This is a genomic window from Nonomuraea sp. NPDC004702 (genome assembly GCF_053601695.1).
On the sequence record NZ_JBSGCE010000029.1, the window covers coordinates 1 to 53,980 of the forward strand.

General features: G+C 73.4%; 56 protein-coding genes (1 of these 56 cut by a window edge). 28 read left to right on the plus strand and 28 right to left on the minus strand.

Annotated elements, in window-relative coordinates; all coding sequences use genetic code 11:
* Positions 1–85 precede the first annotated feature (85 nt).
* The 3 genes from ACWEJ6_RS30570 to ACWEJ6_RS30580 are packed head-to-tail and all read left to right on the plus strand — an operon-like array spanning position 86 to position 3,819.
* A complete protein-coding gene (locus ACWEJ6_RS30570) occupies positions 86–682 on the plus strand; it encodes a C39 family peptidase (protein ID WP_452428187.1) in 597 nt (198 codons plus the stop codon).
* Positions 683–688: 6 nt separating this feature from the next.
* Complete coding sequence (locus ACWEJ6_RS30575; RefSeq protein WP_452428188.1) at positions 689–2,560, plus strand: prolyl oligopeptidase family serine peptidase; 1,872 nt, start codon at positions 689–691, stop codon at positions 2,558–2,560.
* Positions 2,557–3,819: a M20/M25/M40 family metallo-hydrolase gene (locus tag ACWEJ6_RS30580; RefSeq protein WP_387669967.1), complete on the plus strand. Its 1,263-nt coding sequence runs from the start codon at positions 2,557–2,559 to the stop codon at positions 3,817–3,819. The genes ACWEJ6_RS30575 and ACWEJ6_RS30580 overlap by 4 nt, the downstream gene beginning before the upstream one ends.
* A 22-nt stretch (positions 3,820–3,841) precedes the next feature.
* Here ACWEJ6_RS30580 and ACWEJ6_RS30585 read toward each other — a convergent pair whose 3' ends face one another.
* The gene (locus tag ACWEJ6_RS30585; RefSeq protein ID WP_452428190.1) at positions 3,842–5,389 is read right to left on the minus strand and encodes an FAD-dependent monooxygenase; all 1,548 of its coding nucleotides are present in this window, start codon (positions 5,387–5,389) and stop codon (positions 3,842–3,844) included.
* Positions 5,390–5,473: 84 nt separating this feature from the next.
* On the opposite strand from ACWEJ6_RS30585, the gene ACWEJ6_RS30590 reads away from it, so the two are divergent.
* Positions 5,474–6,127 carry a TetR/AcrR family transcriptional regulator gene (locus ACWEJ6_RS30590; RefSeq protein ID WP_452428192.1) on the plus strand — a complete coding sequence of 218 codons (654 nt, stop codon included), beginning with the start codon at positions 5,474–5,476 and terminating at the stop codon, positions 6,125–6,127.
* A 54-nt stretch (positions 6,128–6,181) separates the two neighbouring features.
* Positions 6,182–6,781, plus strand: a complete 600-nt coding sequence (locus ACWEJ6_RS30595) for a TIGR03086 family metal-binding protein (RefSeq protein ID WP_452428194.1) — start codon at positions 6,182–6,184, stop codon at positions 6,779–6,781.
* A 55-nt stretch (positions 6,782–6,836) separates the two neighbouring features.
* Here the strand turns inward: ACWEJ6_RS30595 and ACWEJ6_RS30600 are convergent, their stop codons facing one another.
* The 3 genes from ACWEJ6_RS30600 to ACWEJ6_RS30610 all read right to left on the minus strand — a co-directional run bounded on the left by ACWEJ6_RS30600 (position 6,837) and on the right by ACWEJ6_RS30610 (position 8,744).
* Positions 6,837–7,580: a DUF427 domain-containing protein gene (locus ACWEJ6_RS30600; RefSeq protein ID WP_452428196.1), complete on the minus strand. Its 744-nt coding sequence runs from the start codon at positions 7,578–7,580 to the stop codon at positions 6,837–6,839.
* Between the two features lie 40 nt (positions 7,581–7,620).
* Entirely contained in the window at positions 7,621–8,205 is a 585-nt protein-coding gene (locus ACWEJ6_RS30605; protein ID WP_358293300.1) for a hypothetical protein, read from the minus strand.
* Between the two features lie 71 nt (positions 8,206–8,276).
* Entirely contained in the window at positions 8,277–8,744 is a 468-nt protein-coding gene (locus ACWEJ6_RS30610; protein ID WP_452428198.1) for an adenylyltransferase/cytidyltransferase family protein, read from the minus strand.
* 206 nt (positions 8,745–8,950) lie between these two features.
* Between ACWEJ6_RS30610 and ACWEJ6_RS30615 the strand changes: the two genes are divergently transcribed.
* Positions 8,951–9,451 (plus strand): ATP-binding protein, encoded by a 501-nt coding sequence (locus tag ACWEJ6_RS30615; protein ID WP_452428200.1) that lies wholly within the window; start codon positions 8,951–8,953, stop codon positions 9,449–9,451.
* On the opposite strand, the gene ACWEJ6_RS30620 is transcribed toward ACWEJ6_RS30615, so the two are convergent.
* Positions 9,405–10,379, minus strand: a complete 975-nt coding sequence (locus ACWEJ6_RS30620) for a helix-turn-helix transcriptional regulator (protein WP_352328875.1) — start codon at positions 10,377–10,379, stop codon at positions 9,405–9,407. The two genes, ACWEJ6_RS30615 and ACWEJ6_RS30620, sit on opposite strands and share 47 nt — an antisense overlap.
* Before the next feature lie 197 nt (positions 10,380–10,576).
* Between ACWEJ6_RS30620 and thrS the strand changes: the two genes are divergently transcribed.
* Positions 10,577–11,752: a threonine--tRNA ligase gene (gene thrS / locus ACWEJ6_RS30625; RefSeq protein WP_452428202.1), complete on the plus strand. Its 1,176-nt coding sequence runs from the start codon at positions 10,577–10,579 to the stop codon at positions 11,750–11,752.
* 16 nt (positions 11,753–11,768) lie between these two features.
* Here the strand turns inward: thrS and ACWEJ6_RS30630 are convergent, their stop codons facing one another.
* Both ACWEJ6_RS30630 and ACWEJ6_RS30635 read right to left on the minus strand, forming a co-directional pair.
* A complete protein-coding gene (locus tag ACWEJ6_RS30630; RefSeq protein ID WP_452428204.1) occupies positions 11,769–12,737 on the minus strand; it encodes a magnesium transporter CorA family protein in 969 nt (322 codons plus the stop codon).
* Positions 12,737–13,450, minus strand: a complete 714-nt coding sequence (locus ACWEJ6_RS30635) for a DUF72 domain-containing protein (RefSeq protein WP_352354077.1) — start codon at positions 13,448–13,450, stop codon at positions 12,737–12,739. The genes ACWEJ6_RS30630 and ACWEJ6_RS30635 overlap by 1 nt, the downstream gene beginning before the upstream one ends.
* Before the next feature lie 70 nt (positions 13,451–13,520).
* Here ACWEJ6_RS30635 and ACWEJ6_RS30640 point away from each other — a divergent pair, with 70 nt between their 5' ends.
* Positions 13,521–14,810, plus strand: coding sequence for a YibE/F family protein (locus ACWEJ6_RS30640; protein ID WP_452428207.1), 1,290 nt, complete (start codon positions 13,521–13,523; stop codon positions 14,808–14,810).
* A 6-nt stretch (positions 14,811–14,816) separates the two neighbouring features.
* Here the strand turns inward: ACWEJ6_RS30640 and ACWEJ6_RS30645 are convergent, their stop codons facing one another.
* Positions 14,817–15,674, minus strand: a complete 858-nt coding sequence (locus tag ACWEJ6_RS30645; protein WP_452428209.1) for an NAD(+)/NADH kinase — start codon at positions 15,672–15,674, stop codon at positions 14,817–14,819.
* Between the two features lie 78 nt (positions 15,675–15,752).
* Here ACWEJ6_RS30645 and ACWEJ6_RS30650 point away from each other — a divergent pair, with 78 nt between their 5' ends.
* Positions 15,753–16,604 carry a DUF72 domain-containing protein gene (locus ACWEJ6_RS30650; RefSeq protein WP_358293310.1) on the plus strand — a complete coding sequence of 284 codons (852 nt, stop codon included), beginning with the start codon at positions 15,753–15,755 and terminating at the stop codon, positions 16,602–16,604.
* Positions 16,605–16,629: 25 nt separating this feature from the next.
* Here the strand turns inward: ACWEJ6_RS30650 and ACWEJ6_RS30655 are convergent, their stop codons facing one another.
* The gene (locus ACWEJ6_RS30655; RefSeq protein WP_452428211.1) at positions 16,630–17,886 is read right to left on the minus strand and encodes a cytochrome P450; all 1,257 of its coding nucleotides are present in this window, start codon (positions 17,884–17,886) and stop codon (positions 16,630–16,632) included.
* A 185-nt stretch (positions 17,887–18,071) separates the two neighbouring features.
* Here ACWEJ6_RS30655 and ACWEJ6_RS30660 point away from each other — a divergent pair, with 185 nt between their 5' ends.
* Positions 18,072–19,214, plus strand: coding sequence for a carboxylate-amine ligase (locus ACWEJ6_RS30660; RefSeq protein WP_452428213.1), 1,143 nt, complete (start codon positions 18,072–18,074; stop codon positions 19,212–19,214).
* Positions 19,215–19,256: 42 nt separating this feature from the next.
* Here ACWEJ6_RS30660 and ACWEJ6_RS30665 read toward each other — a convergent pair whose 3' ends face one another.
* Together ACWEJ6_RS30665 and ACWEJ6_RS30670 are read right to left on the minus strand one after the other, a co-directional pair.
* Complete coding sequence (locus ACWEJ6_RS30665; protein WP_452428215.1) at positions 19,257–20,792, minus strand: NAD(P)-binding domain-containing protein; 1,536 nt, start codon at positions 20,790–20,792, stop codon at positions 19,257–19,259.
* On the minus strand, positions 20,792–21,364 hold the full coding sequence (locus ACWEJ6_RS30670) for a carboxymuconolactone decarboxylase family protein (protein WP_387669993.1): 573 nt from the start codon (positions 21,362–21,364) through the stop codon (positions 20,792–20,794). Before ACWEJ6_RS30670 ends, ACWEJ6_RS30665 begins: the two co-directional genes overlap by 1 nt.
* Positions 21,365–21,503: 139 nt before the next feature.
* Between ACWEJ6_RS30670 and ACWEJ6_RS30675 the strand changes: the two genes are divergently transcribed.
* Complete coding sequence (locus ACWEJ6_RS30675; RefSeq protein WP_352330337.1) at positions 21,504–21,896, plus strand: nuclear transport factor 2 family protein; 393 nt, start codon at positions 21,504–21,506, stop codon at positions 21,894–21,896.
* A gap of 24 nt (positions 21,897–21,920) precedes the next feature.
* Here the strand turns inward: ACWEJ6_RS30675 and ACWEJ6_RS30680 are convergent, their stop codons facing one another.
* Complete coding sequence (locus tag ACWEJ6_RS30680; RefSeq protein WP_358293316.1) at positions 21,921–22,436, minus strand: carboxymuconolactone decarboxylase family protein; 516 nt, start codon at positions 22,434–22,436, stop codon at positions 21,921–21,923.
* A 320-nt stretch (positions 22,437–22,756) separates the two neighbouring features.
* Here ACWEJ6_RS30680 and ACWEJ6_RS30685 point away from each other — a divergent pair, with 320 nt between their 5' ends.
* A complete protein-coding gene (locus ACWEJ6_RS30685; RefSeq protein WP_452428218.1) occupies positions 22,757–23,464 on the plus strand; it encodes an NADPH-dependent F420 reductase in 708 nt (235 codons plus the stop codon).
* A gap of 134 nt (positions 23,465–23,598) precedes the next feature.
* Here ACWEJ6_RS30685 and ACWEJ6_RS30690 read toward each other — a convergent pair whose 3' ends face one another.
* The 3 genes from ACWEJ6_RS30690 to ACWEJ6_RS30700 form a co-directional block, all read right to left on the minus strand.
* Positions 23,599–25,986 (minus strand): SpoIIE family protein phosphatase, encoded by a 2,388-nt coding sequence (locus tag ACWEJ6_RS30690; RefSeq protein WP_452428220.1) that lies wholly within the window; start codon positions 25,984–25,986, stop codon positions 23,599–23,601.
* Positions 25,987–26,063: 77 nt separating this feature from the next.
* Positions 26,064–27,026 (minus strand): SDR family NAD(P)-dependent oxidoreductase, encoded by a 963-nt coding sequence (locus ACWEJ6_RS30695; protein WP_452428222.1) that lies wholly within the window; start codon positions 27,024–27,026, stop codon positions 26,064–26,066.
* Positions 27,027–27,182: 156 nt separating this feature from the next.
* Positions 27,183–27,629, minus strand: coding sequence for an ATP-binding protein (locus ACWEJ6_RS30700; RefSeq protein ID WP_452428224.1), 447 nt, complete (start codon positions 27,627–27,629; stop codon positions 27,183–27,185).
* Between the two features lie 342 nt (positions 27,630–27,971).
* On the opposite strand from ACWEJ6_RS30700, the gene ACWEJ6_RS30705 reads away from it, so the two are divergent.
* Entirely contained in the window at positions 27,972–28,352 is a 381-nt protein-coding gene (locus ACWEJ6_RS30705) for an STAS domain-containing protein (RefSeq protein ID WP_364334097.1), read from the plus strand.
* A 524-nt stretch (positions 28,353–28,876) separates the two neighbouring features.
* On the opposite strand, the gene ACWEJ6_RS30710 is transcribed toward ACWEJ6_RS30705, so the two are convergent.
* On the minus strand, positions 28,877–29,239 hold the full coding sequence (locus ACWEJ6_RS30710; RefSeq protein ID WP_387670004.1) for an STAS domain-containing protein: 363 nt from the start codon (positions 29,237–29,239) through the stop codon (positions 28,877–28,879).
* A 294-nt stretch (positions 29,240–29,533) separates the two neighbouring features.
* On the opposite strand from ACWEJ6_RS30710, the gene ACWEJ6_RS30715 reads away from it, so the two are divergent.
* Together ACWEJ6_RS30715 and ACWEJ6_RS30720 are read left to right on the plus strand one after the other, a co-directional pair.
* Positions 29,534–30,142, plus strand: coding sequence for a TetR/AcrR family transcriptional regulator (locus ACWEJ6_RS30715; RefSeq protein WP_452428227.1), 609 nt, complete (start codon positions 29,534–29,536; stop codon positions 30,140–30,142).
* An 832-nt stretch (positions 30,143–30,974) separates the two neighbouring features.
* Positions 30,975–31,337, plus strand: coding sequence for a DUF1622 domain-containing protein (locus ACWEJ6_RS30720; protein WP_452428229.1), 363 nt, complete (start codon positions 30,975–30,977; stop codon positions 31,335–31,337).
* 185 nt (positions 31,338–31,522) lie between these two features.
* Here ACWEJ6_RS30720 and ACWEJ6_RS30725 read toward each other — a convergent pair whose 3' ends face one another.
* Together ACWEJ6_RS30725 and ACWEJ6_RS30730 are read right to left on the minus strand one after the other, a co-directional pair.
* Entirely contained in the window at positions 31,523–32,278 is a 756-nt protein-coding gene (locus ACWEJ6_RS30725) for a PASTA domain-containing protein (RefSeq protein ID WP_452428231.1), read from the minus strand.
* 173 nt (positions 32,279–32,451) lie between these two features.
* Positions 32,452–33,204, minus strand: coding sequence for a peptidylprolyl isomerase (locus ACWEJ6_RS30730; RefSeq protein WP_452428233.1), 753 nt, complete (start codon positions 33,202–33,204; stop codon positions 32,452–32,454).
* Between the two features lie 428 nt (positions 33,205–33,632).
* On the opposite strand from ACWEJ6_RS30730, the gene ACWEJ6_RS30735 reads away from it, so the two are divergent.
* Positions 33,633–34,199 (plus strand): histidine phosphatase family protein, encoded by a 567-nt coding sequence (locus tag ACWEJ6_RS30735; RefSeq protein WP_452428235.1) that lies wholly within the window; start codon positions 33,633–33,635, stop codon positions 34,197–34,199.
* Between the two features lie 159 nt (positions 34,200–34,358).
* On the opposite strand, the gene ACWEJ6_RS30740 is transcribed toward ACWEJ6_RS30735, so the two are convergent.
* A complete protein-coding gene (locus tag ACWEJ6_RS30740) occupies positions 34,359–35,828 on the minus strand; it encodes an alpha/beta fold hydrolase (RefSeq protein ID WP_452428237.1) in 1,470 nt (489 codons plus the stop codon).
* Positions 35,829–36,326: 498 nt separating this feature from the next.
* On the opposite strand from ACWEJ6_RS30740, the gene ACWEJ6_RS30745 reads away from it, so the two are divergent.
* The 3 genes from ACWEJ6_RS30745 to ACWEJ6_RS30755 all read left to right on the plus strand — a co-directional run bounded on the left by ACWEJ6_RS30745 (position 36,327) and on the right by ACWEJ6_RS30755 (position 38,081).
* Complete coding sequence (locus tag ACWEJ6_RS30745) at positions 36,327–36,854, plus strand: P-loop NTPase family protein (RefSeq protein WP_397164129.1); 528 nt, start codon at positions 36,327–36,329, stop codon at positions 36,852–36,854.
* A 165-nt stretch (positions 36,855–37,019) separates the two neighbouring features.
* Entirely contained in the window at positions 37,020–37,613 is a 594-nt protein-coding gene (locus ACWEJ6_RS30750; RefSeq protein ID WP_452428239.1) for a hypothetical protein, read from the plus strand.
* Positions 37,614–37,760: 147 nt separating this feature from the next.
* The gene (locus ACWEJ6_RS30755; protein WP_358293340.1) at positions 37,761–38,081 is read left to right on the plus strand and encodes a GYD domain-containing protein; all 321 of its coding nucleotides are present in this window, start codon (positions 37,761–37,763) and stop codon (positions 38,079–38,081) included.
* A 149-nt stretch (positions 38,082–38,230) separates the two neighbouring features.
* Here ACWEJ6_RS30755 and ACWEJ6_RS30760 read toward each other — a convergent pair whose 3' ends face one another.
* The 4 genes from ACWEJ6_RS30760 to pdhA all read right to left on the minus strand — a co-directional run bounded on the left by ACWEJ6_RS30760 (position 38,231) and on the right by pdhA (position 42,430).
* Positions 38,231–38,572, minus strand: a complete 342-nt coding sequence (locus tag ACWEJ6_RS30760) for a MazG-like family protein (RefSeq protein WP_397164127.1) — start codon at positions 38,570–38,572, stop codon at positions 38,231–38,233.
* Positions 38,573–38,803: 231 nt separating this feature from the next.
* The gene (locus ACWEJ6_RS30765) at positions 38,804–40,312 is read right to left on the minus strand and encodes a dihydrolipoamide acetyltransferase family protein (RefSeq protein ID WP_452428242.1); all 1,509 of its coding nucleotides are present in this window, start codon (positions 40,310–40,312) and stop codon (positions 38,804–38,806) included.
* Positions 40,309–41,328 carry an alpha-ketoacid dehydrogenase subunit beta gene (locus tag ACWEJ6_RS30770; protein WP_452428244.1) on the minus strand — a complete coding sequence of 340 codons (1,020 nt, stop codon included), beginning with the start codon at positions 41,326–41,328 and terminating at the stop codon, positions 40,309–40,311. The genes ACWEJ6_RS30765 and ACWEJ6_RS30770 overlap by 4 nt, the downstream gene beginning before the upstream one ends.
* A gap of 1 nt (position 41,329) precedes the next feature.
* Positions 41,330–42,430: a pyruvate dehydrogenase (acetyl-transferring) E1 component subunit alpha gene (gene pdhA / locus ACWEJ6_RS30775; protein WP_387670024.1), complete on the minus strand. Its 1,101-nt coding sequence runs from the start codon at positions 42,428–42,430 to the stop codon at positions 41,330–41,332.
* 126 nt (positions 42,431–42,556) lie between these two features.
* On the opposite strand from pdhA, the gene ACWEJ6_RS30780 reads away from it, so the two are divergent.
* Positions 42,557–43,066, plus strand: coding sequence for an Lrp/AsnC family transcriptional regulator (locus tag ACWEJ6_RS30780; RefSeq protein ID WP_358005837.1), 510 nt, complete (start codon positions 42,557–42,559; stop codon positions 43,064–43,066).
* A 73-nt stretch (positions 43,067–43,139) separates the two neighbouring features.
* Here the strand turns inward: ACWEJ6_RS30780 and ACWEJ6_RS30785 are convergent, their stop codons facing one another.
* Both ACWEJ6_RS30785 and paaZ read right to left on the minus strand, forming a co-directional pair.
* A complete protein-coding gene (locus tag ACWEJ6_RS30785; RefSeq protein ID WP_452428247.1) occupies positions 43,140–43,931 on the minus strand; it encodes an enoyl-CoA hydratase/isomerase family protein in 792 nt (263 codons plus the stop codon).
* A 1-nt stretch (position 43,932) separates the two neighbouring features.
* A complete protein-coding gene (paaZ, locus tag ACWEJ6_RS30790; protein ID WP_452428249.1) occupies positions 43,933–45,972 on the minus strand; it encodes a phenylacetic acid degradation bifunctional protein PaaZ in 2,040 nt (679 codons plus the stop codon).
* Between the two features lie 91 nt (positions 45,973–46,063).
* Between paaZ and paaA the strand changes: the two genes are divergently transcribed.
* The 7 genes from paaA to ACWEJ6_RS30825 are packed head-to-tail and all read left to right on the plus strand — an operon-like array spanning position 46,064 to position 51,534.
* A complete protein-coding gene (gene paaA, locus ACWEJ6_RS30795; RefSeq protein WP_387670028.1) occupies positions 46,064–47,029 on the plus strand; it encodes a 1,2-phenylacetyl-CoA epoxidase subunit PaaA in 966 nt (321 codons plus the stop codon).
* A complete protein-coding gene (gene paaB, locus ACWEJ6_RS30800; protein ID WP_352324188.1) occupies positions 47,026–47,319 on the plus strand; it encodes a 1,2-phenylacetyl-CoA epoxidase subunit PaaB in 294 nt (97 codons plus the stop codon). Before paaA ends, paaB begins: the two co-directional genes overlap by 4 nt.
* A 13-nt stretch (positions 47,320–47,332) precedes the next feature.
* Entirely contained in the window at positions 47,333–48,247 is a 915-nt protein-coding gene (gene paaC / locus ACWEJ6_RS30805) for a 1,2-phenylacetyl-CoA epoxidase subunit PaaC (RefSeq protein ID WP_452428251.1), read from the plus strand.
* Positions 48,244–48,786, plus strand: coding sequence for a 1,2-phenylacetyl-CoA epoxidase subunit PaaD (paaD, locus tag ACWEJ6_RS30810; protein WP_452428253.1), 543 nt, complete (start codon positions 48,244–48,246; stop codon positions 48,784–48,786). Before paaC ends, paaD begins: the two co-directional genes overlap by 4 nt.
* A gap of 1 nt (position 48,787) precedes the next feature.
* Positions 48,788–49,873: a 1,2-phenylacetyl-CoA epoxidase subunit PaaE gene (gene paaE / locus ACWEJ6_RS30815; protein WP_452428255.1), complete on the plus strand. Its 1,086-nt coding sequence runs from the start codon at positions 48,788–48,790 to the stop codon at positions 49,871–49,873.
* 57 nt (positions 49,874–49,930) lie between these two features.
* Positions 49,931–50,671: an enoyl-CoA hydratase/isomerase family protein gene (locus tag ACWEJ6_RS30820; RefSeq protein ID WP_452428257.1), complete on the plus strand. Its 741-nt coding sequence runs from the start codon at positions 49,931–49,933 to the stop codon at positions 50,669–50,671.
* Positions 50,668–51,534: a 3-hydroxyacyl-CoA dehydrogenase family protein gene (locus ACWEJ6_RS30825; RefSeq protein ID WP_452428259.1), complete on the plus strand. Its 867-nt coding sequence runs from the start codon at positions 50,668–50,670 to the stop codon at positions 51,532–51,534. The genes ACWEJ6_RS30820 and ACWEJ6_RS30825 overlap by 4 nt, the downstream gene beginning before the upstream one ends.
* On the opposite strand, the gene ACWEJ6_RS30830 is transcribed toward ACWEJ6_RS30825, so the two are convergent.
* On the minus strand, positions 51,522–52,166 hold the full coding sequence (locus tag ACWEJ6_RS30830) for a TetR/AcrR family transcriptional regulator (protein ID WP_352329965.1): 645 nt from the start codon (positions 52,164–52,166) through the stop codon (positions 51,522–51,524). The genes ACWEJ6_RS30825 and ACWEJ6_RS30830 overlap by 13 nt on opposite strands.
* A gap of 122 nt (positions 52,167–52,288) precedes the next feature.
* Between ACWEJ6_RS30830 and ACWEJ6_RS30835 the strand changes: the two genes are divergently transcribed.
* Positions 52,289–53,131, plus strand: coding sequence for a PHP domain-containing protein (locus tag ACWEJ6_RS30835; RefSeq protein WP_452428261.1), 843 nt, complete (start codon positions 52,289–52,291; stop codon positions 53,129–53,131).
* A gap of 17 nt (positions 53,132–53,148) precedes the next feature.
* Here the strand turns inward: ACWEJ6_RS30835 and ACWEJ6_RS30840 are convergent, their stop codons facing one another.
* Positions 53,149–53,871 (minus strand): tyrosine-protein phosphatase, encoded by a 723-nt coding sequence (locus tag ACWEJ6_RS30840; RefSeq protein ID WP_452428263.1) that lies wholly within the window; start codon positions 53,869–53,871, stop codon positions 53,149–53,151.
* Positions 53,868–53,980, minus strand: partial view of a beta-N-acetylhexosaminidase gene (locus tag ACWEJ6_RS30845; protein ID WP_452428265.1) — the end only. The gene runs 1,510 nt beyond the window's last position; 113 of the gene's 1,623 nt are visible here — the last part of the coding sequence; its start codon lies off the right edge, out of view — the gene reads right to left on this strand; the stop codon is at positions 53,868–53,870. The genes ACWEJ6_RS30840 and ACWEJ6_RS30845 overlap by 4 nt, the downstream gene beginning before the upstream one ends.

The following is a 53,980-nucleotide window of genomic DNA, read 5'->3' on the forward strand; positions in this document are numbered from 1 at the left end:
TTCTGGCGGTCGCCGGTGGAGACCTCCACGACCCACAGGGCGCCGTCCTGGTCCAGGTAGGCGATCTCGCTGCGTCGAGCTGGACGTGCCCGGCCACTCCCAGTACGCGCACGCCGGGCACCACCCGCGCTGGGACGGCGGCGGCGCGAACTGGTGCAGCCCCGCCTCGGTGGCGATGGTGCTGGCCTTCTGGGGCCGCGGCCCCGAGCCCGGCGAGCTCGCCTGGGTGGGCGCGGACGACCCCGCCCCGGCGGTGGACCACGCGGCCATGGGCACCTACGACGACAGCTACCAGGGCACCGGGAACTGGCCGTTCAACGTGGCCTACGCCGGGCGTTACGGGCTGACCGGCTTCGTGACCAGGCTGCTGTCGGCGGCCGAGCTGGAGGCGTTCGTGCTGGCGGGGATCCCGGTGATCGCCTCGCTGTCGTTCCGGGCCCATGAGCTGCCCGGCTCCGGCTACTCCACGAACGGCCACATCCTCGTTGTCACCGGCTTCACCGCCGCGGGCGACGTCGTCGTCAACGACCCCGCCGCGCCCGCGGACGGCGAGGTTCGGCGGATCTACTCGCGGGCAGCGTTCGAGAACGTGTGGCTGAGGAGCTCGGGCAGCGGCGGCATCGTGTACGTCCTCCATCCGCCCGGGCACCCGCTGCCTCCCTGTACCAACGGCAATTGGTGATCTTTCATGAGTATTCGACCGATCGATGTGGCGCGTACCGACGGCGGCCCCCAGTGGGTGGAGGCCGTCGCCACGCCCGAGGGCGTGGAGGTGTGGTGGGACGAGCCGCGCCCGCACGAGGGCGGCAGGCGCTGCGTGGTGCGCCGCCTGCCCGACGGCTCGCGCGCCGACGTGCTGCCTCAGGGCTGGAACGCCCGCAACCGCCTGGTCGAGTACGGCGGCCGCTCCTGGCGCCCGCTGCCGGGCGGCGGCCTGGTCTTCACCCACTGGGCCGACCAGCGGCTCTACCGCCTGGACGCCGCCCCCGGGACGGCCGCCGAGCCGGTCGCCCTGACGCCCGAGGGCCCGGCCCGGTACGGCGACCTCTACCTGCCGCCCGGCCGCGACGAGGTGTGGGCGGTCCGCGAGATCGACGACGCGCGTGACCTGGTCGCGGTCCCCCTGGACGGACGCCCGCTCAGGGTCGTCGCCCGCGCCCACCATTTCCTGATGAACCCCCGCCTGTCCCCCGGCGGCACCCGGATCGCCTGGATCGGCTGGAACCACCCCGACATGCCCTGGGACGGCACCGAGCTGTGCGTGGCCGACCTGTCCCCGGACGGCGTCGCGGGCCCCCACCGGGTCGTGGCCGGCGGCCCCGAGGAGTCGGTGACGCAGGCCGAGTGGCGCGACGAGGAGTCCCTGTACGCCGTCACCGACCCGACCGGCTGGTGGAACGTGCACCTCGTGCACCTCGACGGCTCCCCCTCGCGCAACCTCACCCCCATGGAGCTGGAGTTCGGCGCGGCGGCCTGGAAGCCGGGCCTGGCCTGCCTGGCCCCGGCGGGCGAGCAGCTGGTCGTCGTGTACGGCACCGCCGACCACCGCCGCCTGGGCGTGCTCGACCCGGCGACGGGCGGCCTGCGCGAGATCGGCGGGGACGGGCACACGTACTGGGCCTCGACGGTGTCGGCGGCCGGGGGCAAGGCGGTGGCGGTGGGGGCGACGCCGTACACGCCGCTGGAGGTGACGCTGGTCGATCTCGCCACCGGCGGGCACGAGGTCGTCTCGGCCCCCAAGCCGCTGCCGGACCGGGCGCTGCTGCCCACGCCGGAGGCGGTGACGATCGAGGGCGTGCACGCCCATCTCCACCCGCCGGCGGGGGTCGCCGGGCCGGCGCCGTACGTGATCTTCGTGCACGGCGGCCCGACCGGGAACACGCCGGTCGTGCTGGACCTGGAGGTCGCCTACTTCACCAGCAGAGGGATCGGCGTGGCCGTGGTGAACTACGGCGGCTCCACCGGTTACGGCCGGGCCTACCGCGAGCGGCTGCGGCACCAGTGGGGGGTGGTGGACGTCCAGGACTGCGCGAAGGTGGCGCGCGGGCTGGTGCAGCTCGGCCTGGCGGACGCGGCCAGGATCGCGATCCGGGGCGGCAGCGCCGGCGGCTGGACCACGGTGGCCGCGCTGGTGCACAGCGACGTGTTCGCGGGCGGCGTCGCGCACTACGCGATCACCGACCCGGAGAGCTGGGCGGCCGAGACGCACGACTTCGAGTCGCGCTACCTCGACGGCCTGGTGGGCCCGTTGCCCGAGACGCGGCAGCGGTACACCGACCGCTCGCCGCTCCTGAACGCGGCCCGGGCATCGGGCCCATGCCTCATGTTGCACGGTCTGGAGGACGCGATCGTGGACGTGAGCCAGGCCGAGCGATTCACCGCCGAACTGGACAAGCACGGCAAACAGTGGGCTCTGCTCACCTTCGCCGGCGAGCAGCACGGCTGGCGCAGGGAAGAGACCATCGTGGCGGTGCTGGAGGCCGAGCTGGCCTTCTACGGGCTGATCTTCGACCTGGAGACGCCCGGCGTGCCGCCGCTGACGCTGAAGGGGAGAGCGTGAAGAGCGTCGCCGAGATCTGCTCGGACCTGATCAGGTTCGACACCACCAACCCGGGCTCGGGCGAGCGCCCGGCGGCCGAGTACGTGGCCACGCTGCTGGCCGACGCGGGGCTGGAGCCGGTGGTGTTCGAGTCGGAGCCCCGGCGGACGACCGTCGTGGCCAGGATCGACGGCGACTCCTCCGACGCGCTGCTCGTCCACGGCCACCTGGACGTGGTGCCGGCCGACCCCGCCGAGTGGCGGATGCACCCGTTCTCCGGCGAGATCACCGACGGCTGCGTGTACGGCCGGGGCGCGGTGGACATGAAGGGCTCGTGCGCGATGACGCTCGCGGCCGTGCTGGACATGGCGGCGCGCGGCGTGCGGCCCAAGCGGGACCTGGTGCTGGCCTTCCTGGCCGACGAGGAGGCCACCGGCGACCACGGCTCCCGGTACGCGGTGACCGAGCACCGGCACCTGTTCGACGGCGTCACCGAGGCCATCAGCGAGTCGGGAGGCTTCAGCGTCGAGGCCGGCGGGCGGCGCGTCTACCCGATCGCCGTCGGCGAGCGCGGCACCGCCTGGATGAAGGTGACCGCCCACGGCGTGGCGGGCCACGGCTCGCGGCCCGCCGTGGACAACCCCGTCGCCACGCTGGCCCACGCCCTGTCGCGGGTCGCCGCGCACCAGTGGCCGGTACGCCTGACGCCGTCGGTCGCCGCGCTCCTGGAGAGCCTGTCGGAGATCACCGGCCGGCCGATCGACCTGGACCGGCTGGACGCCGAGGCCGCCCGGCTGGGCGCGCTCGGCGAGCTGTTCCACGGCCAGATCCGCAACTCGGCGAACCCGACGATGCTGGCGGCCGGTTACAAGGTGAACGTGGTGCCCTCGACGGCCTCGGCGCACGTGGACGGCCGGTACCTGCCGGGCCTGCAGGAGGAGTTCCTCGCGACGATCGACGAGCTGCTCGGGCCGAAGATCACCCGCGAGTTCGTGAACCTGGAGGAGGCGCCCGCCGCGCCGTACCCGTCGGCGTTCTTCGACGAGCTGGCGGGGGCGCTGGTGGCCGAGGATCCGCAGGCGCGGCCGGTCCCGTACGTGATGAGCGGCGGCACCGACGCCAAGTCCTTCGCCACCATCGGCATCCAGGGGTACGGCTTCGCCCCGCTCATGCTCCGGCCCGACCTGGACTACTTCGGCATGTTCCACGGCAAGGACGAGCGGGTGCCGGTGGAGGGCCTGGAGTTCGGCACCCGCGTGCTGACCCGCCTGCTCACCTGACCGTCCCGGCCCGGCGACGCCCTCAGGCCGCCGGGCCGAACCAGGCCGTCAGCGCCTCCGCCAAGCCGCTCCCGCCCGCCCAGGCGACGTAACCGTCGGGACGCACCAGCAGCGCCCCGCCCCCGGCCTGCGGCGCGTCGGCGACGGCCGGGCGCACGCGGTCGCGGTGCCCCGCCAGAGCGTCCGCCGGCATGGCCGTGTCCGCGCCGCCGGACAGGTCGAGCAGCAGCCCCCGCCCGTCCCGCAGCAGCTCCGCGACCGGCCGCCCGGCCTGTTCCGCCGTCGCGGCCCGTGAGTCCGGCAGCGGGGTGGCGGTCAGGGACGGGGTGAAGCGGCCCACGCGCGGATCGGGCGCGGCGGGCGCGTAGTCGACGTCGGTGCCCTCGACCATGCGGGTGAAGTGGCGCTCGGCGTCCGGCAGCGCCATCACCTCGGCCAGCACCTCGCGCAGCGCGTCCACCTGGGGGCCGGGGCGCATCGCTGCCACCTGGGCGCGGGTGTTGCGCAGCACGCGGGCCGCCACCGGGTGACGCTCGCCGGTGTAGGTGTCCAGCAGGCTCTCCGGGGCCGCGCCGCGGGCGACCAGCGCCAGTTTCCAGCCCAGGTTGACGGCGTCCTGGAGGCCCAGGTTGAGCCCCTGGCCGCCGATCGGCGAGTGCACGTGGGCGGCGTCCCCCGCCAGCAGGACGCGTCCCTTGCGGTAGGAGTCGGCGTGCCGGGTGTTGTCGCTGTAGCGGATGCCGGCCTCCAGGCGGGCGACCCCGACGTCCTCCCCGGTCACCCGGCGCAGGCTGCCCGCCAGCTCCTCGGCGGTGACCGGCGCGTCCCGCCCGGAGGACGTGTCGCCGGGGCCGCCGTCGAACTCGACGGTCGCGATCTCCCCGGGCACCAGCGACAGGTTCACCAGCCCTCCCGGGCTGCGCAGGGACGAGCCGACCACCCCTGGGCCGGTCAGCGTGGCCACGGCCGTCCTGCCGGTCATGGTGGCGGGCGTGCCGGAGAAGGCGAACCCGGACCGCTTGCGCACCAGGCTCCGCCCGCCGTCGCAGCCCACCAGGTAGGCGGCCTCGACGCGCTCGCCGTCCGCCAGGGTGGCCACCACGCGGTCGGCGTGCGCGGTGACGTCCACGACGGCGCGGCCGTGGCTGGCCGGCACGCCGAGCTCGGCGGCCCGCGCGGCCAGCACGGCCTCGATCCGGTGCTGCTTGAGCATGACGTACTCGGCCGTGCCGTCCTGCGCCAGCAGCGGCAGGCCGGCGAAGTGGCCGCGCATCATGCCCTTGCGCAGCAGCTCGGTCATCATGCCGACCATGTCGGAGCGGTCCGGCTCGGGGCCGGCGGCCAGCTCGTCGAGCATCCGCCACTGCGCCTCGGCCAGCGGCTGCACCAGCCCGCGCAGCTCCAGCGAGTGCAGGGTGCGGGCGTTGAGCGAGCGCAGGCCGAGGCTGCGGGTCACGCGTTCCGCGCCGGTGGCCGCCTCCAGGACCAGCGGCCGCGCGCCGCCGAGCCGGAGCTCGCAGGCCAGCAGCAGCCCGACCGGCCCGCCGCCCACGATGATCACGTCGGTCATGCCGACTCCTTACTTACGGCGTATGCTTACGTCGTAAGTAGAGCACGTACACCGTAAGCTCTGTCAAGCGCGAAGGGAGAGCCGATGGCACGGCGCGAGCCGCTGAACCGGGACAAAGTGCTGGCCGCAGCCCTGGAGCTGGCCGACAACGAGGGCCTCGACGGGCTGTCGATGCGGCGGCTGGCCAAGCTGCTGGGCGTGGAGGCGATGTCGCTCTACAACCACGTCTCGAACAAGGCCGACCTGGTCGACGGCATCGTGGAGCTGGTGTTCCGCCAGGTGGAGCCGCCCGACCCCGAGCTGCCGTGGCAGGAGCAGCTGCGCGCGACGGCGCGCAACATGCACCGGGCCTTCAGCCGCCATCCGGTGGTCCCGCTGGCGCTGGCGACCGACCGGTCCAACCCGACCTCGCCGCACGCCCTGCGGACCCTCGACGGCCTGGTCGGCACGCTGTACGCGGCGGGCTTCGACGACCTGGGCGCCTGGCGGGCGCTGACCGCCGTGAACGGCCTGGTGTTCGGCACCCTGCTGCTGTCCACCGGCGGCTTCGGCGGCGCCCCCGGCCGGCACGCCGGCGAGGAGCAGGTGGGCGTCTACATCCGCGCCCTCGACCCCGGCCGCCTGCCGCACTTCGCCCGGCTGCTCCACTGGACGCGCGGCGGCGTCGATCCGGCCGCCGACTTCGAACAGGCCCTGGACCTGCTGATCGACGGTCTCGCACAGGCTGCCGCAAACTAGTGGAACAAAGCATTCCGTTCTGCTAGTATGGAGTCATCTCGAAAGGAGCTCCACATGGGCGACATCATCAGCGGCTGGGACGTTCTGGACGCCTCGCACGAGGCGCTGCGCAAGGCCGTCAGCGGCATCCCGGCCGGCGGCTGGGACCTGCCGACCCCGTGCTCCGAGTGGAGCGTCACCAAGGTCTTCAAGCACGCGGTGGGCGACCAGATCGGCTTCGCCGCCACGCTCACGGGCGAGGCCGGGCCGGTGTTCAACCCGTTCGACCCGCCCGCCGAGCCGGGCGCCGACCCGGCGGCCGAGCTGGAGGACGCGCTGACCCGCTCGGCCAGGGCGTGGGCCGCGGTCGACCGGGACGCCGCCGAGGTGCCCACGCCGGTGCCGCCGAACAAGATGTCGCCGTGGGCGGGCTCGACGGCGTGCGCGCTCGACGCGGCCGTGCACGCCTGGGACATCGCCGTGGCCACCGGTCAGCCCTCGCCGCTGACGCCGGAGATGGCCGGGCCGCTGCTGGAGGTCGCCCGGCAGATCGCCGACCCGCTGCGCCCGTGGGGCGCCTACGCCCCGGCGCTCCCTGACGACGCCTCCGGCGACGAGGTCGCCGCCCTGCTGCGCTACCTCGGCCGCGACCCGCACTGGACGCCGGCCGCCTGAGGCCCGCGCGCGCCCCGCCCCGAGCGGCGGGGCGCGGCGGGGCGCACTCCCCCGGTCAGGAGAACTTGGTCTGCGGACGCTCCTCGCGCTCGCCGTCGACGAAGATGTCCAGCTTCTCGTTGTAGAAGGCGATCAGCCCCGCCACGCGCTCGCTCTCGGGCAGCGGCGTGCGGTAGGACCAGGCCAGGTCCTTCTTCCCGTTGACCGACCAGTACTCCGCCGTCCCCTTGTACGGGCAATGGGTCGCGGTGTCGGTGTGCTCCAGCAGGTCGAGCCGTACGTCGGTCTTCGGCAGGTAGTAGCGGGCCGGCAGGCCGGTCTCGAACAGGATGCGGGCGTTGCGCGAGTCGGCCACGGTGACCCCGTCGACCTCCACCCGGATGTGCCGCGAGCTCGGCAGGATGTCCACCCGCGTGTACGGGTCGCGGGCGTGCACGTAGACCTCCTCGTCCTCCTCGAACCAGGCGTCCATGGCGTCCCAGTCGAAGCGCACGTGCCCGCGGATCTCCTCCAGCGGCGAGTCGCCGTAGACCAGCGCCGCCTCCGGGGCCTGCGCGGCGCCCGAGGTGACCGTGTGGACGGCGGCGTCACCCCTGCTCGGGGAGTGCCTGGACGCGCCGGTCGGCTTGAGCGCCACCTCATCGACGTCCTGGAGGGGGAAGTAGTAGGTGGGGTAGAACGGGCCTTCCCACACCAGCAGGGCCCGGGTCGTGTCGGCGATCGGCCGGCCGCCCAGGTAGGTCCGCACGCGCTTGGCCGACCGCTCGACGCGGACCCGGCCCCGGTTCGTGGCATCCATGTCCCCGCCAACCCGCGTGGCGGCGGGGCTATTCCGGCACTCAGACCCCGAACAGCGCCAGCGTCGCCCACGTGGTGAGCGTGCCGGTGACCGCGCCCGCCGCGACCTGCGCCCACGTGTGATGGGCGAGGCGGACCCTGGCCCAGCACACCAGCGCCACCACGGCCGCGCCGGCGATCGCCACCGGCACGGCGGGCAGCACGTGCGCCAGCACCACCACCGTGCCCGCCGAGACGGCGGCGTGGAAGGAGATCTTCCAGCGGGTGGTGATCGGCACGGTCACCGCCAGGGCGACCAGCATCGCGGTCACCGTGGCCACCAGCAGCCGCGGCGCGCCCAGCACGACCAGCAGCGCGAGCGCGACCAGCACGGCGGCCACGGCGGCCAGCAGCGGACCGGTGCGGCGGGCCCGGTCGACGATGTGGTGGGAGTCGAGCCGCCCCGAGCGCACGCCGAGCGCGATCACCGCCGCCGGCACGCCGCCGCAGAACGCCGAGGCCACCAGCCCCCAGGCCGCGCCGGCCCATCCCTGGGCGAGCAGGCCCACGGCGGGCGGCATGACGATCACCAGCACTTGCGGTGCCAGCAGGTTCGTCACCCGCTTCGCCACCAGGTCGGCCATCATGGCATGAAAGATTACGCGATCATGGCCGCCGCCCGTTTCAGCGACGCCCCGGCCGCTCCGGGGCCGCCTGGTCAGCCCTTGCCGGCGGCGTTCACGATGCGGGTCGTGGAGCGGTCGGGGATGGCCGCCATCTCCCAGCACTCGGCGCCCAGGATGGCCGCCGCCGTGGCCCGCGCGCCCGCGTGCGGGTCGCCGGCCGTGTGGGCCAGCGCGCCGGGCCGCATAGGCGCGAGCAGGTCGATGTAGTCCTCGGGGCCGTGCGCCTCGGGCGGCCCGGCCACCACGAAGACGCCGGCCACGCAGCGCAGCGCGGCCAGCACCTCGGCCCGCTCCGCCGCCGGGTTGAACGGCCGGCTGGGCCCCTTCCACGCCCGCACGCGCGGGTCGTCCTCCACGCCGACCACCAGGGGCAGCCCGCGGGCGGCCACGGCGCCCAGGTAGCGCACGTGGCCGACGTGCAGGATGTCGAAGACGCCGGTCACGACGGCCGCCCCGGGCCCGTCGTACGGCTCCACCCAGACGGCCTCCAGGCTGCTCACGCGACCTCCTCCGACGGCCGGGCGAGTAGGCTGCTGTGCACGCTTTGCTCCCCCACGGGCCTAGACGACTCGTCGATCGCAGCGTACTCGGTCGCCGCGGCAGGTCGTGCAGGCGACCTTGGAAAGAGCATTCCTACCTTTTCGCGATAATCTCTCGCCCCCTGCCCGCGCGTCTCATGACGTCACCTGATTCGGGGGAGGTCGCCGTGGCGCCGAGGGACTCAGACCATGCCGACGGGGGTGAGACGCCCGGCTTCCGCGACCTCGCGGTCCGGCTTCCGGGGGTCGCGTCCCAGGTCTCGCGGGCCAGGGGGCTCGTGACGGACGCGCTCGGCCGCGATCACCCCTTCCTTGACGACGTGGTGCTGCTCACCAGCGAGCTGGCCACGAACGCGATCCTGCACACCAGGTCCGGGGACGGCGGCTCGTTCACGGTGTCGGTGCTCAGCTCGGACACCACGGTCCGGGTGTGCGTGGCCGACGGCGGCGCGGACGGCCCGCCGTGCGTGTGCCGGACCGCGCCGCAGGCGACCAGCGGCCGGGGGCTGCCGCTGATCGAGGCGCTCAGCCACCGGTGGGGGTTCGTCCGCGAGGGGGGCTCGACGACCGTCTGGTTCGAGCTGACGCAGGCCCGCGTGCCCGCCGGGCAGGAGCCGTGCGTCACAGGTCGAGCCGGCACAACCCTTCGGCCAGCGCCTTCGTGGTGAGCCTGGTCCGGCTGTCGCAGCCCAGCTTGGCGAAGATGTGCTCCAGATGGGTGGTCACCGTCCGGACGCTCAGCACCAGGCAGGCCGCGATCTGCGGGTTGGAGTCGCCGGCCGCGACCCGGGTGAGCACGTCGACCTCGCGGCCGGTCAGGTCGTAGGGCAGCGGGCAGGGCCGTTCGGCGGCGACCGCGCCCTGCAGCGAGCCCTGGTAGCCGACGCCGGCCCGCAGCAGCCGCACCTCGTGCCAGCGGCCGCCGCCGTCGAGCCACAGGCCGCGCCGGCTCAGCTCGCGCGAGTCGATGAACGCCCGCGCGAAGGCCGCCATGGCGGGGTCGTCCCACAGCTCGCGGGAGACCTCGTGGCCGGGCACCGCGCGGCGCTCGCCGAGCCGGTCGAAGGCGACCGCGCGGAAGTCGGGCGGCAGCCCGGCGGGGTCGATCACGCACCGGGTCAGGTCGGTGACGTGCGCGAGCATCGGGCTCACGGCGGCGACGAGGGCGCCGGCCAGCAGCGGGAAGGCGTCCTTGGCGGCCAGGTGCAGCAGGCCCGTGTAGCGGCCGCCGTCGGCGAGGAACAGCGGCGCGGTCAGCCCGGCCCGCCATCCGTAGGGGGCCAGGTGGCGGCGGAAGTACCGTTCGGTGCCCGGCTGCGGCATGGGCACCGGCCGCCGCCCGGCGATGGCCTCGCGGCAGGCGTCGAGCGCGGCGTACTCCTCGGCGGCGTCGCGGTCGATGCGGCGGTGGCCGTCGGAGACGACGCTGTGGTGCCGGCCGGTGGCGGGGTCGAAGGCGACGAACTCGTAGGCGTCGAGCGGGACCACCTGGCGCAGCGCCGCCATCGCCGCGTGCGCGCCGCCACCCCCCGCGACCTGGTAGCCGACCTCGGCGAACGCCTGCAACTGGCGGACGCTCAAGGTGATCTCAGCCACGGCTCTTTTATATCATTTGCCATTCCTTGCCCTGCTCTTGAAGATTTTCTTCACGGCCGCCGCGGTGCTACGGTGGCAGGCATGCAGCGCGCTCTCGTCACGACGACGCCGGACACGGTCCCGGCGCGCTGATTCCATGCATCCCGGGCGGGCGCCCGGGAGCTGGTCGTTCGCCCTTTCACCCGCAAAGGACGATCATGAACGACCACCGCAGGCTCGGCCGCGAGCTGGAGATCTTCGGCACCGACCCGCTGATCGGCTCCGGCCTGCCCTACTGGCTGCCCGCCGGGGCCGCCGTGCGCAAGGCCGTGGAGGACTACGTCCACGAGCTCGAACGCCGCCACGGCTACGTGCACGTCAACTCCCCCGTGCTCGGCAAACGCGAGCTGTACGAACGGTCGGGCCACTGGGCGCACTACGCCGAGGACATGTTCCCGCCCATGAACGTGGGCGGGGAGGAGTTCGTGCTGCGGCCCAGCCTGTGCCCGCACCACGCGCTGATCTACCGCTCGCGCGGGCGCAGCCACCGGGAGCTGCCGCTGCGCGTGGCCGAGCTCGGCGGCATGTACCGCTCGGAGCTGTCGGGCGTGCTCGGCGGCCTGACCAGGGTGCGGGCCATCCAGCTCAACGACGGCCACGTGTTCTGCGCGCCGGAGCAGGCGGCGGCCGAGGTGTCGGCCGCGCTCGACCTGATCGAGGCCGCGCACGCCCGGCTCGGCATCGAGGCCGCCCGCTACCGGCTCTCGCTGCGCGGCGAGGGCGGCAAGTTCGTGGACGACCCCGCGATGTGGGCGCGCTCGGAGGCCGTGCTGCGCGAGGTGCTGCAGGAACGTGGCTGCGCCTACGACGAGGAACGCGGCGAGGGCGCCTTCTACGGCCCGAAGATCGACATCCAGATCGCCGACCCGGCGGGCCGCGAGAGCACCCTGTCGACCGTCCAGGTGGACCTGTACCAGCCCGAGCGCTTCGACCTGTCGTACGCGGGCGGGCGGCGTCCCGTCATGGTGCACCGCAGCGTGGTCGGCGGGATCGAGCGCCTGGTCGCGCACCTGATCGAGGTGCACGGCGGCGCGTTCCCGGCGTGGCTGGCGCCCGTGCAGGCGGTCGTGCTGCCGCTGTCGGACGCCGAGCTCCCGGCGGCCGAGGACCTGCTGCGGCGGGCGGTGGCCGCCGGGCTGCGGACCGAGCTGGCGCCCGCGGACCGGGGCAGCCTCGGGGCCAGGATCAGGGCGCACCGGCTGGTGCCGTACCAGCTCGTGGTGGGGCCGCGCGAGGTCTCGGACGGCGTGCCGTCCGTCCGGCTGCGGGACGGCGGCCAGGCGGGCCCGGTGCCGGTCGAGAGGCTGGCCGCGGAGTGCCGGCCGCGCTTCTGACGTCCGTCACCGGCGTTCAGAGCCAGTCCTTCTTCTTGAAGACCGCGTACAGCACCACGGACGCCACCGCCACCAGCACCGACGACGCCCAGAAGCCCGAGATGTCCCCGGAGCCGGGGTAGGGCACGTTCTGGCCGTAGAAGCCGGTGATGGCGGTGGGCACCGCGATGATGGCGGCCCAGCTCGTCACCCGCTTCATGATCTCGTTGAGGCGGAAGCCCTGCTGGGCCAGGCGGGTCTCGCGGACGTTGGCGAGCATGTCGCGGATCGCCTCCACCCACTCGGCGACCCGCTGGACGTGGTCGTAGACGTCCTCGTAGTAGGGGGCCATCACCGGGTCGGCGACGATCTCCTGGTCGCGGCGGAGCAGCGTGCCGAGCACCTCCCGCATCGGCATGGAGATCTTGCGCAGCCTGGCGGTGTCCTTGCGCAGCAGGTACATGGCGCGCTGGAGCTGCCTGCCGTCGCGGGGCGCGTCGTCGAACAGCGACTCCTCCATGGCCTCGGCCCGCGCGTCGAGGTCCTGGACCAGGTCGAACTGGCTGTCCACGACGTAGTCGAGCAGGCCGTGCAGCAGGAAGGAGACGCCGTGCCCGGCCAGGCGGGAGGTCGCGTCCCAGCGCCTGACCACCTCGTCGATGTCGAAGCAGGCGTTCTCCCGCACGGTCACCAGGGCGTTGGGGGTGACGAAGGCGTTCACCTCGACGGGGACGAGGCGGCCCTCGTCGAGGTGGATGCCGTACACGGTGATGAACAGGTGGTTGTCGTAGACGTCCACCTTGGGGCGCTGGTGGTCGCTGAGGACGTCCTCGACGGCCAGTTCGTGCAGGCCGAGCTCCTCGCCGACCTGGTTGAGCTGCTCGGGGGTGGGCGAGCACAGATCGAACCAGACGGCGGCCTCGGGATCGCCGACGTGGTCGGAGACCTCCTCGACGGGGAAGCCCTCCTTTTCGAGGACGCCGTTCCTGTACAGACGCGTGCGCATCAGGCGAGTCTGGCAAACCGCCGGGCATCGCGCACGGCCGCTCCCCCCGGATCGTTGTTGAAGTAGACGTGGACGTCCCGCCATCCGGCCTGCTCCACCCTCCTCGCCCAGCTCTTCAGCGCCGCCGCGCCGTAGGAGGGCCGGGGGGCCGCCAGGCCCTCGTGCAGGCGCACGTACCCCCAGTCGGCGGTGCGCCACAGCGGCGTCAGCGGCCGGCCGAGCCGGTCGGCCCAGCACAGCGCGGCCCCTCGCGCGAGCAGCACCTCGCGCACCTCGCCGGTCCACCAGGAGTCGTGCCGCGGCTCCACCGCCACCCGCACGCCGCCGGGGAAGCAGCCCAGGCAGCGGTCCAGCAGGGCGGGGTCGGCGCGCAGCGTGGGCGGCAGTTGCAGCAGGACCGGGCCCAGCTTCTCCTTGAGCGCCCCGGCGGCCGCCATCAGCCGGGCGACCGGCTCCTCGGGCCCGGTCAGCCGCTTGATGTGGGTGAGGTAGCGGCTGGCCTTGACCGCCATCACGAACCCGTCGGGCGTGCGCTCCCGCCAGGCGGCGAACGTCTCCGGCGACGGCAGGCGGTAGAAGGCGTTGTTGCTCTCGACCGTGGGGAACTCGGCCGCGTACGTCTCCAGCCACAACCGCTGGGGCACCCCTTCGGGGTACAGCACGCCGCGCCAGTCCTTGTACTGCCATCCGGAGGTGCCCACCAGCGTCGCCACACCCGGCTCCTACCCCGCGCCGGGTGCGTTACTGTCGCAGTCCCGGAAGCCTAGGAGGATCTTTCACGCGATGGGCGCCGATCATTTCCACGGCCATTCCCACGGTCACGGCCACTCCCACGGCGTGGCCGCCGCGCCGCCGTCGCGTGGCGCGGTCGTGGCGAGCCTGGCCGTGCTGGTGCCGCTGGCCCTGGCGACGCTGGCCTGCCTGGTGTGGCTCTGGCCCGCGGGGCAGGCGGCGCCGGCCGGCCAGGACGGGCGGGAGGGACCGGCGGTCGAGCGGGTCGAGGGCACGATCGCCTCGGTCACGCTCAGGCGCTGCCCGGCCGTCCAGGAGGGCATGCCGGTGCCCGACCCGGCCACCTGCGGCAACGCCACCGTACGGGTCGGCTCGGGGCCCGACACCGGCCGCGACGTCACGCTGCGGCTGCCGGGCGGCCCGGGTGCCCAGCGGTTCACGGCGGGCGACGACGTGCTGCTGCTGCGCGCCGCCGACGGGGACTACCAACTCTCCGACCACGACCGGTCGACGACGTTGTGGCTGCTGGGCGGCGCGTTCGCGCTGGCGGTCATCGCGTTCGGGCGGTGGCGCGGGGTGACGGCGCTGGTGGGGCTGGCGGTCACGTTCGGGCTGCTGCTGACGTTCGTCATCCCGGCCGTCCTGGCGGGCGAGCCGCCGATGCTGGTCGCCGTCGTCGGCTCGGCCGCGATCATGCTGACGGTGCTCTACCTCACCCACGGCTTCTCGCTGACCACGTCGATGGCCGTGCTGGGCACGCTGGCCAGCCTCGCGCTCACCGGGCTGCTGTCGTACGGGGCGCTCGGCCTGGCCCGGCTCAACGGCGTCACCGACGACACCGCCCTGACGCTGGGCATGAGCCTGTCCATCGACACCGAGGGGCTGCTGCTGGCCAGCATCATCATCGGGGCGCTCGGCGTGCTCGACGACGTCACCGTCACCCAGGCGGTGACGGTGGGCGAGCTGGCCGCGGCCAACCCCTCCTACGGCTTCGCCCGCCTGTACCGGGCCGCGGGACGCGTCGGGCGGGCCCACATCGCCTCGGTGATCAACACGATCATCCTGGCGTACGCGGGGGCGTCGCTGCCGCTGCTGCTGCTGTTCAGCATCGGCGCGCAGCCGCTCGGCGACGTGCTGACCACGCCGGTCGTGACCCAGGAGATCGTCCGCAGCGTCGTGGGCACGCTCGGGCTGATCGCCGCCGTGCCGATCACGACCGCGCTGTCGGCCTTGGTCGCCGCCCGCGGCGCACGGCCCGCGGAGATGCCGGAGGGCGAGCCGTTCACCAGGCCCGTGCGGGCCGGCGGGCCGCTCACCAGGCCCGCCCGGCACCGCCGCTGAGCGGGGTCAGCCGACCTCGGCGCTGCCGTCCACCCGCAGCTTGCGGCGGGCGCGTTCGTAGAAGGTGGTGCCGACGCGGACCACCTTCGCCGCCCCCGGCCAGGCCGTGACCGTGACGGTGTCGCCGGGGCACAGGTGGCCGACCACCCGTCCGTCCACCTCGACGGCGAGCCTGCCGCTGGTGGGCAGCACCTCCAGCGTCACCTCCTCGTCGGCGGGCAGCACCAGGGCCCGATTGAAGGAGGAGTGGGCGGCGGCGGGCACCACGAGAACGGCCTCCACGCGGGGCGAGACGATCGGCCCCCCGGCCGAGAAGCTGTAGGCGGTGGAGCCGGTGGAGGTGGCCACGATCACGGCGTCCGCGGACAGGCTCACGAACGGGCTGCCCGACGGGGTGACCGACACCCCGGCCAGCCCCTCGCCGGGGATGCGGACCAGCGCGATGTCGTTGAACGCGGTCACCGCGACCCCCGCGACCACGCTCCTGATCGCCATCCGCGGCTCGATCGTGTACTCGTGGCGGTCGATGGCCGACAGCGTGCCGGCCAGCTCGTCCACGTCGATCTCGGCCAGGAAGCCGAGCTTGCCCAGGTTCACCCCCAGGATGGGCGTGGGCCGGCCGGCCAGCAGCCGCATGGTCCGCAACATCGTGCCGTCGCCGCCGAGCCCCACCAGCAGGTCGGCCCGCTCGACCAGGGCGACCGCGTCGACCGGCACCGCGCTGCAGTCGATGCGCCCGACCTCCTCGGGCAGCCCGAGGACGGTGGCCCCCTTGTCCGCGGCCCAGCGCAGGATCGTGTCGATCGCCTTCTTGGAGTCGCGCTGGGGATGCAGCACCAGCCCGACCGTCCCGACCATGCCCATGCGACCAGCCTAAACGGTGGCGTACCCGGACATCCGCGGCGGCCCCGGGCACCCGGCGGCTCCGCTAACGTCGGAGGCATGCGGCTTCATGTGGGATGCGCGATGTGGACGCACACACCGTGGAACGGACGTTTCCTGCCCCATCCGCTCCCGCCGGGCGAGCGCCTGCGCGCCTACGCCACCTGGTGCGACGCGGTCGAGGGCAACACCACGTTCTACGCCACCCCCGCCCGCGCCACGGTGGAGTCGTGGGCCCGGCAGCTCGACCCCGACTTCCGCTTCGTGGTCAAGCTGCCCAAGGCCATCACCCACCACCACCGGCTGACCGGCGCCGAGCAGGAGCTGCACGCCTTCCTCGACGCCATCGAGCCGCTCGGGCCGCGCGCGCACGCCCTGTGGGTGCAGTTACCGCCCGGTTTCGGCCCCGCCGACCTCGGCACGCTGGCGGCCTTCCTGCACCGCCTGCCCCGCTCCCACCGCTACGCCGTGGAGGTCCGCCACCGCGCCTTCTTCGACGACGCCCGCCAGGCCGGGCAGCTCGAACGGGTGCTGGCCGCCGCCGGCGCCGAATGGGTGCCGTTCGACACGGTGACGCTGTTCCGCACCCCGCCGACCAGCGACGCCGAACGCGACGCGTGGACGAAGAAGCCGCGCGTGCCGCGCCGCACCCGCGCGCTCACCGGCCATCCGATCGTCCGCTACCTGGGCCGCGACTCCGTCGAGGCCACGGTCGAGGGCTGGCGGGAGTGGGTGGACACGGTCGCCGGGTGGCTGCGCGAGGGCCGCTCCCCCACCGTGTTCGTCCACACGCCCGACAACGCCGACGCGCCGATGCTCGCCCGCCGCTTCCACGACGAGGTGCGCGCCCGGGTGCCGGAGCTGCGCCCGCTGCCCGAGCCGATGCCCGCCGAGCCCCCCACGCTGTTCTGACCGCCCGCCGGCTGCGCGGGCGGCCTCACGCGCGCAGCGTGTAGCGGATCGGCAGGTGCTTGATCCCGCCCACGAAGGTGGTGGCCACCCAGGCGGGCTCGCCGTCGAACTCCACGCTCTCCAGCCGGGGCAGCAGCTCGGCGAACAGCGCCCGGATCTCCATCCGGGCCAGCGCGGCCCCGAGGCAGAAGTGCACGCCGGAGCCGAAGGCCAGGTGCCGGTTGGGGTCGCGGCCGGCGTCGAAGCGGAACGGCTCGGCGAACACCTCCTCGTCCCGGTTGGCCGACGGGTACGACAGCAGCACCGACTCCCCCCGCCTGACCGGCGTGCCGCGTACGGCGGTGTCGGCGGCGGCGGTGCGCATGAACTCCTTCACCGGGCTGACCCACCGGATCATCTCCTCGGCCGCCAGCGGCAGCAGCCCGGGGTCCCGGCGCAGCCGCCGCAGCTCGCCGGGATGCCGGATGAGCGCCTCCAGGCCGCCGGCGATGGTGGAGCTGGTGGTGTCGTGCCCGGCGGTGGCGATGATGACGTAGTAGGAGGCGGCGTCCAGGTCGCTCAGCGGGCGGCCGTCCACCCGGGCGTTGGCGATCTCCGAGGCGAGGTCGCCGGTGGGCCTGGCCCGGCGCGCGGCGGTCAGCTCGCGGAAGTAGTCCAGCAGGTCGGCCAGCACGGCGGTGTGGTCCTGGGCGGTGCCGCCGCGCCGGTTGTCGCTGTCGTCCTGGCCGAACAGCTCCTGGGTGAGCCGCAGCATGCGCGGGAAGTCCGACTCGGGCAGACCCAGCAGCGACAGGACGACGTAGAGCGGGTAGTGCACGGCGACCTGCCGGGCGAAGTCGCAGGAGCCGCCGTGGGCGCTCATCCGGTCGACGTAGCGCCGGGCCAGGTCGCGGACGCGTACCTCCAGGGCGCGCATCGCCCTGGGCCGGAACCAGTCGGCGGCGACGGCGCGCACGACGCGGTGCTCGGGGTCGTCCATGTGGACGAGCGTCTTCAGGCCGGTGCCGCGGGCCCGCTGCTCGGCCAGCCGGGCGTCGATCTCCGCGCTCCGCAGCACCGGGCGCGGCGCGCTCAGCCACAGGCCGTTGTTCCGCTCGATCTCCAGCAGGTCAGCGTGCCGGGTGACGGCCCAGAAGGGGTTGTAGCCCGGCACCTCCACACGGTGCACCGGGGACTCGCGGCGCAGCAGCGCCAGGGCCTCGTGCAGCCGGGTCTCGTCGGCGTACGCGGCGGGCGTGGCGAACACGTGCCCGGCCTCCTCCACGGACATGGTCGCGGTCACGGGCGGGCCCTCCTGTGGATGCGGGGGTGATGCGGCCAGGAGAGCCATTCCCCCGGGGCGTGTGCGCCATTCGGCCCTGCGGCGGCCACCGGCAGGGCAAGATCGGATGGCAGCGTCCCCGCGGCGTCCCCGCGGCGTCCCCGCGGTGTCCCCGCAGTCGAGTCGAGCAGTGGAGTGGAGCGCACATGACGGCTACCGCCGAGTCGTTACGGCAGTCCTCCGGCGGCGTGACCGCCCGCCTGATGGGCGTCGAGGAGGAGTACCTGGTCGTCGATCCGGCCACCCGCGCCGTGGCCCCCGGGGCGGCGGCCGTCGTCGGGCGCGCCGCGGCCGGGCTGGGCGACCGGGTCTGCACGGAGATCACGCAGTTCCAGGTGGAGGCCAAGACGGCGCCCTGCGCGAGCCGGGCCGAGCTGGAGGCGGAGCTGCGGCGGATGCGCGAGGTCGTGGCCGCCGCCGCGCGCGCCGAGGGGCTGGCCGTGGTCGCCTCCGGCACGCCGGTGATCGGCGACGTCGTCCCGCCGCCGATCACCGAGCATCCCCGGTACGGCGTCGGCATCGACAACTACCGAGCCCTGCACGACGAGCAGGCCATCTGCGCCGGTCACGTGCACATCCACGTGCCCGACCGGGAGCAGGCCGTGCTGGTCTGCAACCACGTGCGCCCGTGGCTGCCGGTGCTGCTCGCGCTCATGGCCAACTCGCCCTTCTGGGCCGGCCGCGACACCGGCTACGCGGGCTGGCGGGTGCTGGCCTGGGGCAAGTGGCCGGTGGCCGGGCCGCCGCCGTACTTCGGGTCGCTGGAGCACTTCGAGCGCACGGTCGTGGCGCTGACCGACAGCGGCGCGCTGGTCGACCCCGGGACGCTGTTCTGGGACGTGCGCCCGTCGGCCCGGCTGCCCACGGTGGAGGTGCGGGTGGCCGACGTGCCCGCCTCCACGCGTGAGTCGGTGTTCCTCGCGCTGGTGGTGCGGGCGCTGGTCACGACGTCGCTGCACCGGGTGCGGGACGGCGATCCGGGCCCCGAGGTGCCCGCCGAGCTGCTGCGGGTGGCCTACTGGCGGGCCGCCAGGGACGGGCTGGGCGGGTCCGGCGTCGATCCGTTCACGGGGGCGGCGCGGCCGGTCGCCGAGCTGGTGACGCGGCTGCTGGAGCACGCCGGGCCCGCGCTGGCCGCGGCCGGCGACCTGGAGGCGGCCGAGGAGGGGTGGCGGCTGCTGCGCGAGAACGGCGGCGGCGCCGAGCGCCAGCGGGCCGCGCACGCCCGGCGCGGGGCGCTCGCCGACGTGGTCGACGATCTCGTGGCCCGCTTCTCCGCCCACGACTGAAGCCGGCCGGCTCCTCCTACGGGTGAAGCCGGTCGGCTCCTCCTACGGGTGAAGCCGGTCGGCCAGGAACGCGCGCAGCGGCTCGACGTGGCGCACGGGATCGCGCCAGCGGGCCTGGAGGTCCTCCAGGAGGTGCTGCTCGGCGACCGGCTCGCCGTGCCGCCAGACCCGGACGACGGGATGCAGGAAGGCGCACTCGTCGGCCCGCTCGGGCGTGGGGTGGCGCTGGATGGCGAACACGTCGGCCCGGTCGCGCGGCCCCCAGCGCAGGGTCAGCGTGAGGCACAGCCCGGCGGCGGCGAAGCGCTCGCGGGCGTAGTCCTCCGGCAGGTCCTCGTAGTGCCGCACGACGCCGTCCGGGCCGAGCACGTACGCGTCGGACAGGTACTCGAACTGGGTCCACAGCGCCGAGCTGTGGTTGACCCGGTCGAGCATCGACCCGGTGAGCACGTCGGCGTCGGCGGGCAGCTCGCGCACGGGCAGCGGCCGGCCCTCGTAGCGTTCGAGCAGCAGGGCGGTCAGCGAGCGCAGGTTGTAGCGGAAGCCGTCGATGAACGCCGAGGAGGCCCGTTTGAAGTCGCGGGCCTGCATGAGGGTGCCGGCGAAGTACAGGCCCTCGACGTCGGCCGACTGGAAGTCGGGGCGGATCGCCGGCATCCGGCCGCCGGGGGTCAGCGCGGGCCGGCAGGAGTCGCCGAACAGGCCGGTGTCCATGGTGAAGCCGGTGCAGCGCAGGACGGCGTCGTAGTCGAGCAGCGCCTGCTCGCCGTCGGCCAGCGTGTACGTGATCGCGGCCCTGATCCCGCCGCCCTCGCGCCAGAGGCGGTCGACGGTGCACTCCAGGACGCCGTGCAGGGTCTTGAACCAGTAGCTGTCCAGGAAGGCGCCGTACTGGCCGCGGACGTGGCCGGGGTGCTTGCTCGTCCAGGCCAGGCGGACGGGGCTGGGGCTGGCCAGGTGGATGACCGCGGCGTACGGGAGCAGCGCCTGGGCGGTCTCGAACGCCGAGTTGCCCTTGCCGATGACCAGGACGCGCTGGTCGGCGAAGTCCTCGCCGTTGACGGGGACGTCCTCGTAGCCGGTGGCCAGCTCGATGCCCGGGATGTCGGGGATGTGTGGGCCGCCCCAGCCGGTGGCGACGATCAGGCAGTCGGCGCGGAGGACCTGGTCACCGGTGTGGACGACGAAGCCCGCGCCGTCCTTCTCGACGCGCTCGACGGCCGTCGAGTACCGCACCCGCAGCCCGTGGACGCGCTGGAAGTCGGCCAGGTAGCGGACCAGGTCGTCGGCGTGCGGAAAGTACTCGCGCGAGTAGTTCGGGAACATCAGGTCGGGCTCGTCGTTGAGCAGGGAGTTCCAGTCCCAGCGGAGCTGGATCTCGCGCTCCTTCTCGCCGGTGTGCACCTTGTTCAGCGAGATGAGCCGGCGGTGGCGCGGGTAGCTGCGGAAGAAGCCGCCGGGCGCGTCCTCGCGTTCCAGGGTGACGTAGTCGGCCCCGGCGCGCTGCAGGAAGTAGCTGAGCTGCAGCCCGCCGGGTCCGGCGCCGATGATCACGAACCGGTGGTGTTCCGCGTCCATCAGTCCTGCTGTCCCGCCGCCGGTGGGACGGTCGTGTAGCCGTGCGTCAGGATGCGCTGCGCGGCCAGGTCGTACCCGGCGGGGTCGTCGGGGGCGAAGGTGCCCAGGCCGTCGACGTACCGGTTGAACATGCAGAACGCGGCCGCGATCAGCACGGTGTGGTGCAGTTCCTTGTCGGTGGCCCCCTCCGCCCTGGCCGCGGCCACCAGCTTGTCGGTGACGTCCCTGCCGCTCCGCTGCACGGCGGCGGCGATGGCGAGCAGGGCGCGGAGCTTGGGCGTGACGGGCGCCGTGGCGGGGTCGGCGCGGACCTGGTCGACCAGCGTCATCCCCTCCGGGAGCTGGGCGGCGGCGAACGCGGCGTGCGAGGCCGTGCAGAACCGGCACTCGTTGAGCCCTGACACGTAGGCCGCGATCAGCTCCCGCTCGCCGCGGCTCAGTGTGCTGTCGCCACGCAGGAGGACCTCGGCCAGCGCGTTCATCGGGGCGGCCGTCTCTGGGCTGAACTGGAAAAGTCCGCGGATTCCAGGTTCATCGGAATCGAGGGCAATATGGGGCACGCAAGCTCCCATCGATGCGGTTTTCTCCTAGTCTGCACACTCTGGCAAATTGCGCAAGATCTCGTTAATTGTGCCTCCTTCTTGTCTCCTGCAACTGACGCGCGTAATGTCACGGACGCCACCTAAACCCCGTTTGTGACTGGCGGTCGTCATGGATGAGCATCCCCACATCACCGTTGCCGGCAACACCTACGACGCCATTGCCAAGGGCGACCTGGAGGACCTTCGCCGGCTGCTCGCCGACGACGTGATCTTCCACGTCCCCGGCCGCGGACCGATGGCCCGCGACTACTCCGGCAAGGAAGCCGTGCTCGGCTACCTGGCCGAGCTGCTGAAGTCCACCACCGGCACGCTGCGCCTGGAGCCGGAGTCCTACCTCGTCGGCGGCGACCAGGTCGCCGCCGTCCTGCGCATCCGCGGTGAGCGCGACGGCCGCTCGCTCGACGACCGCGGCATGCAGTTGTTCCGGATCACCGACGGGAAGATCAGCGAGCGCTGGAGCTTCCCGCTCGACCCCTATTCGGTGGACGAGTTCTTCGGCTGATCACGCCCCGGTGGACGGGGCCGCTCAGCCGGCCTCGTCCAGCGCCTCGTCGTTCCACACCTTCACGTATCCGCTGGTCAGACGGGCCCTGTCGGCGTAGTGGCCGGGGTCGTCGGTGGCCAGTGTGGCCAGGCCGTCCACGTACCGGTTGTACATGCAGAAGGCCGCCGCGATCAGCACCGTGTCGTGGATCTCCAGGTCCGTGGCGCCCTCGGCCCTGGCCGCGCGCACGTGCTCGTCGGTGACCTCCCGTCCGCCGCGCTGCACCGCCCCGGCGATGCCCAGCAGGGCCTTGAGCTTGCCGGAGAGAGGGGCCGCCGCCGGGTCGGCGCAGGTCTCGTCGACCAGCGTCATGCCGTCCGGCACGCGAACGGCCGCGAAGGCCGCGTGGGTGTGGAAGCAGAACCGGCACCGGTTGAGCGACGACACGTACGCCGCGATCAGCTCGCGCTCGCCCCGGGTCAGCGGACTGTCCCCGCACAGCAGCACCTCGGAGAGCAGGGTCAGCGGTTCGGCCGCCTCGGGACGGTAACGGAACAACCCCCGAATCCCCGGCTCGTCGGACACCAGCTGGATATGCGGACGCGTCCCGCCCGCGTGATTAACGAATTCACGCCGCCCAGCGTCGTGCGAGACGGAACGTAATGCTGAATTTCCCATTCGGTCCTCCAACGTCCGTTTGCCTGCCTATGGGTTCCAGTGTGCGGGTTCGGCGCGCGCAGATTCCGCCGCGGAACGACCAGGAAGTTGCGTGCCGGTGACCACTTGATGCCAGCGGCGCCGCTGGAACCATCCGCCCGGAATCGGGTTCGGGTGCCGTCCGGCGCGCCGACACGGCCTCCGACCAGCGATAACGCATTGTGACGATATTCTGGCGAGCAGTAGCTGAGGCGCACAACCGGGGGCGGAGCATGAAGATCGGCATCATCGGCGCGGGGAACATCGGCGGCACGCTCACCCGGCGCCTGACCGAGCTGGGGCACGAGGTGGCGGTGGCCAACTCCCGGGGCCCCCAGACGCTCACCGGCCTGGCCACCGAGACCGGCGCGACCCCGGTGACCGTCGAGGAGGCGCCCCAGGGAGCCGACCTGGTCGTGGTCACGATCCCCCAGGGCAAGGTGCCCGAGCTGCCCGACGGCCTGTTCGACGACGTCACCGGCGGCCTGACCGTCGTGGACACCGGCAACTACTACCCCCAGCGCGACGGCCGGATCGACGAGATCGAGGCCGGGATGCCGGAGAGCCGGTGGGTCGAGCAGCAGCTCGGCCATCCGGTGGTGAAGGCGTTCAACAACATCTTCGCCGACCACCTCGCCCACGGCGGCCGCCCCTCCGGCACCCCCGGGCGCATCGCCCTGCCCGTGGCCGCCGACGACGAGCGCGGCAAGAAGATCGTGATGGGTCTGGTGGATGCGCTCGGCTTCGACCCCGTGGACGCCGGCGGGCTCGACGAGTCGTGGCGGCAGCAGCCCGGCAGCCCCGTCTACACCACCGACAAGGACGCCGAGGGCGTCAGGGAGGCCCTGGCCCAGGCCCGCCAGGAACGCACACCGGAGTGGCGCGCCTGACCCGACCGGGACACCTGCCCCCGGTCAGCGCTGCCCAGGCCCGGTCGGCGCTGCTCAGGCTCGGTCGGCGCTGCTCAGGCTCGGCAGGCGATGCTCAGGGCCGGTCGGCGCTGCTCAGGGCCGGTCGGCGCTGCTCAGGCCGGGCCGGTGCGGAGGAGCAGCATGGCGATGTCGTCGGCGCGGTGCTCGACGGCCGCCGCGGCCGCGATCATGTCCTCAGCCACGTCGGTGAGCGGCTGGTCCGGCGCCGGCGCGAACCCGGCGGCCAGGCCGCCGATGGCCTCGCCGAGGTCGTGCCCCGGGACCTCGATGAGCCCGTCGGTGTAGAGGGCCAGCACCGAGCCGGGCGGCAGCGCGAGCTGGGTGGTGGCGTACTCGGTGCCGGGTTCGATGCCGAGCAGCAGCCCGGGGGCGGACTCCACCACCTGGGCGGGCTCGCCGGGCCGGCGCAGCAGCGCCGGCAGGTGGCCCGCGCTGGCCACGCACGCCATGCTCCGCCCCAGGTCGACGCTGATGTACAGGCAGCTGGTGAACCGGTCCGGGGCCAGCTCGTTGAGCAGGCGGTTGGTGTGCGCGAGCACCTCGCCGGGGTTGGCGCCCGCGCTCGCGTGGGCGTGGATGGCCGTACGCACCTGGCCCATCAGCGCGGCGGCGGTGACGTCGTGCCCCTGGACGTCGCCGATGACGGCGGCGGCCACCTTCTCCTCCAGCCGGATCAGGTCGTAGAAGTCGCCGCCGATGTCCATGCCGGGCGTGGCGGGCAGGTAGCGGGCGACCACCTCCAGCCCCGGGATGCCGGGCAGGGTGCGCGGCAGCAGGCTCGACTGCAGCGACTGGGCGAACTGGTGCTTGACGTCGTAGAGGCGGGCGCGCTCGAACGCCTGGGCGATGAGCCCGCTCAGGGCCGTCAGGCTGGCCCGCTCGTCGGTGGTGAAGCGGTGAGGACGGTCGTAGGCCAGGATGCACATGCCGGCCGTCCGCCCGCCGGCCGTCAGCGGCAGGAACGCCCAGGCCGACATGTCGTCCGACCTGATCGCCTCCGGGTACGTCGCGCGCAGCTCGGCCCAGGTGCCGAAGAAGGCCGGTGCGCCGGCGGCCAGCGGGTGGCCGGGCGACAGGTGCAGCAGGGGCTGGCCGTCGTACTCCTCGATCGCCTTCTCGCTGTACCCGCGCGAGGCGGCCACCTGCATGCGCCCGCCCCTGGAGGTGAGGATGGCCAGGGCCTGCACGTGGTAGGCGGGCATCACGTGGTCGGCGACCAGGTTGATCACCTCCTGGGCGGTGACGGCCCGCGCCAGGGTGGTGGCCAGGTGCAGCATCTCGTGCAGCGCGACGAGGCGCGGCGGCCGGTCGGCGGCGACGAGCTGGTCGGGCATGACCGGACGCGGGTCGCGGGCCATCGTGCTCGGCGTGACCCGCATGGTGACGCCGGCCAGGCCCGGATAGAGGTGGAAGGCCAGCCACTGGCCGCCCGGGTTCCGGGTGGTGAAGTAGGTGACCTCCTGGCTGACCACCGCGGCGCGGTAGCGGTCCTCGTAGGCGGGCTCGCCCAGCCAGGGCAGGGCGTCCCAGGGGCGCTTGCCGGTCAGCTCGCCCGCCTCGGCCTGCAGCAGCTCCTCGGCGGGGGCGGTGACCAGGGTGAGCCGCCCCTCGACGTCGAGCATGCAGTAGCCCTCGGGCAGCCGGTTGAGGCAGGTCAGCAGGTCCTCGCCGCCGGGCGGCTCCCTGGTCAGCACGCGCGGCTGGTGCCCCGGCGGCACCGGCCGGTTCCCCCTCGGGACGATCTCCGCCAGGTCGGCGCAGGTGGCGGTCAGGACGTCGAGCTGGTGCGGGGTGGGACGGTGGGCCGGGGCGGGCGGCCAGAGCAGCATCATGGCCCCGCGCACCTCGCCGTCGCGGTCGACCAGGGGCGCGACTGCCAGCGCGAACCCGTACGGGAAGGCGAGCGCCACGAGCGGGAACTCGCGGGCCATGGCCTCCCGGTCGGGCACCCACACCAGCCGCCGCTGCCGAACCGCCACCGCGACCGGCGACTGGTCGGTGGACCTGATCAGGACCCACGAGCGCGAGAAGGGCTCGGGGAGCCCCGACTCGGCGTCCATCATCAGCACGCGCCCGTCCTCGGCCAGGACGAAGAGCACGCACACGTGCGCCTGCGTGCTGGTGGCCGCGCCGAGCAGCAGCCTGTCGACGTGCGCATCGCCCGCCGAGCCACCGTCGTGCGCCTGCGCCTCGTCGTGGAGCCGTCCTTCGTTGCGGGTGCGCTCTTCGTCGGAGGCCCGCCCCTCGTCACGGGCCTGCCCCTCGTTACGGGCCCGCTCGTGGTTACAGGCCCGCTCCTCTTTACGGGCCTGCCCGTCTTTACGGGCCTGCCCGTCTTTACGGGCCCGCTCCTCGGCGTTGGCCCGCGCCTCGTCGTGGGCCGGGCCCCCGTTGTGGACCGGCCCGCCGTCTTGGGCCCAGCCGCCGTCGCCGGCCGGCGGGCCGGGAGGTGGTGGCGGGTTGTGGGGGACATCTCCCATGAAATCAGGTTATGCAAGCTCCTCGTACGGGAATATGCACGGTCCGTAATGGATGGGCAAAGTGTTCCAAGTCGCCGTCAGGCGAGCGGCCCGAGGTACGTGCCACCGGAGACGTCGATGGTCTGCCCGGTCACCCACCGGCCCGCCGGACCGGCCAGGAAGCCGACCACGTCGGCGACGTCCTCGGGCTCCCCGAGCCGGCCGAGCGCGGTGATGGACTCCAGCGCGGCCACCACCTCGGGGATCGAGGTGTAGCCCGCGGTCATGTCGGTCCGTACGGCGCCGGGCGCGACCGTGTTCACGGTGATGCCACGCCGTCCCAGCTCGTTGGCGAGCGTCGGGGCCATCGCCTCCAGCGCCGCCTTGCTGATCGTGTAGCCGATCTGCGTGGTGACGGCGAACCGGCTGGCGGTCGAGCCCATGTTGATGATGCGGCCGCCGTCGTTCAGCAGCGGCAGCGCGCGCTGGATCACGAAGAACGGAGTGGTGACGTTGACCGTCATCACCCGCTCGAACTCCGCCGGGGTCAGGTGCGCGATCGGGACGGTCGAGGCGATGCCGGCGTTGTTGACCAGGATGTCCAGGCCACGCCCGGCCAACCCGTCGGCCAGCCCCTCGAACAACCGCTCCACCGCCCCCTCAACGCCCCTGCCCTCCTGCGCACCCTCCGCACTGACGACGTCCACTCCACCATGTACGCCCTCCGCGCCTCCCGCGCCTCCCGCGCCTCCCGCGCCTCCCGCGCCCTCCGCGCCTCCCGCGCCTTCCGCGCCCTCCGCGCCTTCCGCGCCCTCCGCGCCTCCCGCACCCTCCGCGTCCTTGACGCTCTGCTGGGGCTTCGCGCCGAAGTGGGCCTGCACGGCGAACGCCCGGCCGCCGCGCTCCTCGATCAGGGCGACGGTCTGCTTGGCCGCCTCGTCGTCGCCGCCGTAGTGCACGGCCACCAGCGCGCCCTCGGCGGCCAGCCGCAGCGACACCGCCCGGCCGATGCCCCGGGAACCGCCCGTCACCAGCGCCGTCTTGCCGGTCAGCATGCCCATTGTCCGCTCCCTACGTGTGTGGCCTGTGCTCCGCGGTCGCGGAGACAGGTCAACAGTGGCGGGGCCGGCTCACCGCGTCCTCACCGGCGGCTCACCGCTCATCAGGACGGCTCACCACCCGTCCGACAGCAGAGACGGACGGGCGGATCACCGTGGCTAGCTGGCCGCGGGTGAGGAGTCGCCGCCCTGCCAGGGACGCAGGCGGGTGGCGAGGGGCAGACGCATACGCAGCCGCAGCCTGCTGCCGCCTTGCGGATGGTCGATGCCGACCTCGTCGCACAGACGATGGATCAGCCACAGGCCGAGGCGCCGCGCCGAGGGCGAGGGACGCGTGAGCCGGGCGTCGGCCAGATGCTCGGCCCGCAGGCGTCCGGCCGGGTCGCAGACATCGACCGTGAGGACAGTGGCGTCGGTGTAGGCCGTCACCGTGCCGTGACCGCCACCGTGCTCCAGGACGTTCGCGGCGGCCTCGTTGACGGCGAGCACCAGGTGGTCGAGCCGCGCGCCGGACAGCCCCGCGTGGGTGGCGTAGACACGCACCAGATCGCGGGTGAGCGCGAGATTGTTGGTGATGGTGCACCGCAGGTGGAAGGGTGCTTGCATGGCTTGCCCCTACCGTGTACGGGGGTTACGGCGGCGTAAAGCGCTCGATCGAGGGCAGAGAGTAAGGCGACCGAGTAAACGAGCCGAGCCGGGCGCGCCACGGGCGCACCTGTCCAGTTCACCGGCGGCCGAAGCCGTGGTGACCTGGACGATGCCTGGCGGAAAGGGTTGATCGCCCGACATCTGCTTCTCCCTCTGCCCGATGTGCCGACGCTGTATGGACGCGCGGCGCGCCGGGCCCTCTTGTTTTCGGCGATCTGTCAGGGGCGCCCGCACCTTCCCTCGCTAGGGAACGTGGCGCGGCTCGGCTCTGCCCTAGACGACCGCATTGGTGTGATTTCAATGACCGACCAGACCGGCGACCCTGCCGATGTGCTGCCCATGGTGCACCCCTTCGGCCTGCGCGTACGCGGCGAGATCGACCACCATGGACGGCCCGCACTGGCCCGAGCGCTGGCGTGGGCGTTACGCATCGGCGAGACCGACGTCCATCTGGACCTGTCCGAGCTTACCTTCATCGACGCCGGCGGGCTGCGGCTGATCATCAGCACGGCCACCGACCTGCCGCCGCCGCGCAGGCTGGTGCTCCAGAACGCCTCGTCGACGGTGCGCGAGCTGCTGGAACTGCTCGGCTGGCGGCTGGGGCCGGAGGATCAGCTGTACCAGGTGATCAACGCGTCACATCCCCACGGCCCGGACCCGGCCCCCTCCCCACCGTCCTGACCTGACACCCAGGCCCGCTTCGGGGCCCCCGCCCGTCACCGCCCGCCCGAGCCCCGCAGCCCCCTGCCCCGCCCGGCCTCGCCCGGCCTCGCCCGGCCTCGCCCGGCCTCGCCCGCGCCCCGCAGACCCCTGCCCCGCCCGGCCTCGCCCGCACCCCCCAGGGCCCGGGCCCGACTCCGCTACCGGCCCATTCCAACCCCCCTGCCGGCACTTTCCGACCCCACTGCCGGCCCCCGGCCATGCTGCTGATTCCTCCCGGCCGCGCTGCCAACTCCTCGCGGCCGTGGTGCTGGCCCCTCCCGATCCCGCTGTCGGCCGGCGCCGTGCAATGACCCTTCACCGGCACATCCGGCCTGGCGCCCGCCGCGATCCCCGCCGCCCTGAAGGGCCGTCGTCGGGCTCCTGGTCTGAAGCCCTCGCCGCGCCCCCGGCCCGGCTGAGCCGTACTGGGCCCGGACCCGCGTATGTCGTTGCCGAGCGGCCGTGGCCGCCGCCCTCCGCCGCCCTCACCGTCCCTCGGCGGGTCAGGACGGCCAGCCGCGCGGCTTGGCCCAGCTCGCGGTCTCGGCCGGACCGTCGTCCGAAGGGAACAGGCGCGACAGACGGGTGATGTCCAGCAGGCGGGCCAGCGGCCCGTGCACCCCGACCAGCCGGATGCTGCCGCCGCGCCGCTCGGCCTGCCGCTGGCCGACGATGAGGGCCCAGAGGCCGCACGAGTCGCAGAAGGCCAGGTCGGTGACATCGATCACGACCTTCGGACGCTCCGCCTCCAGGAGTTCCGCGAGCGTACGGGCCAGCGGCATGCGGGTCACGCGGTCGAGGTCGCCGTCGAGATGCACCACATGGCAGCCCGGCAGACGTTGGACGTTGATCGCTAACTCTGTCATGAGGGGATCCAGAGCTCAGCGCCACCGCTGTCCGCAACCGGCACATCGGCGGCGACATCGAACATCGCCCGCCCCTACCCCTCAGCGGCAGCCTTGCTCCTCCACGCGTACCCAGGTAAGCACGATGTGGCTCAGCCGCCACAGCGTGGGCGGCCGCCTTTCAGCCTGCCGCCTCACATCGTGCGCCTCCCGACAGCTTCGCCGCGTCCTCACACAGCCCGCCCCCGCGCCGCGCGGACTCATTCAGTACGTGGAACCGCCCGTCCCGGCCGTCTTGGACATATACTAAGTTGGGTGACTGACTCAACGAGGACACGGGCCCGGGGGGCCGACAAGCGGCGCAGGCTGATGGCCGCCGCCGCCCGCGTCCTGCACGAGCAGGGCGTCGAGCGGACGACCATCGCCGACATCGCCGAGGCCGCCGGCGTGCCCGTGGGAAACGTGTACTACTACTTCAAGACAAAGGACGAACTGGTCCTGGCCGCGCTGTCCGAGCACGCCGGGCACCTGGCCGAGCTCACCGCCGAACTCGACCGGCTCCCCGACCCGCGCACCCGCCTCAAGGCCATGGTGGACGCCTGGGTGAGCCAGCGGGACATCGCCGCCCGGTACGGCTGCCCCACCGGCACGCTCGCCTCCGAGCTGGACAAACGTGCGGAGGGCGGCCTCGACGTCGAGGCGGGCCGGGTCCTACGCCTGCTCCTCGACTGGTCGGAGCGCCAGTTCCGCGACCTCGGCCAGCCGGACGCCGACGATCTCGCGCTCACCTTCGTCGGGGCGTACCAGGGGATGTCGCTGCTGGCCAACGCCTTGCGCGACCCGGAGATCATGACCCGCCAGGGCACCCGCCTGACCCACTGGCTCGACTCCCTCCCCACGAACCCCCCTCACCCCACAAACTGACCTCCCCTCCTCCCTCCACGAAGACCCCCGCCGTCCAGACCACCACCTGGACGGCCCAACTTCCTACCTCAAGGCCCCCTGCCGCCTCGGGACGCTGCACCGCCATGCCCGCACCGCGCTTCCCCATCCCCGGCCTGCCCCTCTGCCCTCCGATCGCGCATGAGCCCCCGTCCGAGGCCCGCCCGCTCGGCGCGCCGCTCGGCCGGCTGCTTGCGGCGCATAAGCCCCACCTGAGGCACGCCCCCCAGGCCCGTCCCCTTCCCGCCCACTCGCGGATGCCTCCCGCGCCAAGCCCGCCCCTGTTCCCCTACGGCCGCGCACGGCTTCCCGCCCCGACCCCGCCTCTCATCCCCTCCGATCGCGCACGATTCCCCCAACCCGCCCCTCATCCCCTCCGATCGCGCACGGCTCCCCCAACCCGCCCCTCAAGCCCTCCGATCGCGCACGGCTCCCCGCCCCCAAGCCCGCGCGCTCTCCCCTCTGGTCGCGCATGGCCTCCTGCCCGAGGCCCGCAGCCCTCCCTCGTTCCTCCCGCGCATGACCTCCCCCAGGCCCTCCCCGTTCCTCTCGTGTATGACCTGGAGCCCAAGCCCGTCCCTCATCCCTCCGATGGCGCATGGCTTTCCGCCCCGCGTTCGCCCACCATCCGACCGGGAAATGGCCTCCCGCTCCCCCGTCTGGCCTCGTATGACTCCCGGCCAAAGCCCGCACCCTCCCCACGCGAGGCACCGTGCGGTGGCCGGGCAAAGAGGGGGGCTGGTGCGGCGTGTCGGGGCGGTACGCGGGGCGCGGGACACTGATCCTTGCTGAAGGCGGGGCAAAGAGGGTGGTCATGGACTTCGCGCGGATCGTGGAGGCGATCGGCCAGGCTGTCGATCTCGCAGGCGTGGCGATCATCGTGCTGGGCGCGCTGACGGCCACCGTGTCCTTCGTGCTGCGGCTACGCGAAAGAGAGGCCCCGCACGGCGTCTACCGCGCCTACCGCCAGGGCCTCGGACGAGCGATCCTGCTGGGGCTGGAATTCCTGGTGGCCGGGGACATCATCCGTACGGTGGCGGTGGCTCCGACGTTCGTGAGCGTCGGCGTGCTCGCGCTCATCGTGCTCGTACGGACCTTCCTCAGCTTCTCGCTGGAGGTCGAGCTGGAGAACCGCCTGCCCTGGCAGCCACGGCGCAGCACCGACGCCCCCGGCTGAACCTGCCCGACCCGGCCGAACGCGGCCACCCACCCGAACGCAGCGAATCCATGGAGTGGACCACCTCGCTCGAAATCGCACGCTCGAAGGAAACGCCCGATTAGGAGCGACGCAGCCATCCGCTTCAAGGCGTCCGGCCGCCCGAGAAGGCGAGGTCGCCAACTCGGGCGGCCGGCCCGCCGGGGTCATATGAAGATGCAGGGCCGCCCGTTGCGATCCACCCCGCTGGACTCATTGAGGTTCACCGCCGAACCGCGCGGCACGGTCGCCCCCGCCCCCGGGCTGCTGAACAACACGGTCCCGCGAACGTCGACGCAGTTGTTGTCGAACGTGACCCCGCCGACCGTGAGACCCGCACCGGTGATGGAGTTCCGCGCGCTGCCGTCGTCGAAGCCCTGCACGTTGGGCACGGTGGTGAGGTTGCACTGCACCCGGAACAGCTCCCACGACCGCACCTGGGTCGCGTCGCTGTGCACCACGTCAGTGGTGCGGTTGCCGCCGCCCACGGCGGTCAGGAAGTGGCCGTCGACCGTCTGGATCGCGAAGCCGTCGCCGCCCTGGCGGACCAGCGCGAACTTCTCCCACGCCTGCAGGAGCGTGGCGTTGGAGTGGATGACGTCGGTCTGCAGGCCGCCGCCGTTCACGGCGGTCAGGTAGTTGCCGGTCAGCGTCCTGATGCCGACGTGCACGCCGTCACCGGCGTCCACGAGGGTGAAGCGTTCCCACGAGCGGGCCACGGTCGCGTCGCTGTGGATCACATCGGTCGTACGGCCCCCGCCGCCCACCGCGGTCAGGTAGTTCCCGGTGTTGACCGTCTGGAACGTACAGGTGGTCGGGGTGGCGAAGGGCAGCGCCGCCCACGCGGGCCCGCTCAGCCCCACCATCCCCGCGGCGGCCAGCGCCAGCCCCGCCACCGTGCCGAACGCGCGTGTCAGGTTCATGCGTCTCTCCCTACTCCCGGCTCCTCGGTCGGAGCCCTCGCCCTGAGGGCGTTCCAGACCGTGCCGCCCCCGTTCCACCGGCATGCGGGACGGGAGCCCTTCCACCGGCATGCGGGACGGGAGCCCTTCCACCGGCATCGGGGACGGGGGCGGCGCTGGAGCGGGAGTGACGCCTACTTCCGGCAGACCCGGGCGTCCCGGATGTCGACCGGCAGGACGGGCTTGCCGTCCACGGGCGGCGTGGGCCCGTCGGGCTCCGGCTGGATACCGCCCGCGGCGATCCGGTCGAGCGCGTCGAGCCCGGCGGCGTCGACCGTGCCGAAGACCGTGTAGTTGGGCGCCAGGCCCGAGTCACCGTAGACGAGGAAGAACTGGCTGCCGTTGGTGTCGGGCCCGGCGTTGGCCATGGCGAGCACGCCCCGCGCGTACGTCTTGCGCACCCCCGTCGGGTCGCCGGGCCACGGCGGCAGGTCGGTGGGCAGTTCGTCCTTGTACCGGTAGCCGGGCCCGCCCTCGCCGGTGAAGCTGGGGTCGCCGCACTGCAGCACCTTCAGCCGGTCGTACGCGGTGAGCCGGTGGCACGAGGTGACGTCGTAGAAACGATGACGGATCAGGTGCACGAAGCTCTGCACGGTGCACGGCGCCTTGGCCGGGTCGAGGGTGAGCCCGATGTCGCCGTGGTTGGTCCTGAGCACCGCCGAGACCGGACGGGTGGGGGTGTGGCGCGGGTCCGGCGGCAGCGGAACCTTGCGCACGGCCGGGTCGTCGGGGGTCTCGGTGTACGCGCACGGCCCCTTGGTCGTCCGCGGCGGCCGCTCCAGGGCCGTCGCGGAGGCCGGCATCGCGGCGGCCGCGACCAGCGCGCCCGTCGTGACTGCGGATAACGCGGCGCGGGCCGCGAGTCGTACCAACGCTCTGCCGGACATCGTGTCCTCCACTGCGTGATGATCGCCGGGCTTCCTGTGGTCTAGTCGATCTGACCCGCCCAGTCAAGACCGTGGCCGCACGAGGTCGGCGCCCCCTTGTGCGACTTCCGCGGCAGCCTGAGTCCGCCGCTGGTCGGCGCGCTGGGGCCGGGCCGAGGTCCGCGTGACAGCCGCCCCTCACCACCTCCCCTTCGCCCTTCGCCCTTCGCCCTTCGCCCTTCGCCCTTCGCCCTTCGCCCTTCGCCCTTCGCCCTTCGCCCTTCGCCCTTCGCCGATGGATCTTCGCAGTCCTTTGCTCGGCTGGGCGCGGCTACGCTATGGCCTGCGGCCACATGATCTTTGGTTGTCAGCACACCGTTCGGTGATCGCGGTGGCCGCACGCGTCTCCCCCCCTTGCCCACCGGAACACCGTTGCAGGAGGACGCCAAGTGCGCTGGCTCGACGTGCGCCGACACAGCTTGACCAAGAAGGGCGCGGCACGTGGCCGTGGGTCACACCTGTCGGGTGACGGCATTGCCCTCGCCCGCTTCATCGGCTCCGGAGTCGGTCCCTACGGGCGGGTGGTCACCAGTTCGTCTCCTCGGGCCGTCGAGACCGCTGTCGCGATGGGTTTCGCCGTCGACGACACCATGGAGATGCCGTCGGGTTATGTGCCGGGAGAGATCGCTCGGCACGCGCAATGGGGCTGGACCGAGCCCTACCGGCGGCTCTCGGAGATCATCCGGGAGGGTCGGGAGGCGGCGACCGTGGCCGAGACCCACCGAGCGATCTGGGTGGACACGGTCCGCGACGTCGCGGAGGGCTGCTCGGCGCTCCTGGTCGGGCATGGAGGGGCGATCGAGCTGGCGTTGGCGGCGTGCTTTCCGGACGCTTCACACGACTCCTGGGGGACGCCGTTCGCGCACTGCGACGGTGCACGCCTCGGCTTTGACGACGGCCGGTTCGTGAGCATCGAGTTCCACCGGGCGCCGCAGAGCCCCGTCCGGACGAGTTGAAGATCGCCGACTGCGGCTGGCGTACTGGCCCAGCAGGACTCGGTCCTTCCCTTCGCGCTCGGGCTTCTCGGGCTCGGGAGCCGAACCGCTCCGGCTGAAGCATGGGGCGAGGACGTTCCCGTTCGCCCTGATGGCTGCCTACCGGCGGGGTCGAGGTGGTCAGCATTGGGTGTTCGGCGGCGGCAGGGTCAGGTCGGTGAAGTAGCGGTTCATCAGGTCGCGGGCGCAGGGGTTGAAGCCGTAGAGGGTGTGACCGGGGCCGTCGTGGCGGATGGTGACGCTGCCGGGGACGGCGGCCAGGGCACGTTCGACCGCGTCCGACTCGCCCCAGGCACCTGCTCCCAGGACGGGAGGCACGCCCTTCGGGAGGGGAGCGGGCGGGTTGGTGACCGGGGCCGGCCAGCCGATGCAGGTGAGGGTCGCCGAGGCCAGCGTGTTGGCGGTGCCGGTGAGAGGGGCGAGCTTGCGGAGGCGGGCGTCGGTGCTGGCCAGTTCCTTGAGGGTCGTGGCGCGCGGCCAGTCGAGGCATTCGGTGACGGGGGTGGTCTGGTCGGGGTAGCGGGCCCCACGGGCTGGGACGAAGTCGGAGGCGTCGCCCTGCCCGGCCGCCTTGCGGATCGCGCGTGCCAGGGCGGGCCAGGCGGGGGCTCCTTGGCGGGCCATGAAGAGGGCGAGGGACTGCAGGTCGCGGGCGTTGTAGGCCATGTTGGCCGTCGTGGTGGGGATGGGCTTGCGGCGGGCTCGTTCGGTCAGCTTGTGCCAGAGGCCGGGTATGTCTTGGCAGTCGTGGGTGGCGCACCAGGTGAAGAAGCGCCGCATGGACTGCTCGTTGGACTTCGCCATCTCCTCCAGCTCGCGCGACCAGTCGGCGGGGCTGTGGTTCCAGGTGCCGTCGAGGACCATCGTGCGGATCTGGTCGGGGAAGAGGCGGGCGTAGTCCTGGCCGTAGAAGCCCGCGTAGGAGGCGCCGTAGTAGTTGAGCTTCGCGCCGCCCAGGGCCTTTCTGATCGCCTCCATGTCTCTGGCCTGGTCGGCGGAGCTCATGTTGGCGAACAGTTGGGGGTCTTGGTGGCGGCATGCCTCGGCGAAGCCGCGGTTGGTGTCGGACAGGCGGCCGAAGCCGGCGTCGTCATGCGGGGCTTCCGGGATGGGGATGCGGGTCCAGACGCACGCCAGGCCGGTGCTCAGGCCGCCGAACTGCTCGCCGTAGCCGCGGGTGTCCCAGGTGACGATGTCCATGCGCTCGCGCAGCCGGGCCCACCAGTCGGGGACGGCTGCGGTGGTGGCGATGCCGGGGCCTCCCGGGCCGCCGTAGGCGACCAGGACCGACCCTTCGGAGGCGCCGGTCGCTTTCAGCCTGCCCAGCTTCAGTGTGATCTTGCGGTCGTCGGGCTTGCGCCAGTCGACCGGGACCTGGAGGTCGGCGCACTCCATGCCGATCTTGTCGTTGGGGCAGGGCTGCCAGGTCAGTGAGGTTCCGGCGGTCATGGCGGATGGGGTGACCGAGGAGGGACGGGCTGGGCTCTCGCTGCCGGGTCGGGTCTCGGCGCTCGGGGTGGCGGTGGCCATGGCGGGTTGGCCGGCGATCGCCAGCAGGGCGGCCAGGATCGTGGCGAGGGGTTTCGGCATGCGGTCATGATTGCGGCGCGGGGGTCGGGAGCGCGTCGGACCAGGGTCTGATCTTGGAGCGGGGAAGTCCTACCACGGGTTGTCAGACCGTGGTCTGGCCGGTGCCACGCACCCGCTCTGTGGTCCAGCCGGTGCCACGCACGATCCATGGTCCAGCCGGTGCCACGCACGATCCATGGTCCAGCCGGTGCCACGCACGATCCATGGTCCAGCCGGTGCCACGCACGATCCGTGGTCCAGCCGGTGCCATGCACGATCCGTGGTCCAGCCGGTGTCATGCACGGCTCGTGGTCCAGCCAAATGTCAAGCAGGATCCGGAGCCCGGGTTACTGCTCGTGCAGGCTGTCTCGTCACGTCACCGTCGAGGAGTCTGTCCGGTCAGGACCCTCGGTGAGGGGCGGGTCGTCGCTCGGCAGGGGCGCGGGAAGGCGTCGTGCGCGTTCGAACGGCCTGGCAGCACGGCGGGCTCGGCGGGTACGGCTGCGCTAGCCTGCCGGGATGCGGCGGATTCTGGTGGCGGGCATCAGCGGGGCGGGCAAGTCGACGCTCGCGCGCGCACTGAGCAACCGGATTGGCGTGCCCTGTCACGAGATGGACGGCCTGTACTTCGCCGGACCGGGTTGGGCCGTGGACGAGGCGTTCCCGGAGCGGGTCGCCGAGATCGCCGGGACCCCGGCGTGGATCTTCGACTCCTTCGGCTACCCGGAGGTGCGCGACCTGCTGTGGGAACGCGCCGACACCATCGTCTGGCTGGACTATCCGCGCCGGGTCGTCATGCCGCGGGTCCTGCGGCGCTCGCTGCGCAGGACGGTTCTGCGCGAACCCGTCTTCAACGGCAATCGGGAGACGGTCGCCGGATGGTTCCAGAGTGATCATCCGGCGTGGTGGGCCTGGTCGCAGCACGCGGCGCGACAGGCGGAGATCCGGCGGCGCACCCGTGATCCGCGTTTCGCTCCCCTGCGCGTGCTCCGCTTCACCGGCCCGTACTCGGCGGCGGTCTGGCTGCGGTCGGTCGGGCCCGCCTGACGGCGGACCGCCTCCCCTCACAGGCGTCCGTCACCTCAGGGCCGTCTGCTTCACCCACGCGGTCGGCGGGGTGAACGTGTGGTGGGCGGACCGGGATCGCAGGATTCTGGACGTTCAGGGTGTTCGACCTCAAGGTGGGCGGAGGCGGCGCGGGAGAGTCGGGTCATGGTTGAGATGTCGTCCGCGCAAGGCGGCTCGCAGGAGCGCTCCCCCACCGGCCGGGCGCTCATGGCCGTCGCACGTCGCTGGCCCACGGTGCTGGGCGTGGCTTTCATGGTCTTCAATGTCCTCGGGCTGGAGGACGGGCGGGACGCGGCCCTTGTGGTGTTCCTCGCCGCGCTCGTCTACCTCGCCACGGCGGTGACCGGCAGGCCGGAGGTGGCCTGGCCGTTGTTCGGGGCGTCCGTGGTGGCGGTGGCGGTGCTGCGGCTGCTCGGGCTGGCGCCGTGGCCGGGGCTGGTCGGGGGTGCGGTGTGCGTCGCGCTCGTCGGCCTGGCGGGCGGGCTGGTGAGGAGGCCGACGCTCGTCGCGGCGCAGGTTCCCGCGATGCTGGTCTTCGGGGCGGTGTCGGTGGCCGCGCTGTCCCTGTCGCCTGCGGTCGGAGGCTGCCTGGTCGCCGTGGCGCTGGTCGGGCATGCCGTTCTGGACGTGGTCCTCTGGCGCAGGAACAAGGTGGTGGTCCGGTCGATGGCCGAGTTCTGCGCCGCGCTCGACCTGACGCTCGGGGTGGTGATCGTGGTGCTGACGGTCTCGGCCTAGACGGCGGCGTCGGCCGGTGTCGAGGGCCGCAGGGCAAACCCAGCACTACCGGTGGGATTACCTTCATCCGGAGCCGAGAATTCCGACCTCGTGACCCGCGACCGCCACCTCGCACCGGGGCGGCGGCACGAGAAGAGGAACTCGACCATGCCCAAATATCTGATCCAGTCCACGTACACCACAGAGGGTCTCCGCGGCGTGCTGCGGGACGGTGGCACCGGACGCCGGCAAGCGGTGGATCGCCTGGTGGAAAGCCTGGGCGGACGGGTCGAGCAGATGTACTTCGCGTTCGGCGAGACGGACACGTTCGTGGTCGTCGACCTGCCGAGCAACGCGGCGTCGGCGGCGTTGGGGATGGCGGTGTCGGCGTCCGGGGCGGTGCGGACGACAACGGTCGCCCTGCTGACGGCGGAGGAGGTCGACGAAGCCACCCGGATGGATGTGGCCTACCGGGCTCCTGGCGCGTGACAGCCAGGCGCAGATGCAGGCGCAGGCCCATACCTGGGCTCGCGGGATGTCGGCGAAGGCAGCCGTCGGACACGGCGGTGAGGCACTACGCAGGTGCGAGCCGTGCGGCGAGCGCCAGAGCGGCGGCTTGTACGGCTCGCCGGGGAAGGTCAGGCGCGCTCAACCTCCAGCGCTGAGACGCGGTCGGCGATCTTCCGCAGCTTCGCCTCGAACACAGCCCGCGGGTCGTCGACGACGGAGGTGAGGGCCACCATTGCCGTCACGATCACGTCGCACAACTCGTCGGCGAGGTCCTGGCGGGTGTGGGAGGCGGGTTTGCGCGGGTTCTGGCCGAGTTCCCCGATACGGGCCTCGACCGCCTCGCCGAACTCCTCGCCGATCTTCATGACGCGCAGCGTGAGTTCGTGAGGGTCCCGGCCGTTGTTACGGTCCAGCCACGCCACCAGCTCGCCGATCGTGGACCACGGGTCTGTCGAGGTGGGATCAGGCATCGGGCTCCTCCTCCATGCCGGCGTCTGGCGTCGAGGCCGGGCGTCCGCCTCACGGACGGCAGCGCTCGATGGACTCAGAGTGGTGCGCTCAGAGCGCCCAGCACAATGATCGGTGGCGTGAGTCGAGCTTCTCCACCGTCGTGAGCGTGAGAGGGCTCGGTGTCCGGTGGGCCCGAGGGTTGCCGCCCTTGGACCCACCGGGTGACGTACGCCCGCCTGGAAGGCGTGCTGCTAGACGTGGGCGAGCAGCACGGCGGGGTTCTCCACGCAGTCGGCGACGAAGCGCAGGAAGCCGCCCGCCGCGCCGCCGTCGCAGACGCGGTGGTCGAAGGTGAAGGACAGCTGGGTGATCTTGCGGGGGACCACAGCGCCGTCGTGCACCCAGGGGCGGTCGATCACGCGGCCCACCCCCAGGAGCGCCGCCTCCGGGTGGTTGATGATGGGGGTGGAGCCGTCCACGCCGAAGACGCCGTAGTTGTTGAGGGTGAACGTGCCTCCCGTCAGCGCGGACGGGGGCAGGCTGCCCGAGCGGGCCAGTGCCGTCAGGCGGGTCAGCTCGGCGGCCAGGCCGGCGGTGGTCATGAGGTGCGCGTCGCGGACCACCGGCACGACGAGGCCGCGTTCGGTCTGGGCGGCGAAGCCCAGGTTGATGTGGCCGTGGCGGACGATCTCGGCCCGGTCGGTGTCGACCGAGGAGTTCAGCTCGGGGAAGCGGAGCAGGCCGGCCACGCAGGCTCGGGCCAGGAGTGCCAGCAGGCCGATGCCCAGGTCCGGGGTGGTCCGCCGGAGGGTGTCGCGGATGGCGAGCAGGTCGGTGGCGTCCACGTCCACCCAGGTGGTGGCGTCGGGGATCTCGGTGCGGCTGCGGGTCAGCTTGTCGGCGACCGTACGGCGCAGGCCGCGCAGAGGGATGCGCTCCGCCACCAGGGCCACCCGAGACGCGGGGGCCGCCGGAGACGCCGCCTGGTCGGCGGACGGGGCCTCAGGGGTCGCGCCGGAGTCGGCGCCCGGGTCGGCGCCCGGGTCGGCGCCCGGGTTGGCGCCCGGGTTGGCGCCCGGGTTGGCGCCCGGGTTGGCGCCCGGGTTGGCGCCCGGGTTGGCGATGGCGTGTTCGACGTCCCGGCGGAGGATGACGCCGTGCGGTCCCGTGGGAAGGACGGCGGCGAGGTCCACGCCGTGCTCGCGCGCCATCCGGCGCACCAGCGGCGAGATCACCCGAGGCGCACGCTCCGACCCGCCCGGGGACGGAGAAGCAACCGCCTCCAGCGCGGGTGCCGGTGCGGGACCCGATCCCGAAGCGGGTGCGGGCGCCGGTGCGGGGCCCGATCCCGAAGCGGGTGCGGGTGCCGGGGTGGAGGGAGCCGGGTTGGTGCGGCGGGGGCGGCGGCGGCTCTTGTGGGGGGTGCCGGTGGTGCCGTAGCCGATCAGGACGTTGCCCGAGCCCGCGCGTTCCTCCTCCCGGTACCGCGCCGCCGCCGGGTCCTCCTGCGCGTCCCCGACCTCGATGAGCGGCTCCCCCACCGCCACGACCGCGCCCGCCTCGGCGTGCAACCGCAGGACGGTCCCCGCGTACGGCACGGGCACCTCCACCGCCGCCTTCGCGGTCTCCACCTCCACCACGATCTGGTCGATCTCCACCGTGTCCCCCACGGCCACCTTCCACTCGACGATCTCGGCCTCGGTCAGGCCCTCGCCGAGGTCCGGCAGCCGGAACACCTGCCGCGCGGCGGTCGCCGTCATGACGCCTCCCGGGTGAGGTGCAGCAGGTCGGGCTGGTCGTCGAACTGGAGCCGGTCCACGGCGTCGAGGACGCGGTCGACGTCCGGGAGGTGGGAGTGTTCGAGTATGGGCGGCGGGTACGGAATGTCGAACCCGGTGACGCGCAGCACCGGCGCGGCCAGCGAGTGGAAGCACCGCTCCTGCACGCGGGCGGCGATCTCCGCCCCCACCCCGGCGAACCCCTGGGCCTCCTGGATCACCACGCAGCGCCCCGTCCTGCGCACGGAGGCCACCACGGTCTCGTCGTCGAACGGGACGATCGTCCGCAGGTCGACCACCTCCAGCGAGAGCCCGTCCCGGGCGGCGGCCTCGGCGGCCTGGAGCGCCACGGGCACGCTGGGCCCGTAGGCGACGAGCGTCGCGTCGCGGCCCTCGCGGCGGACGGCGGCCCGGCCGAACCCGGCGGCGCGGCGGTCCGCGAGGGAGGTCTCCTCCTTGGACCAGTACAGCCGCTTGGGCTCCATGAAGATCACTGGGTCGGGGTCGGCGACGGCGTCGCGCAGCAGCCAGTAGGCGTCGTCGGCCGTCGCGGGCGTCACGACCTTGAGCCCCGGCGTGTGGGCGTAGTACGCCTCGCTGGAGTCGCAGTGGTGCTCGACGCCGCCGATGCCGCCCGCGTACGGGATCCGGATCACGATCGGCAGCGACAGCCGCCCGCGGGTGCGGTTGCGCAGCTTGGCCACGTGCGAGGCGATCTGCTCGAAGGCCGGGTAGGCGAAGGCGTCGAACTGCATCTCGATCACCGGGCGGAAGCCGCCCATGGCCAGGCCCACGGCCAGGCCCACGATCCCCGCCTCGGCCAGCGGCGTGTCGAAGCAGCGCTCCTCGCCGAACTCCTTGGTGAGCCCGTCGGTGACGCGGAAGACGCCGCCGAGCGGGCCGACGTCCTCGCCGAAGACGAGGACGCGCTCGTCCTCGCGCAGGGCGTCGCGCAGGGCGGCGTTCAACGCCTGGGCCATGGTCAGCTTCGCGGTCATGTCAGTCCTCCCGCGCGGTCAGCTCGGACGCCAGCAGGGCCCGCTGCTCGTGCAGCTGGGGCGTCGGCTCGGCGAAGACGTGGTCGAACAGCTCGAAGGGGTCGGCCTCGGGGTCGGCGTTCATCGCCTCGCGCAGGCGGGCGGCGTACTCCTCGGCGGCCTGGTGCGCGCCGGCGACGTCCTCGGCGCCGAGCAGGCCGCGCCCGCGCAGGTAGGTCTCCAGCCGGGCCAGCGGGTCGGCCGACTCCCACTGCTCGACCTCCTGGCTCTCGCGGTAGCGGGTGGGGTCGTCGGCGTTGGTGTGGGGGTCCATGCGGTAGGTGTGCGCCTCGACGAGGAACGGGCCGCCGCCGGTCCTGGCGTGCGTCACGGCGGCGGTCAGGACCGACAGCACGGCGACGAGGTCGTTGCCGTCCACCTGCTCGGAGGGGATGCCGTAGCCGATGCCCTTGTAGGCCAGCGCCGGGGCCGCGCTCTGCTTGGCCAGCGGGACGGAGATGGCGTACTTGTTGTTCTGGACGAAGAACACGACGGGGGCGCGCAGCACCGCGGCGTAGTTGAGCGCCTCGTGGAAGTCGCCCTCGCTGGTGCCGCCGTCGCCGATGAAGGCCATGACGACGCCGTCCTCGCCCTTGCGGCGCATGGCCTCGGCCATGCCGACCGCGTGGATCGTCTGGGTGGCCAGCGGCGTGCACTGGGGGGCTACGCGCGTGGCGGCGGGGTCGTAACCGCAGTGCCAGCCGCCGCGCAGCAGCGTGAGCACCTCGACCGGGTCGAGGCCGCGGGAGACGAGCGCGACCGAGTCGCGGTAGGTGGGGAACAGCCAGTCGTCCTCGCGCAGCGCGAGCACGCCGGCGATCTGGCAGGCCTCCTGGCCGCGGCTGGAGGGGTAGACGGCCAGCCGGCCCTGCTTGGTCAGCGCGGTCGCCTGGCGGTCGAAGCGGCGGCCCAGGACCATCCGCCGGTACGCCTCCACCAGGTGCTCCCCGGCGGGCTCCGCGTACCCGGCGGGCGGCTCGACGGCGGTGCCGTCCTCGGCGACGAAGCGCACCGGCTCTGGTGAGGGCAGCAGGCCGTCGACCGTCTGGGGACTCCTCCTCACGGACATGGCGACGCTCACTTTCTCTGGACGTTTGTGAGGGAAAGCGTCCGCTCTTGGAGCCATCCGTTCAAGACATCAGGCATGATGAGCGACAAACGGCTTTATATGGGACTAAGGGAGGGCCAATTGTCAGCCAACGAGGGTGTCGAGGGCGGCTGGCCGGGACGTTCGGCAGCAAACCTGGACGGAGTGGACCGGGCGATCATCGCCGAGTTGCTGCGCGACGGCCGGATGTCGATGCGCACCCTGGCCGAACGCGTGCACGTCTCGCGCGCCAACGTCTACGCCCGGCTCACCCGGCTGATGGACGACGGCGTGATCACCGGCTTCACCGCCGAGCTGGCGCCCCACCGGGCGGGCCTGGGCACCAGCGCGTACGTGTCGGTGACGATCGAGCAGAACTCCTGGCGCCAGGTCACGGCACGGCTGCGCGAGACGCCGTACGTGGAGCACTTCGCCATGGTCGGCGGCGACTACGACGTCCTGGTGCTGGTCAGGACGCCGGACAACGCCGCGCTGCGGCACGTCGTGCTGGAACGCATCCAGGACATCCCGGGGGTGCGGGCCACCCGGACCTGGCTGGTGTTCGAAGAGGCCCGCGGCCGGGGCGCGGAATGGGGGGCCCACGACAGCTGAGCCCCCGCTCCGAGCCCCCACTCCGAGCCCTCCTTCAGCGCCCTCGTTCAGCGCCCTCGTTCAGCGCCCTCGTTCAGCGCCCTCCGAAGGTCGGCCTGCGCTTGGCGAGGAACGCCTCCACCGCGCCCGCGTGGTCGGCGGTCAGTCCGAGGCGGGCCTGCGCGCGGGCCTCCTCGGCGAGCACCGCGCCGAGGCCCTGCTCCCACCCCTGCGCGATGAGCCGCTTGGACTCGGCATAGGCCGCGGTCGGCCCGGCCGCCAGCCGGGCGGCCAGCTCGCGTCCCGCCATGCACACCTCGGCCCCGGGCACCACCCGCCCCGACACGCCCCACGCGACCGCCTGCGCGGCCCCGAACGGCTCGCCGAGCAGCACCAGCTCCTTGGCTCTGGACTCGCCGACCGCCCGCGTCAGCGTCGCCGACAGGCCGGAGTCGCAGGTGAGCCCGATCCCCGTGAACGCCGTGGCCAGCTTGGCGTCCTCGGCCAGGACGCGCAGGTCGCAGGCGAGCGCGAAGGCCAGCCCGGCGCCCACGCAGGCGCCGTTGACGGCGGCGACGACCGGCTTGGGCATCGTGGCCAGGAGCCGGACGACCGGCGCGTAGTCCGCCTCGACGGTGTCGAAGGCGTGGCCGGGATCGGCGCGCAGGGCCTCGGCGTGCTCGGCGAGGTCCTGGCCGACGCAGAACGCACGGCCCGCGCCGGTCAGCAGCACGGCCCTGACCGAGTCGTCGGCGGCGACCTCCTCCAGCGCCCGGCGCAGGGCCTGCTTGAGCCCGTCGTTCAGCGCGTTGCGGTGGTCGGGACGGTTGAGCGTCACGACGGCCACGGCGCCGTCGCGTTCGAGCAGGACCGGGGTGTCGTCCACGTCAGCCCTCCGGCCAGGTCTTGGCCACCAGGGTCAGCACGTCGTACGTGGCGACCGGGACGCCGTCCTGGTTGGTCACGGTGGCGTCCCAGCGCACCTCGCCGTAGTCGGCGCCGCTGCGCGGCGTGATCTGCTTGACGGTCAGCGCGACGGCGATGGCGTCGCCGGCCTTGACCGGGGTGAGGAAGCGCAGCCCGTCGACGCCGAAGTTGGCCAGCACCGGGCCGGGCGCCGGGTCCACGAACAGCCCGGCGGCCAGGGACACCACCAGGTAGCCGTGCGCGACGATGCCGCCGAACAGCGGGTTGCGGGCGGCGGCCTCGGGGTCGGTGTGGGCGTAGAAGGTGTCGCCGGTGAACTCGGCGAAGTGCTCGATGTCGGCGAGCGAGACCGTGCGCGGCGCGGAGGCGATCGTGTCGCCCACCCGCAGCTCGGCCAGCGACTTGCGGAAGGGGTGGACGCCGGAGTCGGCGCGGGCCGAGCCGGTCGTCCAGCGGCCGGTGATCGCGGTGAGCTGGTCCGGCGAGCCCTGGACGGCGGTGCGCTGCATGTGGTGCAGGACGCCGCGCACGCCGCCCAGCTCCTCGCCGCCGCCGGCCCGCCCGGGGCCGCCGTGGACGAGGACCGGCAGCGGCGAGCCGTGCCCGGTGGACTCCTTGGCGTCGTCGCGGTCGAGGACCAGGACCCGGCCGTGCCAGGGCGCGAGCCCGAGCACGACGGACCGCGCCACCTGCGGGTCGTGGGTGGCGACGGAGGCGACCAGGCTGCCCTTGCCGCGCGCGGCCAGGGCGACCGCCTCCTCGACGCCGTCGTAGGCGAGCACGGTCGCGACCGGCCCGAACGGCTCCACGTCGTGCGGCTCGGCGGCGCCGGGGCGGGCGCGCAGCAGCAGCGGGGTCATGAACGCGCCGCGCTCGGGGTCGCCCTCCAGCAGGGACGCGCCGCGCGGGTCGCCGTGGACGACCTCCGCGCCGGCCCGCAGCGCCTCGACCGCCTTGCGCACCTCCTCGCGCTGGCCCAGGCTGGCCAGCGGGCCCATGCGCACGCCGGGGTTGCGCGGGTCGCCGACGGTGATCGACGACAGGCGCGCGGCCAGCGCCTCGGTCACCTGGTCCGCCAGGTTCGCCGGCACGAGCACGCGGCGGATGGCCGTGCACTTCTGGCCCGCCTTGACCGTCATCTCGGTGACGACGCCCTTGACGAACAGGTCGAACTCCGGATCGTCCGGGCGCACGTCGGGGCCGAGGATCGAGCAGTTGAGCGAGTCGGCCTCGACGCCGAGCACGACGCCGCCGTCGAGCACGTTCGGGTGGCGGCGCAGGATGCCGGCGGTGTGGGCCGAGCCGGTGAAGGCGACGGAGTCCTGGACGGTCAGCTCGTCGAGCAGCCCGTCGGGGCTGCCGGCCAGGAGCTGGAGCGTCCCCTCCGGCAGGATGCCGGACTCGATGATCTGCCGGACGGCCAGCTCGGTGAGGTAGGCGGTCTGGGCGGCGGGCTTGACGATCGAGGGCAGCCCGGCGAGGAAGGCCGGGGCCAGCTTCTCCAGCATGCCCCAGACGGGGAAGTTGAAGGCGTTGATCTGCACGGCTACGCCCGGCCGCGAGGTGTAGAGGTGCTGGCCGGCGAAGGTGCCGCCCTTGCCCAGGCGTTCCAGGCCGCCGTCGAGGAAGACGGTGTCGTTGGGCAGCTCGCGCACGCCCTTGCTGGCGTAGCTGAACAGGGTGCCGATGCCGCCGTCGACGTCGACCATGGTGTCGCGGGAGGTGGCGCCGGTGCGCGTGGACAGGGCGTACAGCGCGTCCTTGCCTTCGAGCAGGTGCTTGGCCAGCGCCTTGAGCAGGGCGGCCCGCTCGTGGAAGGTCAGGGCCCGCAGCGCCGGGCCGCCGGTGTCCCTGGCGTGCCTGACCATGGCGGCGACGTCCAGCCCCCGGCTGGAGATCCGCGCGACCTCCTCGCCCGTCGCGGCGTCGAGCAAGGGTTCCCCGTCGTCCGACGCGCGGAACCATCGTCCGGCGGCGTAGCTCTCCAGCAGCGCGCTCACGCTGTCTCCTCTCTTGCGCGGAAGCCCCGACTCATGCAACCGTATTACTGACCGAGCGATAAGTAAATAAGACCGATGTCTCGGAGGGACGATGACCACCACGCCGGCGGAGCCGGACCTGGAGGAGCGGCTGCAGTCCGCCTTCGACGCGACCATCGCGGGTCACGACCGGATCGAGCCCCGCGACTGGATGCCGGAGGCGTACCGCAGGACGCTCGTCCGCCAGATCGCCCAGCACGCGCACTCCGAGATCATCGGCATGCAGCCGGAGGGCGAGTGGATCGGGCGTGCGCCGTCGCTGCGCCGCAAGGCGATCCTGCTGGCCAAGGTGCAGGACGAAGCCGGGCACGGCCTCTATTTGTACTCCGCGTGCGAGACGTTGGGCGTCTCCCGCGCCGAGCTGACCGAACTCCTTCTGGCCGGGAAGCAGAAATACTCCTCGATCTTCAACTACCCGACGCTGTCCTACGCCGACGTCGGCACGATCGGCTGGCTCGTGGACGGCGCCGCCATCTGCAACCAGGTGCCGCTGTGCCGCACCTCCTACGGCCCGTACGGGCGCGCGATGATCCGCATCTGCAAGGAGGAGTCCTTCCACCAGCGGCAGGGCTACGAGCTGCTGATGACGATGATGCGCGGCACCGAGGCCCAGCGGGAGATGGTCCAGGACTCGGTCAACCGGTTCTGGTGGCCCTCCCTCATGATGTTCGGCCCGCCCGACGACCGCTCCCCCAACAGCGAGCGCTCGATGGCCTGGGGCATCAAGCGCAACTCCAACGACGAGCTGCGCCAGAAGTTCGTCGACATGACGGTCCCGCAGGCCAAGGCGCTCGGCGTCACGCTGCCCGACCCCGACCTGCGCTGGAACGAGGAGCGCGGGCACCACGACTTCGGGCAGCCGGACTGGTCGGAGCTGGCCGCGGTCATCCGCGGCGACGGGCCGTGCAACGCCCAGCGGATGCGCCACCGCCGCGCCGCCCACGAGGACGGCGCCTGGGTGCGCGAGGCCGCGTCGGCGTTCGCGAGCCGCACGGCGGCCGGGGCGGGCGCCCGATGAGCGCCGACCGGCGGGAATGGCCGCTGTACGAGGTGTTCGTCCGGGTCAAGCGCGGGCTCAACCACGTGCACGTCGGGTCGCTGCACGCCCCCGACGACGCGATGGCCCTGCGGCACGCCCGCGACGTCTACACCCGGCGCAACGAGGGCGTGAGCATCTGGGTCGTGCGCTCCGACGCCATCACCGCCTCCAGCCCGGACGAGAAGGACCCGCTGTTCGCGCCGAGCGGCGACAAGGTCTACCGGCACCCGACGTTCTACGACATCCCGGGCGACGTCCCGCACATGTGAGAGGGGGTCCAGCGTGAGCGATGACCACGAGAGCATCTTCGACGGCCTGACCGGCGGGGACTCCGCGCAGTGGGCGTTCGGCACGGACTTCGAGGACCCGCTGGCGGGCGTGGACACCACCGTGCCCGACGGGGTCGGCTCCGCCGAGCTGGCCGCGTACTGCCTCATGCTCGGCGACGACGCGCTGGTCATGTCGCAGCGGCTCACGGAGTGGTGCAGCCGCGCGCCCGACCTGGAGGAGGACATCGCGCTCGCCAACGTGGCGCTCGACCTGCTCGGGCAGGCGCGCCTGCTGCTGGCGCGGGCGGCCGCGGCCGACCCCGGCGTGGTGCCCGCGCTGCCCGAGGGCTCGCCGGTGCCGCCGGAGGACGCGCTGGCGTTCTTCCGCGACGCCGGGCAGTTCAGGAACGTGTGGCTGGCCGAGGTCGAGAACGGCGACTTCGCGCACGTCGTCGTGCGCCTGCTGCTGTTCTCGACGGCCCGGCTGGCGCTGCTGGAGCGGCTGTCGGCGAGCGCGGACACGGTGCTGGCCGCCGTCGCCGCCAAGGGCGTCAAGGAGGTCGCCTACCACCGGGACTGGGCGGGCCGCTGGTTCCTCACCCTGGCCCAGGGCACCGAGGAGTCGCGCCGCCGGCTCGACGCCGCGCTCGGCGAGCTGTGGCCGCTGCTGGCCGAGCTGGTCACCGCGCATCCCGTCGAGCTCGCGCTCGCCCGCTCGGGCGTCGCCGTGGAGGCCGCCGCGCTGCGCGCCGACGTGGACGCCGTGCTCGGCCACGTGTTCACCCTGAGCGGCGTGCCCCTTCCGTCCGACGACGAGCCGGACGGCAACCGAGGCGGCGGCCGGGACGGCGTTCACACCCCGGCGCTGGCCGCCCTGCTCGCCGACATGCAGTCGGTCGCCCGCGCCCACCCGGCAGGCCGCTGGTGACCGCCGCCGAGCGCACCGGTCCCGCGCCCGGGGACGCCCGCGAGCGCGCCGCCCGGGTCGCGGAGCGGGTGCGGGACCCGGAGATGCCGATGCTCACCCTGGCCGACCTCGGCGTGCTGCGCGGCGTCGAGCTGCGGCCGGGCCCGGACGGCGAGGTCGTGGTCGCCTCGATCACCCCGACGTACACCGGCTGCCCGGCCATGGCGACCATGCGCGACGACCTCGTCCAGGGGCTGCGGGCGGCGGGTTTCCCGCGGGTCGAGGTGCGGGTCGTGCTCGACCCGCCATGGTCGAGCGACTGGATCTCCGAGCGCGGCCGGGACGCCCTGCGGGCCGCCGGACTGTCGGCGCCCGGACCGGCCCGGCGCACGTCCGGGCCGGTGCCGCTGACGCTCGGCCCGGCCAGGACCGCCCCGGCCTGCCCGCGCTGCGGCTCCCGGGCCACCCGGCTGACCTCCGAGTTCGGCGCCACCGCCTGCAAGGCCCTCTACGCCTGCGCCGACTGCCTGGAACCGTTCGAGCATGTCAAGGAGATATGAGATGACCACGCTCGCGCCCGCGCCGGCCCGGGCGCACGCCGCCTTCCACGAGCTGACCGTGGCGGCGGTCGACCACCTGTGCGAGGACGCCGCCGCGATCACCTTCGCCGTGCCCGGCGAGCTGCGCGAGGCGTACGCCTTCCGCGCGGGCCAGTCGCTCACCCTGCGCCGCTTCGTGGACGGGCGGGAGGAGCGGCGGTCGTACTCGATCTGCGCCCCGGCCGGGGACGCCCCGCGCATCGGCGTCCGGGAGATCCCGGACGGGCTCTTCTCCTCCTGGCTCGTCCGCGAGGTGCGGCCGGGCACGCGGATCGAGGTGCAGACACCCACCGGCTCCTGGCAGGCCGACCCCGGCGCGGGCGAGCGGCACCTGTGCGTGGCGGCCGGGTCGGGCATCACCCCGATGATGTCGGTCGCCTCGACGGTGCTCACCCATCCCGGCGCGCGGGTGTCGCTGCTGTACGGCAACCGCAGCAGCCGCACCGTGATGTTCGCCGAGGAGCTCGGCGACCTGAAGAACCGGTACGGCCCCCGCCTCCAGCTCGTGCACGTGCTCTCCCGGGAGCCGCGCGACGTCGAGCTGTTCTCCGGCCGGCTGGACGGCGACCGGCTGCGGCGGCTGTTCACCGAGCTGGTGCCGATCGAGACGTTCGACCACGTCTGGCTGTGCGGGCCGCTGCGCATGGTCGAGGACGCCCGCCAGGTGCTCGCCGAGCTGGGCGTCCCGGCCGCGAAGGTGCACGTCGAGCTCTTCTACGTCGACGCTCCCCCGCCTCAGCCGAGGCGGCCCGAGGGCGTGCCGGCGGGCGCGACGACCGTGCTGACGACGGTGCTCGACGGAAGGCGCACGACCGCCACCGTCTCGCGCGAGTCCACCCTGCTCGACGGCGCCCAGCAGACCCGCTCGGACCTGCCGTTCGCCTGCCGGGGCGGGGTCTGCGGCACCTGCCGGGCGGTGGTCCGCGAGGGCGCGGCGGACATGCGCCGCAACTACGCGCTCGAACCGGCCGAGGTGGACGCCGGTTTCGTGCTCACCTGCCAGACGTTCCCGGCCGGCGACCGTGTCACCGTGGACTACGACGCCTGACCCCGACGCAGAGGAGTTTTCCGTGACGAAAGCCCGCGCTCCCCAGGCGGAGCGCCCATGACCCTCATCGTCGAGGAGGGCGCCGACCGGGTGGTGTGGCGGCTCAACCGGCCGCAGGTGCGCAACGCGATCGACCGGGAGCTGGTCGCCGCGCTGCACGAGGCGTGCGCCGCCGTCGAGGACGAGCCGCGCGTCGTGCTGCTCACCGGCGAGGGCACGACCTTCGCCGCCGGGGCGGACATCGCCCAGCTCCGCGACCGCGACCGGGGCGACGCGCTGCGCGGCATCAACTCCAGGATCTTCGACCGGATCCACCGGCTGCCGATGCCGACCGTGGCCCTCGTGGACGGTTACGCCCTGGGCGGCGGGGCCGAGCTGGCCTACGCCTGCGACTTCCGGATCGGCACGCCGCGCACCCGGATCGGCAACCCGGAGACCGACCTCGGCATCCTGGCCGCCGCCGGGGCCGCCTGGCGGCTGGCCGAGCTGGTCGGGGAGCCGCTGGCCAAGGAGATCCTGCTCGCCGGCCGGGTGCTGACGGCCGAGGAGGCGCGGGCGGTGTACCTGCTCAACGACGTCGTGGAGCCGGAGGACCTGCTCGCCGCCGGTCACCGGCTGGCCGACCGCATCGCGGCGCGGGCGCCGCTGGCCACCCGGCTGACCAAGGCCGTCTTCCACGCCCCGCGCGCCGCGCACCCGTTCGTGGACGACCTGGCCCAGGCGGTCCTGTTCGAGACCGAGGAGAAGCACGCGCGCATGACGGCGTTCCTCGACCGGCGGAAGGAGCGGCGCTCATGACGTCCCCATCGACGTCCCCATCGACACTGCCGCACATCGTCGGCGTCTTCGGCGGCGGGCGGATGGGATCGGGCATCGCGCACGCCTTCCTCGCCGCCGGCAGCCGGGTCGTCGTCGTGGAGAGCGACCCGGGGGCCGCCGCCCAGGCCCTGGAACGGGTGACCGGCAGCCTGGCCAAGGCCGCGGAGAAGGGCAGGCTGGGCAGCCCGCTCCCGGACGTCCTGGCCCGGCTGCGCACGACGGCCGACCCGGCCGAGCTGGCCCCGTGCGAGCTGGTGGTGGAGGCGGTGCCGGAGGACGCGGCGCTCAAGGCCCAGGTGTTCGCCCTGGTCGAGCGGCAGGCGCCGGGCGCGGTCCTGGCCACGAACACCAGCAGCCTGTCGATCGGCGGGCTCGCGGCCGGCCTGGCCGCGCCGGAGCGCTTCATCGGGCTGCACTTCTTCAACCCCGTCCCGGTCAGCGACCTCATCGAGGTCGTCGTCGGCCCGCGGACCGACCCCGAGCTGGTCGAGCTGGCCCAGGAGTGGACGCGGGCGCTCGGCAGGACGCCGGTCACGGTGGCCGACTCGCCGGGCTTCGCCAGCAGCCGGCTCGGCGTCTGCCTGGCCCTGGAGGCGATGCGGATGCTGGAGGAGGGCGTGGCGAGCGCGGCCGACATCGACACGGCCATGACCCTCGGCTACCGCCACCCGACGGGCCCGCTGCGCACCACCGACGTGGTGGGCCTGGACGTGCGGCTCGCGATCGCCGAGCACCTGGCCCGCGAGCTCGGCCCGCGGTTCGAGCCGCCGCGGATCCTGCGCGACCTGGTGGCCGCCGGGCATCTCGGCCGCAAGACGGGCCAGGGGTTCTACACCTGGTGAGCCCCGGGCGCGTGCCCGGCCAGGCCGTCGAAGGCGATCGCGGTGACGGCGTCGGCGACCATCGCCCGGTCGTAGGCGCCGTCCGGGCGGTACCACTCCACCAGCGAGTTGACCATGCCGAACAGCAGCCGGCTGACCAGGGCGGGCGGCACGTCGTCGCGCAGCGCGCCCTCGGCGACGGCGTCGGCGACCAGCGCGGCGAGGCGGTCGTCGAGCCAGCGGCGGCGTTCGAGCGCGGCCAGCTCGACCGGGCTGTTGCCGCGCACCCGGAGCAGGAGCGTGACGCTCGGCTGGTGGGCGACCAGCACCTCGACGCTGCGCCGCACGACCTCGCGCAGGCGTTCGTAGGCCGTGCGGCCGGCGGCGTCGCGGGTGGCGGCGGTGACGGCGGCGGTGAGCTCGTCGAGGGCGTCGTCGAGGGCCTGGCCGAGCAGTTGCTCCTTGCTGGTGACGTGGTGGTAGATGGCCGGCTTGGTCAGGCCGAGCTCCTTGGCCAGGTCTCCCATGCTGGTGGCGTCGTATCCCCTGCGGTTGAACAGCTCCACCGCGGCGCGCAGGATCGCGGCCTGGTCGTAGCCGGGTCGGCCGCGCCCGCGGCGCGGGGCGGGCCCGGCGGGCTCGGTCGTCGTCACGAAAGCCAGCATCTCACGGCAGATCAGACCTCTTCCCCGAGGCGGCCGCACCCCCGGGACGCCGGAACGCTCGCGGGGTACAGTCGTGACGATCTTCTCCTACCCTCCGAGGAGTGAGCCCCATGACGTTGCCCGCCGACAGCCATGTGCACAGCGAATGGTCCTGGGACGCCCCGAAGGGCGACATGGAGCGTTCCTGCGCGCGGGCGGTGGAGCTCGGCCTGCCCGCCATCGCCTTCACCGAGCACGTCGACCACACCGTCTGGACGGTCGACCCCGGCGCCCTCGACGGCCACGACCACCTGCTCGCGCTGACGACGCCGGACGGTCACCTCCCTCCCCCGGCCTTCGACGCCGCGGGCTACCTGGAGGCGGTCGAGCGGTGCCGCGAGCGTTTCCCGCAGCTGCGCATCCTGAGCGGCCTGGAGCTGGGCGAGCCGCACCGGCACGCCGGGGAGGTCGCCCGCGTGCTCGCCGCCGGGCGCTTCGACCGGGTGCTCGGCTCCCTGCACAGCCTGCCCGCCGGCGACGGGTTCTGCGAGCCGCCCGGCCTGTACGCCCGCAGCGCCGCCGCCCAGGTGATCCGGGACTACCTGGCCGAGATCCCCGAGCTGGTCGCGGGCAGCGACGTGTTCGCCGTGCTGGCCCACGTCGACTACCCGGTCCGCTACTGGCCGCAGGCGGCCGGGCCGTTCGACCCGGCCGCCTTCGAGGAGGAGTTCCGGCACGCGCTGCGGGTGACCGCCGGGTCGGGCCGGGCGCTGGAGATCAACACGGTCCTGCCGCTGCACACGACGCTGCTCGGGTGGTGGCGGGAGGAGGGCGGGCAGGCCGTGACGTTCGGCAGCGACGCCCACGAGCCGTCCGTCGTCGCGCGCCGGTTCCGGGAGGCGGCGGAGCTGGCCCGGGCGCACGGCTTCCGCCCGGGCCGGGACCCGTACGACTTCTGGGGCCGTACGGGCTGATCCCCCGTCCGGGCCGCCTAGCGGTCCACCAGGCGGGCCCGGAGCAGCGCCAGGTCGCCCGGTGGCAGGCCGCCGGCCAGCAGGTACGCCTGCGCGCCGCCGTGCCGGTCGTCCAGGTGGGCCAGGGCGGCCAGCATGGTGTCCGCGGTGACCTCGGCGAACAGGCGCAGCGCCCTGGCCCGCCCCGAGTCGCCGTCCAGGGCGGCCAGGTGCTCGTCGAGGCGCAGGCAGACGGCCGTCATGGCGTAGTCGGCGGCGATCTCCTGCCGGGAGACGCCGGCCAGCGAGAGGGCCAGCGCGACCGCCAGCCCGGTTCTGTCCTTGCCGGAGTGGCAGTGCAGCAGGACGCCCCCGTCCGGCGCGTGGGCGACGGCCGACAGGACGGCGGCGAACCGGGCGGCGCCCCGGTCGAGGATCACCCGGTAGATGCCGGGCAGGGTGTCGTCCAGCGCCTCCAGGACGGTGTCCTCGTCCCGCAGGACGGGCAGGTGGCGGCGGCCCGGCACGTCGGGACCGGGGTCGGCCTCGCACTCGGCGGCCAGCCGGAGGTCGGCGACGAGCCGGATCCCGTGCGCCCGCAGCGCCGGGACGGCCGTGCCCCTCGGACGGTCCCCCCGCACCAGCGCGCCCCACCGGATCCGGCCGCCGTCCTCGGTCGGCAGCCCGCCGAGGTCGCGCACGTTCTCGCAGCCCGGCCAGCTCAGCACCCGGCCGCCCGACGGCGGCTCCAGGGACCTCACGCGAGGTCCCGCAGGTTGCTGGTCCAGGCGTCGATGGTGGCCTGCCACTCCTTCGGGTCCTCCGGCCGTCCGGGCACGCCGGGCCTGGTCTGCCAGGGCAGCGGCCCCG

What these genes read in the sequence shown, in the direction of transcription:
- ACWEJ6_RS30755 (WP_358293340.1), top strand. Translation starts at nt 37,761, where the DNA reads ATGCCCAAATATCTGATCCAGTCCACGTACACCACAGAGGGTCTCCGC.
- ACWEJ6_RS30730 (WP_452428233.1), bottom strand. Translation starts at nt 33,204, where the DNA reads ATGTCCGGCAGAGCGTTGGTACGACTCGCGGCCCGCGCCGCGTTATCC.
- ACWEJ6_RS30640 (WP_452428207.1), top strand. Translation starts at nt 13,521, where the DNA reads ATGGGCGCCGATCATTTCCACGGCCATTCCCACGGTCACGGCCACTCC.
- ACWEJ6_RS30745 (WP_397164129.1), top strand. Translation starts at nt 36,327, where the DNA reads ATGCGGCGGATTCTGGTGGCGGGCATCAGCGGGGCGGGCAAGTCGACG.
- ACWEJ6_RS30590 (WP_452428192.1), top strand. Translation starts at nt 5,474, where the DNA reads ATGGCACGGCGCGAGCCGCTGAACCGGGACAAAGTGCTGGCCGCAGCC.
- paaA (WP_387670028.1), top strand. Translation starts at nt 46,064, where the DNA reads ATGACCACCACGCCGGCGGAGCCGGACCTGGAGGAGCGGCTGCAGTCC.
- ACWEJ6_RS30645 (WP_452428209.1), bottom strand. Translation starts at nt 15,674, where the DNA reads ATGGGCATGGTCGGGACGGTCGGGCTGGTGCTGCATCCCCAGCGCGAC.
- ACWEJ6_RS30575 (WP_452428188.1), top strand. Translation starts at nt 689, where the DNA reads ATGAGTATTCGACCGATCGATGTGGCGCGTACCGACGGCGGCCCCCAG.
- ACWEJ6_RS30740 (WP_452428237.1), bottom strand. Translation starts at nt 35,828, where the DNA reads ATGCCGAAACCCCTCGCCACGATCCTGGCCGCCCTGCTGGCGATCGCC.
- ACWEJ6_RS30705 (WP_364334097.1), top strand. Translation starts at nt 27,972, where the DNA reads ATGACCGACCAGACCGGCGACCCTGCCGATGTGCTGCCCATGGTGCAC.
- ACWEJ6_RS30820 (WP_452428257.1), top strand. Translation starts at nt 49,931, where the DNA reads ATGACCCTCATCGTCGAGGAGGGCGCCGACCGGGTGGTGTGGCGGCTC.
- ACWEJ6_RS30760 (WP_397164127.1), bottom strand. Translation starts at nt 38,572, where the DNA reads ATGCCTGATCCCACCTCGACAGACCCGTGGTCCACGATCGGCGAGCTG.
- ACWEJ6_RS30750 (WP_452428239.1), top strand. Translation starts at nt 37,020, where the DNA reads ATGGTTGAGATGTCGTCCGCGCAAGGCGGCTCGCAGGAGCGCTCCCCC.
- ACWEJ6_RS30690 (WP_452428220.1), bottom strand. Translation starts at nt 25,986, where the DNA reads ATGGGAGATGTCCCCCACAACCCGCCACCACCTCCCGGCCCGCCGGCC.
- ACWEJ6_RS30725 (WP_452428231.1), bottom strand. Translation starts at nt 32,278, where the DNA reads ATGAACCTGACACGCGCGTTCGGCACGGTGGCGGGGCTGGCGCTGGCC.
- ACWEJ6_RS30695 (WP_452428222.1), bottom strand. Translation starts at nt 27,026, where the DNA reads ATGGGCATGCTGACCGGCAAGACGGCGCTGGTGACGGGCGGTTCCCGG.
- ACWEJ6_RS30660 (WP_452428213.1), top strand. Translation starts at nt 18,072, where the DNA reads ATGACGGCTACCGCCGAGTCGTTACGGCAGTCCTCCGGCGGCGTGACC.
- ACWEJ6_RS30650 (WP_358293310.1), top strand. Translation starts at nt 15,753, where the DNA reads ATGCGGCTTCATGTGGGATGCGCGATGTGGACGCACACACCGTGGAAC.
- ACWEJ6_RS30700 (WP_452428224.1), bottom strand. Translation starts at nt 27,629, where the DNA reads ATGCAAGCACCCTTCCACCTGCGGTGCACCATCACCAACAATCTCGCG.
- ACWEJ6_RS30835 (WP_452428261.1), top strand. Translation starts at nt 52,289, where the DNA reads ATGACGTTGCCCGCCGACAGCCATGTGCACAGCGAATGGTCCTGGGAC.
- ACWEJ6_RS30675 (WP_352330337.1), top strand. Translation starts at nt 21,504, where the DNA reads ATGGATGAGCATCCCCACATCACCGTTGCCGGCAACACCTACGACGCC.
- ACWEJ6_RS30595 (WP_452428194.1), top strand. Translation starts at nt 6,182, where the DNA reads ATGGGCGACATCATCAGCGGCTGGGACGTTCTGGACGCCTCGCACGAG.
- ACWEJ6_RS30600 (WP_452428196.1), bottom strand. Translation starts at nt 7,580, where the DNA reads ATGGATGCCACGAACCGGGGCCGGGTCCGCGTCGAGCGGTCGGCCAAG.
- ACWEJ6_RS30825 (WP_452428259.1), top strand. Translation starts at nt 50,668, where the DNA reads ATGACGTCCCCATCGACGTCCCCATCGACACTGCCGCACATCGTCGGC.
- ACWEJ6_RS30765 (WP_452428242.1), bottom strand. Translation starts at nt 40,312, where the DNA reads ATGACGGCGACCGCCGCGCGGCAGGTGTTCCGGCTGCCGGACCTCGGC.
- ACWEJ6_RS30665 (WP_452428215.1), bottom strand. Translation starts at nt 20,792, where the DNA reads ATGGACGCGGAACACCACCGGTTCGTGATCATCGGCGCCGGACCCGGC.
- ACWEJ6_RS30630 (WP_452428204.1), bottom strand. Translation starts at nt 12,737, where the DNA reads ATGCGCACGCGTCTGTACAGGAACGGCGTCCTCGAAAAGGAGGGCTTC.
- paaB (WP_352324188.1), top strand. Translation starts at nt 47,026, where the DNA reads ATGAGCGCCGACCGGCGGGAATGGCCGCTGTACGAGGTGTTCGTCCGG.
- ACWEJ6_RS30710 (WP_387670004.1), bottom strand. Translation starts at nt 29,239, where the DNA reads ATGACAGAGTTAGCGATCAACGTCCAACGTCTGCCGGGCTGCCATGTG.
- ACWEJ6_RS30585 (WP_452428190.1), bottom strand. Translation starts at nt 5,389, where the DNA reads ATGACCGACGTGATCATCGTGGGCGGCGGGCCGGTCGGGCTGCTGCTG.
- paaE (WP_452428255.1), top strand. Translation starts at nt 48,788, where the DNA reads ATGACCACGCTCGCGCCCGCGCCGGCCCGGGCGCACGCCGCCTTCCAC.
- thrS (WP_452428202.1), top strand. Translation starts at nt 10,577, where the DNA reads ATGAACGACCACCGCAGGCTCGGCCGCGAGCTGGAGATCTTCGGCACC.
- ACWEJ6_RS30720 (WP_452428229.1), top strand. Translation starts at nt 30,975, where the DNA reads ATGGACTTCGCGCGGATCGTGGAGGCGATCGGCCAGGCTGTCGATCTC.
- ACWEJ6_RS30670 (WP_387669993.1), bottom strand. Translation starts at nt 21,364, where the DNA reads ATGGGAGCTTGCGTGCCCCATATTGCCCTCGATTCCGATGAACCTGGA.
- ACWEJ6_RS30770 (WP_452428244.1), bottom strand. Translation starts at nt 41,328, where the DNA reads ATGACCGCGAAGCTGACCATGGCCCAGGCGTTGAACGCCGCCCTGCGC.
- ACWEJ6_RS30605 (WP_358293300.1), bottom strand. Translation starts at nt 8,205, where the DNA reads ATGATGGCCGACCTGGTGGCGAAGCGGGTGACGAACCTGCTGGCACCG.